The following is a 57,671-nucleotide window of genomic DNA, read 5'->3' on the forward strand; positions in this document are numbered from 1 at the left end:
TTGCCCATAAAACGTTCTTCTAAATCCTCCGGTACCATATTGGCGATGTGAAAGGCAAAGTGTCCGCTTTCTGTGTGGAGGATGCGTCCGAAAAACAAACTCCCTTCCTTTAAGACCTTTGTCCCATCGGTTTTATGAATCACCACCGCCGGTTCTTCGATGGCGATGTTTTGAATGTAAATCCCCTTTTCCGCCACGTGATTTACACGGTAAATGGAAAGGTAGGAATCGAAGAAGGGCTCCAGATAATATTCCACGCTCCGTACTTTGTGGAGGTGGCGCCAAAATTGGTGCATTAAGTCTCGCGTAGTCTCCCTGTTTTCAAGGGTGTCGAACATAAGCCAGCTGGCCATATCGAAATCGGACACGGTTTCGCGAATGGGCTCGTAAAGCATATCGTCGTCGAACAGATCGTCCATGGATATGCTATAGCGGGCAGAATCGACGATGGTTTCAAAATCGGCCAAGGTCTTGATCCAGCTGTTTTCATTAGACATGAGTTACTCCTTCATCGTATAGTTTTTGAATTTCCTCTAAATGAGTCAGTACGGCATTTACATGGTAATTCACCATTAAATCCGGCACGACCTGATCGTTGCCCTGAAACATTTCCGTGTAATGGAAAAGATCCTGAATGATCAGCTTATTTTCCATGGTAAATCTGGCTTCCGTAATATTTAACTTCAGCAATACTTGCAGGTACACGAATACTTCCGTAAAAAGTTCCAGCAGTCGCTCCACCCCGTCGAGATCCACATCTCGGGCAAAGGGTTCGTCGATTTCTTTTCGAATCAGCTCAAAAGAATCCTGCGCCTGGTTCAGTTCCTTTTGAAGGCCGTCCAACTTCGGCTTTTCGTCGGCGAGCAAAATGGATTCCGACAGATAAAAAATATCCTCGTAGGTTTTTTCCAAAAGAGCCTCAAAGCTCACCTTGGGGGTAGGCTTGGCGATAAGGTAGTTAATGATCATGGAAACGGTAATGCCGAGGAGCGTCCCTAGCAATCGGTTCACGCCGTAAACCCACTGGGATTGCTTGGATGAGAAGCTCGCCACAAAAATAATATTGGTTAAATTAATAAAGCGATTTAAATTAAAGTGTAAGAGAGTAAGGATGATGATAATAATCCCGATTCCCGCAATAAAAGGGCGAATATAGGGATTTTTCGTTATCAGAGAGAGAAAATATCCGAGCACGACGCCCATGACACAAGTAAACATTCTAAGGCGCACGGCCCGATGGGTTTCGTGAACGGAAGGCTGCATCGTCGTCATAGAAGCAATGGCGACAAAAAGCGGCGTATTTAATCCTATAAGATTGGATATAAACAGACTCACCACGACGGAAAGAGCGGTTTTAAAGGTGCGCATTCCGATACGGGGAATCTTTCTTTTATTTGGCATGTTGAATTTGTATCCCTCCAGAGTCGATTATAGGAAAAGTATAGCAAAACCATTGAATACTTCAAGTTAAACCGACGTTTCAACTTTTAAAAATCGGGTACATAATAAAAAAGAAGTGAGAGGAGTTGTTTATATGCGTATTGAATTTTACGGCAAAAACATCGATTTAACATCGGCTCTGAAAAACCAAGCCGAAAAGAAATTATCGAAATTGGACAAATATTTTACCGAAGAGGTGGAGGCAAAAGTTACCTTCGCTGCGGTTAAAGGTGATCACACCACTGAAATCACCGTCTTCTTACCGAACACTATCGTCCGCGCCGAGGAGACCACAGAAGATATGTACGCTTCCATCGACCTGGCCGTAGACGCATTGGAACGCCAAGTTCGTAAATATAAAACACGTTTGAAAAAACGCCAACAGGATACGAAGTCCATTCGTTTCGAAAACTTCGATCAATCCCTTCCCGAAAGCGAAGAGGATCATCAAGGCAAGATTATTACAAAACGCAAGGAGTTCCACTTAAATCCCATGCTGGAAGAAGAAGCCCTTCTTCAGATGGAACTCTTGAACCATAATTTCTTCGTGTTCCTGGATGCCGACGCCGGCGAGCCCGCTCTTCTTTACAGACGACGGGACGGTAATTTCGGCCGAATCGATTTCGATTACACACGATAAAATCACAGAAAGTTCCCTGAACCGATGCGGTCAGGGAACTTTTTTATTTACGGATTAATTTCTTTAGGAAGCTCTACAAACACTTGAAAATCATCGTCATCGACGACGACGCGAAATTCGCCGCCCAATATTTCCACGAGGTTTTTAGCGATATAAAGACCCAGGCCGCTGCCCTCGGTGGTGCGGCTTTTATCGCCGCGGATAAATTGGTTTTGAAGCTCCTCTTTAGATATATTTATTTTATTTTTCGATTTATTTTTCAAACTGAAGAAGATTTTATCCCCTACGACGGAGGCGTGGCCCAGTACATCCGTATCGGGTTTCGCATATTTGTACACATTGCTGAAGAGGTTTTGAATCACCCGACTCAATACATTCCCGTCGGTATAGATGGGAATGTCTTCCGAATCGGTCTTGTAGATAAAATTCAAATTTCTCGATTCATAATCCGCCGCGCTGTCGCCGTAAATTTGGTTGACAAGTTCGTTGAAATCGATAATCACCGGCTCCAGGGTAATGTTGCCGCTTCCCGTTTTCGAGGCGTCGATTAAATTGACGATCATGCTCTTTAGACGCTCGGAATTTCGCCCGAGTATACGAATATAGTTCCTAGCCTCTTCGTCCATGGTTTCCTTTTTACTTAAAATATCCGCATAGTTGATGATGCTCGTAAGGGGCGTCTTTAAATCGTGACTTAAATTGGTGATAAGCTCCGTCTTCATCTTCTGAGACTTCACTTGATCTTGAGCCGCCTGGTACATGGAGTCCTTAATTCGGGTAAGATCCATTAAGCATTCGTAAGTGGCCTCTTTCATCATGGGAGAAAAGGCTGTAATATCCACATAGCTTTGAGTCTCGGCAATGGCGGCGCGAAGAATTCTATTTTGAATGACTTCGTCTTCCCCCATAATCATCAGGCGCAATACAGGCATGAGAACAACGCCATATACGATGGGAAAGCCCGTCAAAATCATAAGGCCGTAAAGGGCGAGCACCGTGTTTACCAGGGCGAAGTATTTGTAAATCCCCTCTTTTTTATGTTCCCGTATAAGATAGCCGAAAAGCCATGTGCGTGATGTGGTAGTCATAAAGAGTTTGATCATCCAAAATACGACGACCACCATGATGGCGAGGAGTAAATACCAGGGCGAACGAGAGGGATCGTATGCCGCCTGATCACCGAGGACTATCTTAAAAAGATTGAAAATAGCGATTAAAAACCAGGTGTCCAGCCAAATAATTTCCAGATAACTTTCCCGACTGTATTTAAAAAACCATCGCTTAAAGCGTTCTTTCAATTCCAGGGTGGTGTCGGACATTAATCGACATCCTCAAATTTATAGCCCATGCCGTAGACGGATTTAATGTAATCGGGTTTTCTCGGATTGATTTCCACCTTGTCCCGCAAGTGGGAAATATGAACGGAAATAACTTTTTTTACATCGTGGGCGCTTTCTTCCCATACGATTTCGTAGATTTCATCGCTGGAAAAGACCCGGCCTTTGTTGCGAATTAAAAGTCGTAAAATCTTATATTCGTGGGGCGTAAGATTTGCGATCTTTCCGTCGACCCGCACTTCTTTGGCGTGGTCGTCCAGTGTAATGCGGCCGCCGGTATAATTGCCGTCGTCGATTTCCGCAGCGCCTAAGGATGTGTAGCGGCGAATGCCCGAGTTGACTCTCGCAATAAGTTCTACGGCGTTAAAGGGCTTGATAATGTAATCGTCGGCCCCCATATTCAAGCCGATGATCTTATCTGTAATTTCGCTTTTTGCGCTCAAGATGATGATGGGTATATTACTGGTCTCGCGAATTTTGACGATGGCGCTCATGCCGTCCATTTTAGGCATCATAAGGTCCATGAGGATCAAATGGATATCCTCTTCTTCCATAATTTCCAACGCTTCCAAACCGTTATAGGCTTCGAAGACTTTATAACCTTCTGCCTCTAAGTAAATTTTGATTGCGGAGACAATATCCACTTCGTCGTCGCAAACTAAAACATTGTATTGCATAGCTCCTCCTTCATTATATTGCGTCTATTTTATCATAATTATGGTATAATCGCTCCATGGAGGAAACAGTAAACATGAACAAGTGGAAAAGAAAACTTAAAGCTTTGGTAAGAAAAAAGCCCTTCGCTTTTTTCGATATTTTTTTATACCATACTTTACACAATGATTTATTTCAGCATGCCGCCGGACTCTCTTACTTTTTAATATTGGCCATCTTTCCTTTTTTTATCGCCTTATTAAATATCGTGAGTCACGTAAATGTCGACTATCTGAATAAAGTCTTCGAAGGGGTCAATCAACTCCCGCCCTCGGTAAAAGATATAATTTTAAACTTTCTCCGAGACCTTCAATTAAATTCTTCCTCCACATTGCTCTCGATCTCCCTGATCGGTTCGATTTTCATTGCGAGCAAGGGAATTAAACAGGTCATTCGAACTATAAACGATGTGCTTAATCTTACGGAAGACAGAAACATCGTTTCACTGATGGTCCTGGCTTTTTTCATGACCATCGCCCTCTTCGCACTTATTATTTTAATTTTCGCTACACAGGTTGTGGGAAGTAATATTTTAGAATTTATCTTTAATCTTTTGAAATTCCCGCCCCGAACCTATCGGCTCATCAATTTTTTAATGAATCTGATTCCCCTGGTCTTTATGTTTATCAGCTTCTTTTTTCTGTATTACCTGGCGCCGAAATGGCCCGAAGGTTACAAATCCTCGAAGCGGATTGCGGCCATCAGTGCCGCTTTTACGACGCTGGTTATTATTTTAGCCACTCAGGGTTTCGGATATTATGTATCCAATTTCTCGAGCTATTCCAATACCTACGGCTCCCTGGCCGGTATGATTATTTTCCTGGTTTGGCTCTATCTCTTCGGCCTTATGCTTTTATTCGGAGGTGCCCTTCAGGCGACTCTCTACACCATACAAAACAGCGGCACGTCCTGGCCGCGAAAAGAAACGCTATTTGACGGCGTCGTGTCCCGACACGAACGCATTTGTTAGGAGGATCTCATAATGAAACAGTTTATAGTCGACGCTTTTACCGATGAAGTTTTTAAAGGTAATCCCGCCGCCGTCTGTCTTCCCGACCGGCCTGTTACCGACGAAACTATGCAAAAAATCGCCAAGGAAAATAATCTTTCCGAAACCGCCTTTATCGCCAAGGAGCGGGACGAATATTTGCTCCGTTGGTTTACGCCGAAAGATGAGATCGACCTTTGCGGACACGCCACCTTGGCCAGCGCCTTTATCGTCTTAAACATTGTGGAGCGAGACCGAGACAATGTTGTCTTCAACACGAAATCCGGACAGCTCAAAGTTACGCAAAAAGGCGATCTCTATGAAATGGACTTTCCCGCTTACGAACTTAAAAAGGTTGACGTTACACAAGAAATGGAAGAAGCCGTCGGCGGAAAACCCTTAGAAGCTTATAAGGGCCGAGATCTCCTTCTCGTAATGGACGAAGATTTCGATATTGAAGGCGCCGAGCCCGATATGGAAAAAATCGAACAGCTCGACGGCCTTATCGTTCACATTACTCAAAAAGGAAAAGATAAATACGACTGCATCTCCCGCTCCTTTGCACCGAAACTACTCGTAGATGAAGATCCCGTCTGTGGATCGGGCCACTGCCATATTTCCGTGTATTGGTCCGAAGTGCTGGGCAAAAAAGATATCCTGGCCTACCAAGCCAGCGAACGGAGCGGCGTCTTACACACAAAAGTGGAGGGCGATCGCGTTTCCCTCGCCGGAAACGCCGTGCTCTACTCCAGAGGACAAATCCATTATTAACACAAAAAAAGACGAGTCATCCTCGTCTTTTTTATTGCGCAAAATTTTCAAATTCTTGTTTCTGTTTTTCTCTCTCTACGAGCCACCGATTGTCTTTTACTCCGTCATTTACCATGCCCTTTTCTTTCATCAGGTCGGTAAGGTAGGTATTAAACTTCTCGACCCCCACCGTATTTAGATGGTAGCCGTCGTAGTAATCTTCCGGCTTTATATTCATAGCATCTTTCGACGGATTGAAATCAATATAGGCAAATCCCTGGTGTTTTATAAAGACCTCCAATTCCTTCAGTCGGTCGCTATAACTTTCCTCTTCCCAGGTGGGCGTTTTAACGAGTACCAACTGAATACCTCGCCTGGTGCAATATTCCCCCATGGAAAGCAAGTAGTTTTTGACCTCATCGGAAATAGCCGGCGCTATATTTTTCTTCGATTCGCCTGTCAGATCTTCCTGAAATTTTTCGCTATGGCCTGCCAATGCCACATAGCCTCTATAAGGATCCTCATAATCTTCGTAGCGAGTGTGGTAATCTTTGGGCTTAAGCTCGCCCCAGCGATCGTGATATTTGATCAACGGGAAGAGGGCCTCGGCCTTCATTCCCCGAGGGACGACGCGATAAATCATGGCCAGTTTATTAAAGCTCAGAGGCATGTCATCTGTATAGGAGTGAACCACGCCTTCGTCCGCTTCCCCTTTTAAAAGGCAACTGAAAACGTCGACAACCACATATTTCGGCTCCCGTCTTTTTATGGCGTCTTTCATATAGTAATAGGTGGCGCCCAAAGGTTGTTTTTGCGTGGCGAGGACATAGGATTTCATCCCCGTATTTTCATATAGAGCCAAGGGATTAAAGGAGCAGTAACTGTGGCTCGTGCCGAGGAAGTAAATATCGTAATCGTCGACGGAATTATAAAAGCCGCCGATTTTATTGCTCATATCCCAGGGCCTTTCCAGAGACTTTCGGATGAAAATCCTATTGAGTTGTAGGAGCATGAAAAAAACGAGAAGGCAAAAAAGGATAGCTCTCCCCATTTTATAAAGCTTTCGACCCATGGACATCTCCTAAAATTGAAAATAAATAAATTGCGATTCCGAATAACCCGGCCCGTAAACGCCGAAGACAAAAATACAAAAGAGTAGCACGAGGAGCAGGATCATGCGCAGAGGCCAGGGAGCCTCTGCAAATTTTTTCCGCAGATCCACTCCATTGTATTTTACGGCGTCGACGATAAACAGAAGGGCAAGGCCTCCCAAGGCGGCGTAGAGCCCTTTCAACCCCATTTGACTTTTTGAGATTTCGTCTAAAAACTTTCCGCCTCCCCAAGGGCCCGTCAACATTCTACCTATAAGGCCCAAGCCCTGGGAAGCGGTGTCGGCTCTGAAGAATACAAAGGCGAAGACCACGACGGCGAATGTATAGAGCCGCTTGATTCCGCTTGCGAAAAGATTCGTACTTTCCCGCTTCCCTCTCGCTTTTTTAATCGCCACCTCCAGGACGTTAAAAAATCCGTGAATCATACCCCATAGGACAAAGGTCGCGGCCGCCCCGTGCCAAAGACCGGAGACGGCGAAGACCAGGAGAATATTAGCGAGATGACGAACCGTCCCCTTGCGATTTCCCCCGAGGGGAATGTAGAGATAATCCCGAAACCATCCGGAAAGGGAGATGTGCCAGCGGCGCCAAAATTCCACGATTGATTTCGAAAATAGGGGCTCTTTAAAGTTATCCATTAGATCGATTCCCAATACTTTCGCCGATCCCTTGGCCATAAGAGAATAGGAATAGAAATCGCAATAGATCTGCACGGTAAAAAAACAGGCGGCGAGGAGCAAACTGCCGGAGGAAAAACGCCCGTAATGGGGAAATACTTCGTTGACGAAAATGGCCACTCTGTCGGCGATAACGAGTTTTAAGAAAAAGCCCCATGTCAAATCGATAAAACCTAGTACCAGGTTTTCATAAGTAAATCTGTGGTCTTTTTTTAACTGAGGCAGTAAATGCGTGGAACGCTCAATAGGCCCCGCCACCAGCTGGGGAAAAAAGGAGACGAAGAGAGCGTAATGAAGCAGGTTTTTCTCCGCCTTTAAGTCTCCGCGGTATACGTCGATGGTGTAGCCCAAAGCCTGAAAGGTGTAGAAAGAAATCCCCACGGGAAGGAGGACATCGACTCCTAAATTAATAGGGGAAGCGCCCCATATGCTTCCCACATGGTTGACGGTCTCCACTGCAAAGTTAAAGTACTTAAAGATAAATAATATCCCGAGATTGGCGGCGAAGCAGAAAAATACGTAGAGTTTTCGCTTCTTTTCACTTTCCGTCCCGTCCACCATGCGGCCGGTTAAATAGGTCAGCAAGATGGAGAGAATCATAAGGAGCGTGTACTTCACATTCCAACAGGAATAGAAGAAGAAGCTCGCCCCCAGTAGGAAGGGTTTTTTTATTTTTCGCGGAAGCAGAAAATATAAAAGCACCACGAGAGGAAAAAAGATTAAATACTGTATGGAATTAAAGAGCATAAAACCTCCCACGGTCTTCGCCTTCAGGCGACTATTCTCGAGCTACTTCCGCAGCCTTCATACATACAAAGCCTATAATTTCGTCAGCACCGGCGGCGAGAAGAGCCTCACAGCACGATGCCAAGGTGGCGCCGGTGGTGTAGGTGTCGTCAATTAACAGCACTCTCCCCCTTACGGGATCTGCGGCGAATCCGTCGCGGACATTCTCTCTCCGCTCCTTTGCTGTAAGGCCGATTTGGTCCTTCATCTTTTTTTGGAGATGCAAACCTTCGTAATACGTTAAATTCAACTCCGAGGCGATTTTTTGCGCCACGAGCTCCGGCGGATTATAGCCTCTAAGTCGCCGTTTCTTAGGCGATGTAGGCACGGCGCAAATAAAATCCACTCTATGGAGCTTTTCGTGAATTAAAAACTCCGCCCCCAGCTTTCCGAAAACATCCCCCCAATAGCGCTCTTCACGATATTTTAATCCCTGAATCATTTTCGCCGTCAGGGAATTTTCTCTAAAAAGAGCGTATACGGGAAGCCGCTTTTCTGTCAAGAGCCTTTCTTCCAAAAAAGGAAGGGCATCTGAACACTTGTCGCATAATCCGAAGAGGCCGGCCTCCCGCTCCATACAGAGCACGCAGCCGCCGCCGTAAAATAAACCCTTTACCACATCGATTTCTCCTTGAGCAAATAATCTAAATCGGAATAGCGCCACTCGATGCGATTATTCTGAATCATATTGGCCATAACATGGCGGCTTCCCACGAGAACCACGGCCTTTTTCGCCCGCGTCACCCCGGTGTAGAGGAGATTGCGAGTATAAAGCATAGGCGGCCCGGGCAGCACGGGGATAATCACCACGGGAAACTCGGAACCTTGTGATTTATGAATGGTGGTGGCATAGGCGGGCTGAAGTTCGGAAAGATTTTCCCCGCTATAGAGACAGACCTTGTCGTCGTAGATTACCTTTAAAAACTCGTCTTCAATCATCGTGACCCTGCCCAGGTCCCCGTTAAAGACCCCGGTACCTTCGTTGTCGAATACCGAGGAGTGGGATTTCCACTCCATTTGGTAATTGTTTTTGATCTGCATCACCTTGTCGCCGACGCGATAAGAAAATCCTCTGTAATCCAAGCCTTTCTTTCCGTCGTTTAGTATTTTTTGCAAGGCGAGATTTAAATTTTCGATGCCGCAAACCCCTTTTTTCATGGGCGCCAAGACCTGAATATCGTCGAAGGGATCGATGCCGTAAAATCCGGGCAATCGATCTTTTACAAGTGAGCAGATTAACTCCACGGCTTTGGCGGGGTCCGGTTGTTCAATAAAGAAGAAATCCCCGCCATGTTCATTGACTACCGGCGCCTGTCCGTGATTGATTCGGTGGGCGTTTTTAACGATCAAGCTGGACTCCGCCTGGCGAAAGATTTCGTCCAATCGTACGGTTTCGATTGTTCCCGAAGAAAGAATGTCCCTAAGCACATTTCCCGCCCCCACCGGCGGCAGCTGATCGCCGTCGCCTACGAGAATCAGCCGGGTGCCGTCCCTCAAAGAATCTAGAAGATCCCGCATAAGCAAGAGATCGATCATGCTGGCCTCGTCGACGATGACCACATCGGCCTCGATTTTATCGCCTGATACCTGAGAATCCGTGCCCTCCTCGTCGATAAAATCATATTTCAACAGCCTGTGAATGGTCGATGCCGATCTCCCCGTGGCTTCCTCCATACGCTTCGCTGCCCTGCCCGTAGGCGCCGCCAAGGCAATATGGAGATTGAGCCTGTCCATAGCCTCTACAATGGCGCGCAGAGTCGTCGTCTTTCCCGTTCCCGGCCCGCCGGTAATGACGAGAAGATTGGAATCCACCGCTCGCTCCAAAGCTTCTCTTTGCTTCTCGGCAAGTTCCATAGATAAATTTTCGGACACCGCCGACAACATATCCTCCGCCATATGCTCGGCGAGATCCACCTTCCCCCGCTTTTTCAGCGCTTCGGCGACGAAGGTTTCCGCGCGGTAATAATTTAGAAAATATACCTTGACCCCTTGTCGATCGGCGATGTAAATATCCGGATCGATGGCGAGGCGAGTAAAATAATCTTCCAAAAATTCTTCGGATAGGTTCAGCAATTTAGCGGAGTTTACAATCAATTCCTCTTTAGGCAAATAGGTGTGGCCGTCCGCTACGGCGCGAGATAATATATGCTTCATTCCCGCCACTACGCGCATGCCGTCGTCGCGAGCGACGCCTACTTTTTCGGCAATGGCATCGGCCTTTAAAAAGCCCATGCCCCGCACTTGCCCTACCAATCGGTAGGGATCCTTCTCCACAATATCCATGGCGTCGTCGCCGAAAACCTTGTAAATGGCCAGAGCCTCTTTACTGGTAAGATCGAAATTGGCCGCATCGAGCAAAAAGTTTCGCATATCCTTTTGCTTTTCGAGAGACTCCAGCATAATGACGAGCCTTTTCTTGCCGATGCCCTCTACTTCTTTAAGACGCTCCGGTTGCTCTTCGATAATGTCGAGGGTCTCGTCGCCGAACGTTTCCACAATACGCTTCGCCGTCACTTTTCCCACATGTGGAATAAGGCCACTGGAAAGGTAGCCGATAATCGCCGCCTTTCCCCGTGGCCTTATTTTTGTCACCGTCTGAAACTGGAACTGTTCCCCATATTTCGGGTGGTAGATCAGTTCCCCTTCCAAACGTAAATGTTCTTGTTCATGCAAGGCAATATGGGATCCCACTACGACGATATCGCTGTCGTCGGTTATAAACTGAGCGACCGTGTAGCCATTGTCTTCATTTCTGAAAATAATGTGATCCAATACGCCTTCAATTACCAAAGAATGCCTACTTTCTGTTTTCCAATGCCTTTTTAATCGCGTCTACCTTATCCGTGCGTTCCCAGGGAACATTTAAGGATTCGCGACCGAAGTGGCCGTATGCCGCCACGTCTTTGTAAATGGGACGAAGCAAATCCAAATCCTTAATAATAGCCGCCGGACGAAGGTCGAATACTTCGTGTACCAGGTCTTCGATTTCGTTGTCCGTTAAATCCGAGGTGCCGTAGCTTTCCACGTAAACGGAAAGGGGACGGGCGATGCCGATGGCGTAGCTCAAGCCGATTTCACATTGATCGCAAACACCTGCCGCCACTAAGTTTTTAGCTACATAACGGGCGGCATAAGCTGCGGAGCGGTCTACCTTTGTCGGATCCTTGCCGCTGAAGCAGCCGCCGCCGTGGCGAGCGTATCCGCCGTAAGTGTCGACGATAATCTTTCTGCCCGTAAGGCCCGCATCGGCGACGGGGCCGCCGGTTACGAAACGCCCGGTGGGGTTCACGTAAATCTTCGTATCTTCATCGATCCATTTTTCGTCGACAACCGCTTCGATGACGTATTTTTTCATGTCGCGGCGAATGGTTTCGAGATCCACATCTTCGTCGTGTTGGGTGCTGACAACCACATTTTCGAGGCGGGCGGGTTTACCGTCTTGGTATTCCACGGTCACCTGTGTCTTGCCGTCGGGACGAAGGTATTTCAGCGTGCCTTCTTTACGCACATCGGAAAGTTTCTTCGCCATTTGGTGGGCGAGACTGATGGGAAGGGGCATAAGCTCTTCCGTTTCACGACAGGCGTAGCCGAACATAATCCCTTGGTCGCCGGCGCCGAAAGCATCCATCTCTTCCGTGTTCGCTTCCTTAAAGCGGTCCACGCCCATGGCGATGTCGCCGCTTTGTTCTTTAATAGCGCTGATAACGGCGACGGAGTCCGCTTCAAATCCCGTTTGTACCCCTTGGGTGTAGCCGATGTCTCTCAAGGTTGTGCGTACGACATTTGTGAAATCCACATAGGCATCGGTGCTGATTTCGCCGGTAATGACGACCATACCCGTGGAAACTAAAGATTCGCATGCCACGCGGGCATTGGGATCTTTTTCTAAAATTGCATCTAAAATACCGTCGGAAATTTGGTCGCATACCTTATCGGGATGCCCTTCGGTTACCGATTCCGATGAGAATAACCATCTGTCCATTTTTTCCTCCTCTTTACTCATAAAAAAAACCTGCACGCGGCAGGTTTTCTTCTTATCTTTCAGACCTGACGCGCCTGTAGGATTTAGCACCTTTAAAAGGTTGCCGGGTTTCATTGTGCCTAGTCACTCCACCACTCTTGATAAGAAATAATTAGTATCTAATATTATAACCTTATAGAAAATGAATAGCAACCACCATTCTAAATCCACACGCCCTTGGCCTTCGCCTCCAAAATTAAATCCTCCCTACATTCCGGATGAGCGATGGCGATTAATGCTTTCGCCCGCTCGTAAGTGGACTTGCCCTTTAAATTGGCGACGCCATATTCCGTGACGACGTAATGAGTCATGGGCGCGGGCATGGTCGTAATAGTACCCCTGGAAAAATCCGGCACAATATTGGAGCTGCGCTTCCCGTCTTTATCCACCCGGGAGGAATGGAGGCAGATAAAGCCCTTCCCCTCCGGCGCGAGATAAGATCCCAAGGCGAAGTCCAATTGCCCGCCTGCCCCTGAAATATGGCGAAGCCCTACGGTCTCAGAACTTACCTCTCCCCGCAGATTCACATGGAGGGCCGTGTTAATGCTCACCATGCGGTATTGATCGCCGATGACGCCAGCGTCGTTCACATAATCTACGGGCGCCGACATAAGCTCCGGGTTTTCGTCGGCAAAGTCATAGAGCTTTTCACTCCCCGCTAAAAAAGCGAAGACCTGCCTGCCCTTGTCCCGCGTCTTCATGGCTCCCGTAATCTTTCCCGCCAGGGTCATATCCATAAAACTGTCAACATACATTTCCGTGTGCACGCCTAAATTCTTCAAGCTGCTGGAGGCAATGGCAGCGCCCACGGCGCCGGGAAGAGCACCGATTCCCAGCTGGAGGGTGGATCCGTCTTCTATCCGCTCCACGACAAAATCGGCGATCTTCTCGTCTACCGTTGTATAATTTCTCGCAGCGAGGGAAGCCATGGGATATCCCTCCGTTTCAATAATAAAATCTACATCCCGCAAATGGATCTCGCTTTCGCTCCTGCCTACGATCCTCGGCTGATGAGGATTCACTTCCACCACTACGGTTTTCGCTACGCGGGCCTGATCTAAAAAATGGCTGGAATCCAAACCGAAATTAAAATAACCGTGACTGTCCATTTCGCTTACGGGAAGGACGAGGATATCCGTCCTTACATTTTCCCGAATATAACGGGGCATTTCACTGTAGCGAATGGGAATATGATTCGCCGTTCCCCTTTCGATGGCCCGGCGCACATCGGGGGTGGCGTGCCAGCTTTGCCACTCAAAAGGCTCTCCCGCCTCTAAAAGCTTCGACGGATGGGACAAAATGCCGTTTCGAATCACCACATGGCGAAAATCATTTTTTCTCGCCGCCAGGGCTTCGTCAAATTCCACGGGGAAAATAGCGGCGAAGCCCAGCTCCAAAATATCCCCGTCCTTTACGAGAGCCGCCCCTTCCTCCGCCGTTATACACTTTTTTCTATATTCTTTTTCTAAATTCATCAAACATTCCTCACTCTAATAAAAAAAGCCGACGATTGTCGGCTCCTTTTTATCGTTTATTGCTCTTACGCCAAATATTCATTTCTTCAGCCTCACGAATCAATTCGTCTCGGAAATCCGGGTGAGCTAAGTTAATAATACCTTCCGTTCTTTCCCAGGTAGATTTGCCCTTGCAGTTGAAGATGCCGTATTCCGTACAAATATAATGAGTATTGGGCCGGGCCACCGTAATGGCGGAACCGGTTTTGAAGTTCGGTAAAATTCTGGATTCCACTTCACCTTGTTTGTTCTTGAAGGTGGAGCTCAAGCAGATAATGCTCTTGCCGCCCTTGGCGAGGTATGCCCCGAGAGCGAAGTCCAGTTGGCCGCCTGCACCGGAGATGTGTTTTAAGCCCGTAGATTCGGAGGAAACTTGTCCCCAAAGGTCCACGTTCAATGCATTATTAATGGAAATAAAATTATCGATTTCCTTTACGACTTCGGCGCCATTGGTGTAATTTACAGGCGCTGCCATACATTCCGGGTTTTCGTCGACAAATTCGTAAAGCTCTTTACTTCCCGCCGCAAAGGCGTAGACTTGGCGATACTTGTCGATGGTCTTTTTAGAACCGTTGACCTTGCCCTTTTTGGACATTTCCACGAAGGCATCCACATACATTTCCGAGTGAATACCTAAATCCTTTAAATCACTGTCAGCAATTAAGGCACCTACGGCATTGGGCATGCCGCCGATACCTAATTGGAGGGTAGCGCCGTTGGGGATCTCATCGACGATAAATTCGGCGACGGCGCGGTCCACATCGCCGAAACCTGCGACGGGAATTTCGAATAAGGGCATGGAGCCCGCTTCTACGATGTAATCCACATTATCGATGTGAATTTCCGATTCACTTCTGCCGTAGCAATAGGGGAAAGCTTCGTTTACTTCTACGATGACCGTCTTCGCCTTTTCCAGAATCGCCATTTGATGGGATGTATTTAAGCCGAAGTTGAAATAGCCATGCTTATCCATGGGGGTCGTCATCACGACGGCCACGTCGATGTCCACTTCGTCGCGATAATATTTGGGGAGTTCCGAATAGCGAAGGGGAATATAAAAAGCCCCCGGGCCCGCGTTAATCGCTCTACGTTCCGGTCCCCCTGCGTGCCATGTATTCCAGGTAAAGTGCTTTCCTTCCGGATCCGCCTTCATAACCTCGGGCGTCTCGAATGTAAGACCGCCGTAGAATAAAACATCGTCCAATTCATCGACACGCTTGGCAAGCTCTTTATCCACTGCCTTGCTGATGCCGGCGGCCCAGCCCATTTCCACGCGATCGCCGGATTTAACGACGGCGGCAGCTTCCTTGGCCGACACTAATTTCTCTTTATATCGTTTTGAATAATCCATAATTTCCTCCATGAATGCCATGTAGCGAGATAGTCCTATAAAAATAATATACACGATACTGTATAAGTTTTCAATTTAATCTGTTACATTACAATAAAAAAACGCCCCGACATTTTTGTCGAGACGTTTTTAAAATTGTTAGCGATTTTGATCGGCCAGACGCACCAATTGATCTAATGTGTTGGCCAGTTCCGCTCTGGAGAATTCTTTCTTTCCGTCAATTTTTCCATTGTCGTTTGCAGAGATCAGACCCAGTTCCGCCATGCGGATCACAGAATCACGACTCCAACCGCCGACATTGGATAAGTCTTCCGGATTGACAGATTTCACTTTCTCAAATTGAATTCCGTATTCCGTTAAAAGACGATCGAGAAGAGATGCAAATTCTTCATAAGTGAGTTTTTGATTGGGCTTAAAGCTTCCGTCGGGGTAACCTGCTACCAAGCCGTTGTTGCTCGCCCATTGAACGGGATCGGCAAACCAGTTCTTGGAGCTTACGTCCATAAAGTTTACGGGAGAACCGAGGGTCTTGTCCTTAGAAACAGTTCTGAAGACTTGGGTTACCATGGCTCTCGTAATGGTGGTGTTGGGTTCGAACTTGCCGTTGCCCATGCCCTTTAACACACCGCGGCTTACCATATTGCGCATTGCGTCGCCTTCGACACCTGCGGGGATATCCGTAAGGTTCACGGGGAAATCCGCCTTGGGTACGTAAATGCTGTTGCGTACCTTTGCCTCGGGTTTTGTTTCCGAAGCTTTCGCTTTAGGAGCTTCAGCTTTATTCATAGGCGTTAAGGTGATATAACCTTTCGACTCGGGAGCGGAAGGCTTCACTTCCGGTTTCGTTTCGGGTTTTGTTTCGGGTTTAGTTTCGGGCTTCGTTTCCGGTTTGGTTTCTTCTTTTAAAACTAACTTGGAAATGGCTTTTTTAATATTGTCGATGTGACCTTCCACATAATAAGGAATGGTTTCAGCTTTTTTCAGCTCGTCCTTTCCGCCGGCAATGGCCGTTTTTAAATCTGTCGTGGATTCAGGTTTATATTTTCCGCTATTAATAAGCTCTTCAGCTTCAGCCATGAGCTTTCTTAAATCATCTCTCAAGTGACGCTTGTCATTATAGCTGACTTCAAAAATATTTTTCCGTTCGGTATTGTCTTTGGTGCTTAAAATCTCGTATCGATCCTCGAAGACTCTGACATGAATGAGCTCTGGTTCAAATTCCCATTCAAATTGCCCGTTCTTCGAAACGGTCATAGCGTAGATTCTGCCATCCTCAACGCCCTCTAATTCGAAATGAACATCGCCATTAACATCGGATGTAACGTTGCGATAAGAGCTTAAATTGGGGTTAATCTGATTGGCGGTAATTTCTACGCCCTTTGCCGGTTTCCCGGTCTTTTTGTCGATGGTCTTGAAATTGACGGATATAGCCTTTTCCCCTTGCGAACGCTTATCTTCCGCCGTCACAATCATACCGTCCACATAATCGGAAGCTTTATGAGAACCTACAGACCTAATCTTTCCATCTTCATCGGTCAGAATATCAAACTGATCCGGGTTGAAGCGATATTCTTTCGATCCGAAGATAACCTCATATTTCGCATTCTTATCTAAATTCTTCAACGTAATCATACCGTTGCTGTCAGTTTTCGGTTGATCAACAATAGAAGGAATGCCATAGCTATCCCATTTATTCAATCTAATTTTAATGCCTTCTTTCGGCTGGCCCTTGTAGAGCACTTTAATTTTAAGTTCCGAAAGAGCTTTAGATGTTTCCGGTTCCGACGGCGTCGTATGGGTGCGGTCTTTTAATTTTAAAGCCATACCATTATCAGCTGAAACGGCTTCGTCTTTAGTTTTTAAAAAGTGAACACCTACGTTCCCTTTGTCTTCTACAATTTTTGCAAAAGGTGTTACGAGTTCCAAGTTCTCATTGTTTTTAATGCGAAGGGTATAGGTCTTTCCTACTTCATATTTTCTAAGAAGACCCATAGAGTTTTCAAGCGTAATAGTATCAAGTACTTTATCGCCATCTAAGACTTCGATATCAACCGGAGAATTTAAAATATCATTCTCTTTTGAAACCATAAATAGCAAAGGATTTTGAGGTGCTTCCGGCTCAGTCACTTTATCTTTTACTTTGATAAAAATATTATCGCCCGTTAATTCTTCATCCTCTTTTTGTAAGAAATGAACGCCTGGGTTTCCTCCGACTTCCACAACTTTTGCGATCGGAGTAACGAGTTCGTATTCGTCACTTCCCTTGATGCGTAGCTTATAGGTCTTCCCGACTTCATAATCGTTGAGTGAACCTACGCCGCTTTCAAATGAAACTGTATCAACAACTCGGTCTCCATCTAATAACTCTATTTCGAATGTCGGTAGAATAGGCTCCTCACCTTTGACGACCATAATTTGTAACGGTTCTTTTGCTTCTTCTTTTGGGACAACTTTGATATTAATCACTACGAATTTTTTAGAACTGTCGGAAAAAGTAATCTTTACCTGCTGTTGCGTGGTCCCTTCCTTGGACATATCGGCATTTTTCAATCCATTTTGAATTTCAACCGTTGCGTCACTTGGCAAATTTTTAATCGCAGGCTTTAATAAATCTGCTGTTAGCTCCGTTCCAACCTCAAGCTCAATCGTTTGAAGTTGCGGAACAAATTTATCAGATTCAGTTTTGATAACTTGATCATTTTTTCCATTAACATTATTTACGTGGTCAACAGGTGAAAAATCTTCAATTGCGTTATTGTTCAGAAAAACCGTTCCTAAATCCTTCATGTTTTTTAGAATCGAAATATCCGAAATATCATGTCCTGTCGCGTGAAATTCTTTTAACTTCGTCAGGTTCTTCAGCGGTTCAATCGAGGTGATCTTCTCGGGAACAAACCCATTCATATAATTAGCCGCTTTATTATTGATATTGAGCACTTCCAGATTCACTAACTTGCTAAAATATTTAGCGCTATCGGGCTTAAAATTATTTTTATCTAAGTTTAAATACTTAAGATCGGTCAGATCGCTCAAAGGTGAAAAATCTGAAATCTCGCAGGAATCGGCATCTAAAAAGTAAAGCTTCTTATAATTTTTAAGTGCGTCGATATTCTTTACTTTCACCATGCGAATATGGAGTTCTTCCACATTGACCAGTTTATCTAAAAAACTGAAATCTTGTACTTTTTCGTTGCCGGTAATATTGATGTAGCGAATCTTTGTTAAATTTGCTAATGGTGAAAGATCTTCTATCGGCTGATAGGGCAATGAAACATATTGGAGATTTTCCGCATACTCCATTCCCTTGATTGATTTACATTTATGAAAATCTTCTCCGGGATTGTGCGGCAAACATTTTTCCGGACTTAAAGTGACGACGTGTTTCAGCATCTCCTTCGTCACCGGTAGATTGGCTTCACGCTTATAGGACGCGTTGATCGCTTCTTGAAGCACGGGATCTTCAATTACATTATCTCCGGAAAAAAGCGTGTCGCTATTGTTCTTAATATACTCTTCGTCAATGTCCAGTATATTGGGGATCTCCATTTGCCAAGCGTTGTTATCGCCTTGGGCAAATGCGTAGGGTACATTGGCAAATAGCATAGTAAATGCCAATAACATTGCTAATAATTTCTTCATCTCTCCTCCTAAAATATCTTTTTTGTTTTACCTTTGATATTTTAATTGATGAAATATAAATAACACCAATAGGAATTTGCAAATTTCTATTGGAATTTTCTATACCACAGTCTTTTCTGTCGTTTATTATGGTTTTATATATAAGCTTTTCTTTGTTTAATATTTTTCTTTCATCCCTTCGTCGTGCTGATGTATTTTTACTGAAGTTGAAAATAATAAAAGGACGCTCTATGCGTCCTTTTAAAATCCGTATTCACGATATAAATCTTTTCTTCTATCTTTTAAAAAGTGTTGCCACTTCCGGGCCTCATTCAATGTTTCTTTTTCCACTTTTCCCGTAAACACCCCGGGCTCGCTCTCCGCCTTCAGTATAAAATCGCCGTAAGGTCCCACGATGGAGGTGCCGCCGCTTCTGTAATTCCCCTCGTCGTCGGACTTACAGAGGCCGGCGCTCGCGACGAAGCATTGATTTTCCAGGGCCCTTGCCTTTTGTACCATCTCCAAGTGGTGCATCCACTTGCTGGGCCAGGCGAAGGGAGCGAACATAATATCCACCCCTTGTATGGCGTAGCAGCGAATCCATTCGGGAAAGTCCATATCGTAGCAAATAGCCACGCCGCAGGAAATGCCGTCCAGTATAAAGAGACCGATAGAGTCGCCGGCGGCGTAATAATTTTTCTCCTGATCCTGATAGAGGTGAACCTTGTCGTAAACGTGGATCTCTTCTCCACGGCGGTTAAAGACTCGAGAGGTGTTGTAGAGTTTTCCCTCTCGCTCTTCGATAACGCTTCCGCCGACGATGTTCACTTGATGTTTTTTCGCCAGGCGGCTCAATAATCGTTTCGCCTCTTCCCCGTTTTTATCTGCTTGGGCTCGATGGGTGTCCGGATGACCGAAGGCGTTCCACTTTTCCGGCAAGAGGATGGTGTCGGGATTTTCTTTTGCGGCTTCCTCGATCATTTTTTCTACATAGCCATAGGGATCTCCCTGGGCGGCCAAGCGAGCGTCTAATTGTATGCAACTTATTTTCATCATGCTCTCCCTTTTTTATTTAGGTAATAAAAAAGACCCGCTCGGGTCTTTTTCTTATTCTTCGTCGTCTTCCCAGCTTTCTTCTTCTCCCTCGCCGAGGGGTTTCATGGTGGGGAAGAACAGGACGTCGCGAATGCTCGATTGATCGGTTAAGAGCATAATCATTCGATCCACGCCGATGCCGAGACCGCCTGTGGGCGGCAAGCCTACTTCGATGGCGTTAATAAAGTCGTGATCCATGGGGTGGGCTTCGTCGTCGCCTTTTTCCTGATCTTTAACCTGCTCTTCAAAGCGTTCTCGTTGATCGATGGGGTCGTTCAACTCGCTGAAGGCGTTGGCAAATTCCCAAGTATTGATAAAGGCTTCGAAGCGGCGGGTAATGCGAGGATCTTCGGGATCTCTCTTCGCCAAGGGGCTCACTTCTACCGGGTGGCCTGTGACGAAGGTCGGTTGCACGAGTTTTTCTTCGCAGAATTCTTCAAACATTTCGCTGATTACGTGTCCGCGAGTCCAGAAGGGTTGTACATCCAAACCCTTTTCTTTCGCAAGCTCTAAGGCTTCTTCGTCGGTTTCGATACCGGAAAAATCGATGCCCGCATATTCTTTTACGGCATCTTCCATGCTGATCCGCTTCCAAGGCGGCGTCAAGTCGATTTCCGTACCTTGGTATTCGATAACGGGGGATCCCAATACTTTTTCGGCGGCATAAGCAAACATGTTTTCCGTGATGACCATCATCTCGTCCATGTCCACATAGGCTTGGTAAAGCTCGATATTGGTGAACTCGGGATTATGGCGGGAATCCATCCCCTCGTTTCTGAACATTTTACCCATTTCGTAAACTTTGTCGAAGCCACCGACGATCAGGCGCTTCAGGTAAAGTTCGTTGGCGATGCGCATTTGAAGATCGATATCCAGGGCATTGTGATGGGTTAAGAACGGTCTCGCGTTGGCGCCCCCTGCCACATTGCCGAGGATCGGGGTTTCCACTTCCAGGAAGCCCTTATTATCTAAAAATTCGCGAATGGATCTAATAATGGCACTGCGTTTAAAGAAGGTATCCTTTACGTCGGGATCGACGATAAGGTCCACGTAGCGTTGACGATATCTCAGGTCCATATCCTTCAAGCCGTGGAATTTTTCCGGAAGTACTTGAATGCTCTTGGATAAAAGTTCCACTTCTTGAGCTTCTACGGAAATAGCGCCGGCTTCCGTGCGAATAACCTTGCCTCTAACGCCCAGGAAGTCGCCTACGTCGGTACCTTTTACAACCTCGTAGTTTTCTTCCATAATGTTTTTCTTGGCGAAGATTTGCACTTGTCCGTAAGTGTCTTGTAAATCTAAGAAGGCGATCTTTCCGTGGCGACGCTTGCTCATAATGCGGCCGGCGACGGAAACTTCCTTACCTTCCATTTCGTCGAAATTGTCTACGATTTCATTGGTGTAGGTATCGACATCGTATTTTTCCGCGCGGTAAGGGCTGTTGCCTTCGTCGATCAAGCCTTGAACTTTTTCGAGTTTTCTCTGTCTTACTTCACTGCTCTTTTGGCCTTTTGCCATTGTCATCCTCCTGACTTTTATTGGATCGAAATCTTCTTAACTTTCAGTCGAACTTTTCCTTGAGGTACGTCGATTTCGGCGATTTCATCCACTCCCTTGCCCATAAGACCTGCGCCGATGGGGCTTTCGTTGGAAATTTTGCCTTCCAAGGGATCGGCTTCGGCACTCCCCACGATGCTATAGGTATCTTCGTCGCCGCTATCTAAATCTTCTACATCTACTGTAGAGCCGACATTGACTATTTGATCGTTTAATTCGTTGCCCTTAATGACTTTCGCATTGCGCGCCATGTACTCGAGTTTTGCGATGCGCTCTTCCACTTGGGCCTGTTCGTTTTTCGCTTCGTCGTATTCGGAGTTTTCCGATAAGTCGCCGTAGCCTAAGGCCACTTTGATTTGCTCCGCCACTTCTTTTCGACGGACGGTTTTTAACTGCTCGATCTCGTCCTCGATTTTTTGTAAACCCTCTTCTGTAATTAATACTTCATTATTATTTTCCGGCATAATGTCACTCCCTAAATTTGGTTTTTTCTTATTTATTAAGAAAGGACCCGCATCGGGTCCGCATAATCATTCGCCCTATTATATAAAAAATCCCATTCTATGTCAATTCTAAGGCTGCGGGCTCAGGAGCTCGTCGAGATAAGCTTCGATCTCTGCGGGGTCGGTCAGTTGTAAAAGGGCGCTTCGATGGCGCTTGGCGTGTTCAAATCCCTTTAAATAGCCGATGAAGTGTTTCCGCATTTCCACAACGCCTAAGTGTTCCCCTTTTTCTTCGATGCTCATTCTCAAATGCTCTTTCGCCAGGTCGACGATTTCTTCTTCTCTTAAGGGAGTGATCGCTTCGCCTCTCAGGGCCTCTCCCATTTCCCGGAAGATAAAGGGATGGCCGATGGCGCCTCTTCCCACGGCAACGCCTAATATTCCCTCTTCCCTAAAGTGCATGGCATCTTCCCCCGTGGTAATGTCGCCGTTGGCAATGACGGGAATGGAAAGACTTTTCGCCATGCGACGGATAAAATCCCAGTCCGCCTCGCCGGAATAGTAAGCCTCTCTGCTTCTGCCGTGAACGGTAACAAAGGACGCCCCTTCTTCTTCGGCGATTCTTGCTATGGCCATGCCCTCTTCGTCTCCTTCTAAAAAGCCTTTTCGAACTTTTACGCTTACGGGAACGGGTGAGGACTTTACGGAAGCGCGAATAATTTTCCGCGCCTTCTCCGGTTCTTTTAAGAGGGCGCTTCCGCTGCCGGTTTTGACGATTTTCGGCGCCGGACACCCCATATTGATGTCGATGCTTCTATAAATTTTTAGGGAGTCTCCCAAAGATTCGATTACGGAGGCGAACTGATCGCCGTCGTCTCCGAAAAGCTGTAGCGATACGGGAGCTTCTTCGGGGGAAACGATCATCAGGCGCTTAGTTTTTTTATCCCCGTAATAGAGTGCCTTTACGCTTACCATTTCCGTAGTGGAGTAATCCATGCCGAAACGGCTGCAGATCACGCGGAAACTTCTGTCGGTGTAGCCCGCCATCGGGGCCAATGCAACTGTAAAATCCATTAGTTGTTCATATCGTAGACGATGCGGAGGCCGTCCATGGTAAGGTCCCGATCGATGATGATATTGTACTCGCTGTCGGAAACGAGGAGATTGGAGAATCCTCCCGTAGCGATAATATGCACATCGGAGGGATCTTTTTCAATCTCTTCGCAAATATGTTTTACGATGCCGTCGATCATAGTAGAGAAACCGTAGTAGAGGCCGTTTTGCATACTGCTTACTGTAGTCTTGCCGATGACTTTTTCGGGCTTGATAATTTCGATCTTCGGAAGTTTCGACGTTCTCGACACGAGGGCTTCGGCGGAAATGCTGATGCCCGGCAAAATCAGTCCGCCTAAGTAATTTTTCTTTTCGTCCACGACGCAAAAGGTAATAGCCGTTCCGAGATCGATAATTATACAGGGTCCGCCGTAACGCTCCACGGCGGCGATGGCATTGACGATGCGATCGGCGCCTACTTCTTTCGGATTGTCGTAGCGAATATTAATGCCTGTCTTGACGCCGGCGCCGACGATCATCGGGTATTGATGAAAGTATTTGACGATCATGTTCTGCATGGTATGCATAATGTTCGGCACGACCGAAGACATGATCACCGCTTCAATGTCCACGGGCTTCAATTGTACATTGGCGAGCATCTCCGTCACCAGCATGCCGAATTCATCGCTGGTCTTTTTTTGATCTGAGGAGATGCGCCAGTCGTGGATCAGTTCCTTACCTTTAAAGGCGCCGAACACAATATTTGTATTTCCTACATCGATTGCTAATAACATATTTCACCTGATTCTTTCGATTTATTTTTTAGCATACCACGCGCTCACAACACCTGTGGAGACGATGGTTGCGATAATGCCTTCCGGCACGCCCGACGTAGCGATGGTGCCGAAGATCACCGTATTGACGAGCTCCTGAGAAGCGCCCATGGCTTCCACAAAACGCTCGGCAAAGAAAATATAAATGCCCGTCATCACCATGGCGGAGTGGATCACCGTGGCGAGAAAGGACGCCAGCACCACCGCCGAGCTCTTCGCTTCCGAGCGGGCAAGCAAATATAAGAGGCCGAGAGAGAGGAGAAGAAAGGCGATGTTTAATGCAAAGCCCGCGCCCATTTTCTCCGCACCTACGTTTTTTATAATGCCCACTATTAAAAATCCGATAACCGCGATCCAGGCGATCATGCCGAGGATTTTCAACCGCTTGCCGTCGATGCGCTTAAAGGCGGCGAAGAGAACATAGGCGATGAGTCCCAGCAAAATACGGGGCGCGATGGATATCAGGGGATTATAAAACACGAATGAAATAGGTGTAGGCCGCGTAATGGCATTAAAAAGAGAGCTTAAGCCGAATATAAGCCCGACGAAAGCGCCGACCACGGGCCCTTCGATAAAGGCGGCGATGAGAACAGGAATGTGCATAGTCGTGGCATTTAAGGGCCCGATGGGCACAAAGCCCAAGGGCGTCATACCGAGTACCACGGTAATGGCGCCGAGGATACCGATGACGACGATCTGACGGGTCGACAGTTTATTAGATTTTTTCTTCAATTGATACCTCCGATCCGGCTCGTTCCGATGCCGGTCAATTACTTAATAGGGCGTTTGCCACCGCTCGCGCGACCACTTTCGGCATATATACTTCCGCCAACTGCGGATCGCATTCTTTTTCATTAGTCGCTACTGTAAAAATCGTGTCCCCGTCCAGGGATGTGTGTACGGGCACGATGGATCTTGCCAATCCGTTATGGCTTATGGACGCCAGTTTACAAAGTTCGGTTTTCGAAAATCTTCCGTCCGTAGCCACGACAGCGAGGGTGGTGTTTTGGTGTTTGCCTTTTTCAAAATCTACCCGCCCTTCGGCGAGAGCTTCTTCCACGGAGAAAGCTTTACCGTCTACTACGGGCTCGGCGAGCCACTTCTCCCCTTCTACATCGTAAATGTTTCCGAAGGCGTTCAGAGCCACCATGGCCGCAAAGGTAACGCCTCCTACTTTAATCGAGGCGCTTCCCACGCCGGATTTCACGGCGTATTCGACACCCATGCTCTTGGCCACCGTAGCGCCCGTTCCCGCGCCGACGATGCCCTGCCTCTTTTCGTGCACGCTTGCCCTTTTATATGCGTCGAGCCCCATGGCCCTATCGGGCCAAGCGTCGGCGGATTTATAGGTGAGGTCGAATAACACGGCCGAGGGCACAATGGGCACGACGCCCACGCCTACATCGAAGCCGATTTTATCTTCTCTCAGACCTCGCATGACGCCGCTCGCCGCTTCCAGTCCGTAAGCGGAACCGCCGCTTAAGACGAAAGCGTGAACCTCGTCCACGGCGTAGGTCGGATTTAAGAGCACACACTCCCGCGTGCCCGGCGCGCCGCCTCGAACGTCGACACCTGCCGTATTGCCTTTCGGCGGTAAGATCACCGTGACCCCCGTTCCCTTTTCGAGATCTTCGGCGTGTCCCACGGCGATGCCTTTAACGTCGGTAATATACCCACTGTACATGGAATCCCTCCAAACGTTTAGATTATATCATATTTCTCCTAAACTCCCGGAAACTCTTTACGTCACATTTTATTATCTCAGAGATAGGGGATAATTCCCATAATCACCGTGCCATTTTTAAAATGAAAAGTATCTTTTTATCTAAGCTTCAGATTTTGTTGGAAACCCCCTACTCTTCAAGGCACCTTTTGGTATAATAAGACATTATAAAGGAGGTTTCTATGCCTAGAAAAAGTGGACAGACGAGGCGCGAAGATAATACTCTGCGCTGGAGCTCTGCCTTTAAAATCATCTTGTTATTATTTATTATTGCGGGCATTACTTTGGTAGGCATTGCCTTTTCCTATGCCATTACCGCCATCAGCGAATCACCGGAAATCGATCCGAAAAATGTTCGTGCCGCCATTGCCGAAACATCGGTGGTGCGGGATAAAGACGGCGAAAATGTGGAACGGCTCGTTCAAAACGAATACAGTCAATGGGTCTCCATCGATCGTATGCCCGAGCATTTACAAGAGGCTGCCGTCGCCATTGAAGACCAACGCTTCTATGAACACGGTGGCGTAGATTTCAGACGCCTTATTTCCGCCACCATCAGAAACCTGCAGGATATGGACTTCAGCCAAGGGGGCTCCACCATTACTATGCAGGTGGCGAAGAACTTATACACCTCGCCTGTAAAAAGTTACGCGAGAAAGTTCCAAGATATTTACTATGCTTTCCAATTGGAGAGCAATTTGTCGAAAAAGCAAATTCTCGAAGCCTATCTTAACTCCGCCGCCTTTTCTAAAGGCACCATCGGCGTAGAGGCAGCGGCCAAATCGTTCTTCAATAAGGATGTAGAGGATCTTACCCTGGCCGAATCCGCCATGATCGTCGGCATTACCAATCGCCCTTCGGAATACACCCCCTATAATGTGGCGCCCATTGAGGAAGGCGAGGATCTGGAATCTATCGATCTCGCCCTGATTCCCGCTACGGAAAAAACGGGAGAGGAAGAGGAAGTAGGCGAAGGTACCCGCGAACTCGCCGACAGACTGGCCGAAGCGGATCTTATCGATCCCTTTGAAAAGAACCAAATTAAATCCGGCGACATTATTGTGGGCAAGGCCATCCCCAATCCCACCAGTAAAAAACGCCAAGAGCTGATTCTGCACAAAATGAATTCTCTCGGCATGATCGACGAATCCACGATGAAAGACGCCATTAACGAACCCATCGATTTAAACCTTGGCGTCCGCACGACAAAGGGCATTTCATCTTATTATGTGGATGCCGTAAAAGACGAAGTCCTCGCCATTTTACGGGCCCAAGGCCATAAAGAAGAGGATGCTCAAAATATTCTCTATAACGGCGGCCTCGTCATCGAAACGCCTTTGGATTTAAATGTTCAAAAAATTCTGGAAGATAAAGTGGCACAAAACACGTTCTTCCCCGGTCGCCACACGGATAAAAACGGTATTATTCAGCCTCAAGTAGGTATTACGGTTATGAATCACCAGACGGGCCAAGTAGTGGCCATTGTCGGCGGACGGGGTATCGGCGGAAATAATATTTTAAACCGCGCGAAAAACCCGAGACAACCGGGATCGTCCATTAAGCCCATCGGACCCTACCTCGCCCTTTTAAATGAAGGAGGCACGGCGGGAGATGTTTACCGCGACCTTCCCCGTCCGGGCGGGTGGCCGAAAAACTCCACGGGTTACCAAGGCTACGCCACGGTACGCAATCTGATTCGTAACTCTTCGAACGTAGGAGCTGTTCTCGTAGGGAAAGGTTTGGCAAGCGACGAAAATGCGGCAAGCCGCATGATGATCGACAATCTGAAAAAGATGCAGATTTCAACCATCGTCACGCCGGAAGATGACGAGCGCTACGTTAATATCGACGCGCAAAAATACAACGACGTGAACCTGGCATCCCTTACCCTGGGCGGCATGACCGTGGGCATCAGTCCTCTGGAAATGGCTGGCGCCTTCAGCACCTTCCCCAATGGCGGTGAGTTTATTAAGCCTTCTTTCGTCGACAAGATTACGGACAAATCCGGCAAGGTTATCTTTGAAAATGAAAGAGAAACCACGGAAATCACCTCGCCGCAAAACGCCTATATCATGACCTCCATGCTCGAGAGCGTCGTTAAAAGAGGTACTGGTACCTACGCTAATTTCAGCGGACAGGCCATCGCCGGTAAAACCGGTACGACCAACAGCAAGCGGGACAGCTGGTTTGTAGGCTATACTCCCTACTACACCGCATCCGTTTGGATCGGCAACGACGACAATACGCCTCTTTGGGACCACTCCCGTATGGCGGCCAATTTATGGCGTTCCATTATGCGCGATGTCCACAAGGATTTGGAATACAAAGACTTTACGGCGCCGGAAGACGGCTTGTATAAAAAGTATATCCCCGTCGCCGGTTATACGGAAATCTTCGCCGAGGGTACTTCTCCCAAGGGACTTAAAAATCTCTACAGAAATATTCCCCCGAAACCGAAGAAGGTCGAAAAGAAAGAAGACGATCAAGACAAGGACAATAAGAATTCAAGCGGCAACAGCTCGAGTAAGACCGGGCAAGGATCCGGAAGTTCCTCAAGCGGCAGCGGCAATTCTTCTAAAAAATCTCAATAATCAAAAAAGGAGTTTCCTTCGGGGATTTCACTTAAGGATTTTCTGAAAAACGATTATTTTTGAGCGAAGGCTTCAAATGGAAACGAAAACAACCGACTACACAAGAGTAAAAATGCTCCTGCGTAGTCGGTTTTTCTTTGTCACTATTATGTGGTTTAATAACTTGCTATTCTGTAGCTTTAGAGTGATATATGTACATACCAAAATTAAGGAGGTACATAAACCATGATGATAAAATATAACATCAAAGACAGAAAGTCTTTTGTAAAGGCACTTGAAGAAATTACTGGGGCGAAGGCAAAATACCTTTATGTGCCTTCCTTGCTTTTGAGATGGGCATTTTCACCGTAACCCGTGAAGGTAACCTTGACTATGACGATGAAGCCAACACAGCTGATATGGAACGTGTGCTTGAAAAACTCGCTCAGAAGGGCTACCACGCAGAACAGCCGGAAGGCACAGAACTTACCATTACCTTACCTAGCGATTGTGTGAACACTGATATCTTTAACAACCTGTTTACGGCCAAGAGTAGCCTTATCAAAAATGCTCTAGATAACGCCAGCCTTCCGATTGAGGTAACCAAGGATAAGGTTTTATTTCCTTGGTTTGCCACAATACCTGAGCCTGATAAGGTGACAGCATACACACAGTTGATTTCTGCCCTTTGTAAAATAAGCAGGGAACAGAAACGCATATTGGCAAAGGAAAAGCCTGTGAATAATGAGAAGTACGCTTTCCGGTGCTTTCTATTGAGGCTTGGTTTTATCGGTGACGAGTTCAAAACCACAAGGAAAATCCTCCTACAGAACCTTTCCGACAACGGAGCATGGAAATCCCAATAAACTTGCTTCTCAAAAATGGGTAGCAAGCTATATCTTAAAAACGAGAAACAGTCCCAAACCAGTTGATTCGCTTGGGGCTGTTTGTTGTTATTCCATAGGTTGAACTTGTGTATCAATAAAAGCTATTTCTTCTGCGGAAAGTTTATATCTTGAGAAGGATTGTTTATCGATACTTGCAATAGAGTCAGTCCAATCGATGTCGGATTTAGAAGTAAAATCTTGAATTGGAATATATGACCAATTACCGACAGGGTTATGCTGTGTTTTCTTGCAAAGACCCAGTAGGGCTCTAGTAAATTTAGTTTTTTACATATTTCAAAAGGTTCTGAGCTGCTAGCTCCGTATCTAGGCATCCAATACTAATAAATGTTGGTGTTGCAGATTCTCCCAGAATAGCAACTCCTGAGGTGCTAAGTGTTTCACCAAAAGCACCAGAGCCGTTTGATTTAGGAACAAAAACTTTGAATTTATCGATATTATTATTTTCTAGATATCTAGGAGTCTTATACTTTCTTTCAATACATCGATATACTCGTTTTCCTTCTAATAAACTTAAAAGCTTGTAATGGCTTACGCAAGCTTTGGACTTATCGGAAAAGGCAAAATCAATCACATCAAATGAAGAAGATTTAAGTTCAAATTCTTCATTAGTAGATAAAGAAGTTACATCAGGATATTTTTTCTGAATTGCCCTAATTCTTGCATCAGCCGAATCAGGATGAGCCTTTAAGAAACAATCATTAAATTTGAGGTCTGAACGACCTCCATACATAATAGACGATAGGTTGTATTTAACATTTTATGGAAATGCTGTGAAAACGATCTTAGCAATTCATTAGGAATGAACTTTTTAATAGATCCATAATCAGTATAGTCATCGCTTAAAAGAATAGCTACACCGCCTTTGATACCAACAGATGGGAATACATCCTTTGAATCACCAAAATAACCTATCACTGTTAAATGCGAGTCATCTAGCATTTTCTTGTTCCAAATTTTAGCTATTTGACCAGCATAAAACAAGAAACGAGCCGGCATAATTAAAGACACCACTTTAGATATAGCAGTAGCGCCATCCCAGAAATAAGGATAGATAGGAGCTTTCTTATTATTGTTTGCTCCTTCTTCCTAATATGACAGATTTCCAACTACGGCATCAAATTCATTTCACCTACTCCTTTCCCCAGAAGTTTCCACGGAGCACACGTTTGCGGAACTGATCGGGTTTATTTCTTATAGTATTTGATAGGTCATCAAAGCAATGGGCATTTACCTTTTACTTGCTATACCCTGTAAGTGTTCTGTTGGTGATTGCCTTCGATATTGGTGTTTTACAGATGACAAATACATTCTCTTCAACAGCCTTGTTCCAGAGTGCCTGCTTTTTTTCAAGAGACAGCTTTTTATCCCCCAATGCATCAAGCTTTGTTCTGTAGCAGCTATATGTGACATAAAGAGGATAAAGACCTGTTTTACTGTTGATTTCAAGAATCTGTGCATCCTTCTTGCCAAAGGTTCTCTTTGTCACTTCACCTCGGTTTACGAAACGAGTTGTGTCCGAGGTTTCATTATACTGTTCATCCCAGAAGTCCCATCCACCGAGTGTGTCGCTCATGTGCATATTCACGAGAACAAAACAATAAATTTTATACATTTTAACGGCACAGCCGCTTAGGGTACGAAACTCATACTCAGAGTTACGAAAATGAACAAGAGGTACGAAAACTAATGCGCTAACCCTAAAACAAAAGGGACTGACTGCAAACATGAGCATGCAGGAGTCCCCCTTTTAATAATAATTGAAGTTGCTAAATTAAAATAAATTTGTTCAACTGAGTTGCCAGTTACTTGTCTTATTGAGTATTTTCTGGAAATCTTTATATATTCCTTCTTCTTCTATTAACTGTTCATGCGTTCCCTGCTGTACCAGCTTTCCTTGGTCTATAACTAAAATATTGTCAGCGAACTGTATTGTGTTTAGCCTGTGGGCAATAACGATCAATGTTTTTCCTTTGACCAAAGCGGATATGGCTTGTTGAATTAAATGCTCGTTTTCAGGATCAACACTGGCAGTTGCTTCATCTAATATAACAATAGGTGCATCTTTTAGTATTGCACGAGCAATGGATAAGCGTTGTTTTTCTCCTCCTGAAAGTGTCGATCCGCCTTCGCCAAGCATCGTGTTATAGCCGTTTGGTAAATTCTCAATAAATTCATGACAAGCGGCCTTTTTGGCAGCTTCCTTAATCTCCTCGATGCTGGCTTCCGGTCTGCCGAAACGAATGTTGTTCAATATCGTGTCATGAAACAGATAGACATGCTGAAAAACGATCGAAATATATTGCAGCAGAGTATCACAAGTCATTTCTCTGATATCATGTCCATCGATAGAAATAGACCCATGATTGACATCATAGAATCTGGCAAGCAAATTACAGAGTGTTGTTTTACCGGAACCGGAGGGTCCCACGATGGCTAAAGTTGAATTTTCGGGAAGAGAAAAGCTCACATTCTCGATAACATTTTTGTGATCGTAAGCGAAAGATACGTTCTGATAAGAAATATCAAAATTGTTTAAAACGATGTCTTTTGAATCTTCGTCGATATAGTTTGCCGTCTTAATTGTTTGAAGTTTGTCCAGCGCTGCTCGCATCATTTCCAAGGTGTGAGAAGCATCGGTTACCGTTTCCAAACGAGCAAACATAACAAATGAAAAGATCACTATCATGAGCATGATAGGCAGAGAAATTTCACCGTGAATGGTTTGAAGGCATACCATAAAAGCGATTGCTACGGAGGTCAATTTTAGGCTTAACTGATAAAGACCGTTCGTCCACATGTAAGCATTTTCTATTTTGATGTTGATGTCACGTTGATCGGAAAAAGATTTTTGTAGTTCCGCAACGGCGCTTCCTGATCTCCCATATGATTTAATAACCGTTATTCCACGGATAAATTGGAGTGTTGCGTTAATCATGCTATCATTGGCTTTCTGGCGCACCGCTGTGTTTGCCCGGCTATCTTTCACCAGTCGGCGCTGGAAAAATGCAGAGCATAATACACCCACTAAAGCAACAGCTGCCACTTTCCATGAGAAAAAAAGGATGCATAGAATCATGGCAAGAGTCTGCAAACAAGCTCCGATAACCGTATCCGTCATCTTCATGGCATACAATTCTAAAACAGATAAGTCGGTTGTAACTGCTCCCGCAATTTCACCGGTCTTGTGACGATCAAAAAAGCCAAGGGAAACTCGCTTTAATATATCGCCTATCTCGATGCGCTCCTCGGCTGTTTTTTCATAAGCAATGCTTTCTTGAAAAACAGCCCGCAGAAAGGAGAAGAAGAAACGACCTAAAACACAGAAAACCATAAACAAAAGCGCCCATAAAGCTTCCTTTGTGTGCAAACTCCTGAGCCCTGCCGTATCCTGCAGCATAAGGTTCAGAACATAAGCCGCTCCCATCAAGGGAAACGCAATAAAGAAATTCTCTAATAACGACCAGACGATGCCCCAGTAAAATCTTTTTTTATAAGAACCTGTCCAATCAACGATACGTTTGATCATGGTAAACATTTATTTATCCGCTCCTTTCTCTTGATTGGATGCCGCCCATGCTTTGGCCCCAACATGTGCTTCCCACATGGAGCGGTAAAGCGAGCAAGCCTTCAGAAGTTCATTCTGCGTTCCTTCCGCCACTTTTGTGCCTTCCTGCAAAACAACGATTTTGTCGGCATTTTTTATGGTAGAAAGCCTATGGGCAATCACTAACAGCGTCTTGCCACGCGTTAGTTCATTAATCGATTTTTGGAGTTGAAGTTCATTTTCCGGATCAGTAAATGCGGTTGCTTCATCCAAAACAACGATAGGGGCATCTTTTAGTATTGCTCTGGCAATCGCTAAACGCTGTTTTTCACCGCCCGACAGTTTATCCCCCGCTTCTCCAGCCGGCGTGTCCCAACCTTGTTCTAAACGTGAAATAAACTCTTCACATTGTGCCATATGAGCAGCCTGAAACACCTCTTCTTTTTTTGCGGCCGGATTGCCTAAGCGGATATTTTCAAAAAGGGACATATTGAAAAGAAAATTATCCTGAGAAACATAGCTGATGAGTCCTGAGAGCTGTTCAAGTGGCAAAGAGCGTATATCCTTTCCTCCGATACAAATACATCCCTGATTCACATCCCAAAAACGCAAAAGCAATCGAGATAAGGTAGATTTTCCTCCGCCGGAAGGACCTACCAAAGCTACGAAAGATTCCTCGGGTATTTCTAAAGAAAAATCTTTAACGATAGGTGCTTGAGCCTCTTCATAAGAAAATGTGACATCCTTATATGAAATGTCATAACCGGACAGTTCTTTCGATTCTTTTTCTTCCGGAAGCTCTTGCAAGTCTAAGATTTTCTGAACATCCAGCAGAGCGTATTCAATGGATTTATAGCTGTTGACAGCTGTCGTAAAGTATGAAACGGGGCCTACCAGACTTAAGGAAAGGATGATGGTAAGCGTTAGTTCAGCAGGTGTTAGATTTCCTGTAGCATAAAGCAAGATACCTGCCGGAAGAATGCCTAACAGTGTGCTCGGCAGTATCGCCGCTGCAAAATTCATCAGCGGCCAAGTGGAGCGAAACCAATCTAAAGTAAAATCTTTAAAGGACGTAATCGCATTCGTATATTTTTTATAGGATTTACTGGATTGATTAAAAGCCTTGACAACCTCAATGCCTTCCACATATTCCACAATCACACTGTCCACTTTTTTAGAAGCTTTCATATAGCTGTCATATTTGCTGTTAAATGTCTTCATGACGATCGCATAGGCGAGCACGCCAAAAGGAATGCAGGCAACAGATGCCAATGCGACTTTCCAATTCCATACCAGCATGAAAATAAATACGATAACAGGAAAAATCAGATTCGATAAGCCTTCCGGAATCAAGTGTGCCAAAGGTAATTCAATCGTTTCTACACGGTCAACAATAATGCTCTTGAGTTCACCGGCGGTTTTTCCTGTTACAGTTCCAAGCGGCAATCGCATTAATTTATCGGTCAGTCGGCTTCGTATATTTTTAAGAATATGGTAGGCGGCATGATGAGACCGATTCGTTGAGATTGTGTGAAACAAGACTTTAAGGCCATATCCTACGACGCACAAAAGGAACCAAGGGACAAGTGAATGCACAGAAATTTGACTGCTATCTTGTACTTTTGAAAAAAACACAAGAAGGACTTGATAGATCCCAAAATAAGGCAAAAAACCACAGAAAACGCTTAGCACGGCAAATAGAATAGATAGTATAAACTGTGGTTTCGCACTGTCTGCAAAAGACAGAATAATCGGCAATATTCTTTTTTTGCTTTTCAAAATAAAAACACCTCATTTCAAAACTGTTTTGGTCGAAGAGAATTCAACGTATTCTCTACAACAGTTTATGAAATAAGGTGTGGTCCGTTCCACCCTCTAATGGGAAAACAACCCCGTTCAGACAAGAGTTTTTCTATAGTCTCGTGGCGTTAATCCACGAAGGGACTTGAAGGCAGCTGAAAACTTGGATGGGTTTTGGTAGCCTAAATCATTCGCAATTTCAAGTATGCTCTTCGATGAATCTTGTAAGAGCAAAGCCGCTACATTAACGCGATACTCTTTCATATAGGCATAAATCGATTTTCCATAAATAATTTTGAACGCTTTTTTCATAGATGTGAGTGGCATATCAATGAAACTCGAGCATTCGGTTAACGTATAAAATCGGTCAAGATGTGAAGTCAACCTTTTTTCCAAAGATTTGATCTTAGTTACTTGAGCGAAATTTAAAAAGTCGTTTTGTTGTTTTGCCAAAGAAATATCCATACCATCCAAATTAAGAAGAAGTTCTAATACCTTAATTTTCAGATAAGGCACTCTATCTTTTTCAGGAATTTGATAAATTTCGGCTAAGATATGGTTCGTTTGTGGATTGGACCGCATAATAAAGGTTTCATAGCCTTTTGATGTTCTACAGAATTTGTTTTTCAAATTTTCCACATCTACCGGAAATCCGTTTAATAATGTCCTTATCGTCTCAGAACCCTGTGGAAATAGAATGCTGATTGTGATTCCGTGATAGTGTTTAAGTGGAAAGTAAAACTCTCCGTAATGCTGGGTGCGTACTTCCATCTGCAAATCACCAGCACTGATATAAGTGTACTTTTCCGGATGAATGCTATTTTCTATTCTTCCTTCTTTACAGTAATCAATGGTGAACATCGATTGATGTGGCTTGAAAGCTGAGTAACAAGTTTTGAGATGAAAGTCATTAAAAAGTACAAAGACGCCTTCGAAAAGGGAGTAGCAAGTCATCGTCCCCGAGCCGGTTTCATCATGCAAAAAAAAGATCGAACTGCCATCTTCTCGTTTCTGCATTTTGATATTATCTCCCATATTGCCTAGGGCGTTCATTGTCATGACTCCTCCTCTCTAAAAAAAATCTGCAATTTCTGCACTGTCGTCTGGTTCAAATCATATTGCTCCTTAATTCGCCCATCCTTCATTTCAACAATATGCTGACAGGCAAGAGCGATAAACTCCGGATCATGAGTAATAATTAAGCATGTTTTTCCTAAAAGAATTATCCTCTTTATAATTTGTGCAAAACGCTGCATGTTTTCCAAATCAAGACCACTGGTCGGCTCATCAAAGATTAAAACATCTCGATTACTCATCAGAGCGGAGGCTACTGCAACACGCTGCTTTTGCCCTCCTGAAAGAGACATGGGATGTTCATCTTTAAAGCCATCCAGATGGAGTTCTTGGAGTATTGCCTCGGCTGCAGAATGATTTTCTTCTTCCTGAGAAATCAAAAGCTCTTCCATAACCGTTTCTGTAAACAACTGATGATTCACTTCCTGTTGCACAAGATAGGTCAGATCACGTCTTCTTTTAGGTGGAAAAGTCTTGTTTTTATAGATCAGTTTGCTTTTATCTTTTTTCACCAGTCCGCAAAGAAGTTTGGCAAAAGTGGACTTGCCGGCACCGTTTGAACCTATGAGAGCTGTTGCCCTTCCCAGAGGAAGTTGAAACTTCGGAATATTCAATACGCTTTGCGTATTGTGGTAGGAAAAATTCACATCGTAAAGCTCTAAAAAATCTTTCGTCGGCGATAATGGATCAGAAGCTCCAAATGAAAGCTGTTTTATGTCCGGAATACGTATCCCATGCGTTTCATAAAACGAACTCGGTAACTCGAAAAACTTAACGCCTTGATAGTCTCCGATCATCTCGCCGGCATCAAGCAATACCACACGATCCACTAAATTTTTTAAATAATGGATGCGATGCTCGGCAATAACGATTGTTTTTCCCTCATCTTTCCAAAATTGTATCATCCCTTGCAAATTTGCGATAGCGGAAAAATCAAGATTAGCACTTGGCTCATCCATAAGAACAAGATTGGGAGAAAGCACAGCCACAGAGGCACAAGCAATTTTTTGTTTTTCTCCGGAAGAAAGATGAAACAAACTCTTTCCCATCAATCTCTCAACATGCAAAGAGGATACGATTTTGTTAAAGCGCAATCGAATATCTTCTTTTGACATACCTAAATTTTCACAGGCAAAAACCAGTTCACTATCCGTATCTACATTAAAAAACTGGCTGCGGGGATTTTGAAATACGCAGCCAACAATCGGCGCGAGTTCATACAGAGCAAGCGTTTGTGGACTTTTACCAAAAACAGATACACTTCCCAAACTTTTCCCTTCATAGTAATGAGGAATAAGTCCATTTAAAGCTCGTATTATGGTCGTCTTACCACATCCGGACATTCCCGTTAAAAGAACGCATTGACCGTCAGGGATTCTCAGATTGATATTTTTAACTGTACTTTGGTCAGAGGATGTATAGGAAAAAGAAAAATTTCTTATTTCTATCATGACGAACCTCCAATCTTATAAAAGATAAGTACACACAAGCTAACCAGGCAAAGCATCAGAAATAGTATATCCTGCAAATGGAATCCAATTTTACAGACATTGGTGCGCCTAATCGGCGCGCCTAAGCCACGTGTTAAAGCAGATGCGGAAAGTTCGTCACCGATTTTTACGCAGGACACCATCAGCGGAACCAGACGATATTCCACAGTTTTCCACGGTTTTGAACCATCTAAAGAGATGCCTCTCATTTTCATTGCATCGGCTATGGCGTGATACTCTTCCAAGATGGTAGGAAAAAAGCGAAAAACAACGGAAAGTGGAATCGTAATCTGGGCAGGTACACGCATGCGTTCCATTGCTGCCATAAACTCGCTGATTTTCGTTGAGCTGAGCAAATAGGTACCCATGGCAAGCCCCGGCATCATGCGAACAAAAATACCGCAAAAAGCCACCAACAGAAAACCTAAAAATCCGGTAACGAGCGGCAAAAGATATATCTGCCCTACATAGGCCGCTATGAATAAAATGGCATATATGGAGGCATATTTCCACCTGCTTTCAATAAGAAACAGTATAAAGGGAACGGATATAAGGAGTATTCGAATCGGAGCCAGCCAATATCCATGTCCTCCTCCCACAACGACAGCAGCGATGGTAAAAACAAGAAGTATTTTTGTTCGAGGATCAAGAAATTCTTTTTTTGATCGCGTTTGAATAGGCTGCATGATAGATTAAACAATCCCGGCGCGTTCGAACTGTTTTTTTAGAAGGGAACGTCCAATCAAAGCACCAAGGATGCCCGCGATAAACATGCCTACAAGTAATGGGATCAAACTCCAGTCCGGGATAAGCTTCATAAGTGCATCCGCATATGCCTTTCCGTAACCGCCTTGTGCTAAATTTTGATAATAAGCATCACGGCTAATAACAATAGGAATATAGTTGCCGATCAGCCATATTGAAAAAATACCTTTGCTGAGAATTACTTTTTTTGCACTGGAATAATCCGAGGATTTTAATAACAAATCCGCTAAAAGGCCTGCGATAAGTCCGGTGAAAGGTGCATATACGCCCATTCCCATGACCCCGATTAGTAGTCCAAGCAAAAATCCCATAATGGTTATAAGCCCAAACTTTTTCGTTTTGCTCACAAACAACACATACGGAATACCGTCAATAAGCGGCACGATGATGCCTAAAAGCGGAATAAATATTGGTATGTAACCCAGCATTGCTACTGACATGCAAAGAGCAAACATAATGGCAGTAAAAATACCTGTAGTGATCAAATCTTTTGCTTTAATGCCAGATGATTTTTTCATACGATTAACCTCCTTTGAGTTAGAATAAGCTGACTTAGCACATTTGATTAAACCTCTTTAAGGGCATTTCATTCAACCCTGATTAAAATAAAAAGCTCCATTCGGACATTTTATAGAGCCTTGATTTCTGAGCCGTTTCTAAATATCACGCGGATATCGTCTTTTCCATACACCGTGATATGATCTACAAGAGCACAGAAGCTCTGTTCATCGAATGTTTGCAGAAGCCTGTCTTGTTTTTGTAGCTGCTTCAGGCAGAACTTGATATCGGCTTTTGTCGCCTGCATCTTTTTGAGCTTTCCTTCGTCCTTCGCTAAGGCCGCCTTTTTTTCATTGTAGAAGCATTCCATATCCTCGTACTTTGCTCGGTACTCGCTCTTGTCTTGCGGGATGGAGGCATTTTGGCGGATGAAGTCTTCAATCATCTTGGCACAGACATCCATCTCACTTTCCAGCTTGGCTTTTTCGCCTTCCAAGGTACGAGTATCATAAACGCCTCCGACAATCTCATGAAAGCTATTAAGAATCTCATCTTTATTCTCTATGAGCTTGTTGGCCACAGAAAGGACGGCGGCTTTTAGCTCCTCATCGGTAAGATGCACGCCGTTTTTTACAGGGGGAGTTTTTCTTGCAGTGCCTGTTGCATTGCCAAATGACCTGCTTGTATTTGTCGTTGGAATGCCAGACTTTTGAACCGAGCCTTGTACAGCATTCTCGGCAGTAGACCTTACCGGAGAAAAGTCTCATGCCACTGTGTCTTCCTTTTTCGTTTTTGCGTCTTTCCATCTCGCGTTGTACGAGTTCCCACACCTCCGGTTCAATGATGGCTTCGTGGTTTCCGGAAACATAGTACTGCGGAATTTCGCCTTCGTTTGTCTTGTGCTCTTTGGTAAGAAAGTTCATGGTAAAGGACTTTTGCAGGAGCGCATCGCCTTTGTATTTTTCGTTGGTAAGGATGGATTTGATGTTACTTGGGTTCCAGCGAGGTTCTCCTGCAGGTGACGGAATACCGACTTCGGTCAGAGCCTTTCCATTGAGGTGGTAGGTTTTTCCCTGCAAGTACATCGCATAGATGCGTTTGACGATTTTTGCCTGTTTGGGATTGACGACGAGGTTTTCGTCTTTTCCGCGGTCATAGCCTAAGAAACGTTTGAAGGGCACGGTCACTTTGCCGCCAGCAAAGCGCTTCCTTTGACCCCAGGTGCAGTTCTCGGATATTGAGCGAGACTCTTCCTGAGCAAGGCTGCTTATGATGATAATCAAAGCTCGCCTTTGGAGTCAAAGGTCCATATATTCTCTTTTCAAAGAAGCACTCGGTGCCGTGCTCTTTAAGCTTTCGGATAATGGTTAAGCTGTCCACGGTATTTCTGGCAAAACGCGAGGCCGATTTGGTGACGATAAGATCTATTTTTCCGTCAAGGGCATCTTTGACCATGCGTTTGCAGCCCTCTCGCTTTTTGGTATTGGTACCGGTGATCCCTTCGTCGGTGTAGACACCCGCAAATTGCCAGTCATTTCTGGCTTTAATGTAATTTGTGTAGCAGTCTACCTATGGCTCGTAGCTGGTAAACTGCTCATCGGAGTCCGTTGAGACGCGGGTATAGGCTGCCATGCGGCGTTTGCGTGAAGTGGTGAGCGGTGTTTTGGAGAAAGGTTTGATGCTGTCGGGTATCGTGGTTACATGTTTGGCCATAGCTTCTCCTTTCGTATCGGTTTGTGCCGCTCTGACGCGTGGCATTCTTTGATGGATGCTTCGTATGCTGTTCCTCTTCCCACTTGTGTCCTTCGTGCGTGGGTTGGATCAGCTTGCGAGCAATTTCCTTTCCATCATAAAAATGAAAGATATGGTCTTCTCGGCTAAGGACGCTGATATAGTTGATCTTCGAAAGAAAAATAGCGTCATCGAATGCATCAAGACCTAATACCTCTGCGGTAAGTGAGCGCAAAAAGTCGTCTCTGAATCCTTTGGTGTCACAGCCGTTATGTTCGGCACATCGCCAGTATGTGCGTTTTCGCTGGGAGATGTTGAACAGTTTTGTGTTTGTGCGCAAAAATTGCATCCGCAATGTTCGCGTCGGATTTTAGTTGAAAAGCAGGTGACGTCCTAGCGTTTCATGGCATGAGTGCGCCTATATTCTGAGGCGCGTTTGCGCGCCACATCATCCCACGATCCTTTTTTAGCGTTATTTTCCCAAGTTTCGGTGACGCTGTGACCGTCTTTGAAATGAAAAATGAGAACCCTTTGTTTGGGTACCGTGATTTTATCGATTTGCTCATTAAAAACAGCATCATCAAAATCCTCAAGACCGAGCACTTTGGCACAGCAAGTTTTAAGGATTCGATCCGGGATGGCTTTTGCCGAGCACGTACTGTACTTTTTCTTGCTGATGCCGCATACCCAGCTGATGACTTTATCCCCAAGATTGGAGTGCTTGGCACGGTTGTTTCGGACGTTTCGCATATAGCTTTTCCCGCACAGCTCACATTTGATTTTTCCGGTTAAGCAGTAGATATTCAGGCTCTTGTTTGCCCGAGGTCCCAGAGCACGTCTTCTTGCTATCTCTTCTTGCACATAGTCGAAAGTTTCCTTGTCGATAATCGCTTCATGGATGTTTGCGATGAAATACTGAGGAAGCTCACCGTGGTTTTCTTGCGCTTCTTGGTAATGGGATCTTCGACAAACTCTTTTTGACAAAGCAAATTTCCCGTATAAGTGACATTGATCAGAACAACCTTAATATTGGAGTCCGTCCAGCGGTTGCTCTTTCTGGTTGTAATGCCTTCCTCTGCAAATTCACACTCGGTATCAAGGCGGGATTTTCCATCACGGAAGTTTTGAAAGATGCGCCGTACGATCTTTGCTTCTTCAGGAATAACAACCAGGGTGTCATCCTTCCAGCCGTAGCCATAGATGCTATTTCGCGCGTTCGGGTTTCCTTCGGACATGCGTTTTCGGTTGGTCCATTTAACGTTGCGCTCTAGAAATAAACGTGCGTACAGTGTAGAGTTTAAGTTAGAAGCCATTACACGCTACGAAACGAGCGAATGCAGTTTCCAACAATTGGCCCTTGAGCTCGGTTTAACGAATCCATCCATGATCGTTAACTGGCGTAGGCAGTACCGAGAGGAGGGTCTTGAGGGTCTGCGACCACATAAGCGAGGGAGACCTGTGACGAAGAATAAAGATCGCAAACAGACCAGAAAACCCTTAAACGAGAGCGAACCTCTTGATGCATCCACACGGGAAGCATTGGAAAACCGCATCAAGGAATTAGAAGCAGAAAATCGGAAACTTACCATCCAAAAGATGTTCTGGGAACAGCTAAGGAGTTTGGAACGGGAAGAAGCAATGAACAAAAGGCGAGGATCGTCGCCAAACTCTGAGAACAATTCCAACTAACCGAGATCCTCGTCGCCATCAACTTTCCCAAATCCACCTTTATGTACTGGCAGAAAAAGTGGTGCGCAGAAGATAAAAACCAAGCTTTAAAAGATGAAATCTCGTCTATCCGGCGCGAACACAAAGACTACGGCTACCGAAGGATCCACCTGGAGTTGAAGAACCGGGGTTGGGCGGTCAACAAAAAGAAAGTCCAGCGACTGGTTCAGGTGATGGACCTTCAAGTCCACTCCTATGGAAGAAAATACAAGAAGTACAACTCGTACAAAGGCGTCATCGGCAACATCAAAAAGAATCGAATCAATCGACGCTTTAATACCTCCATCCCCTACCAAAAAATTACCACCGACACCACAGAATTTAAATACTACGAAGAAGATCAAACCGGGAAACTTCAAACAAAGAAACTCTACCTCGATCCGTACATGGACCTGTACAATCTGGAAATCATCAGCTACGTCCTCTCCGATCAGCCCAACGGCGACACCATGCTACGAGGCTTAGAAGAAGCCATTGAACGGACGAGCAGCTGCCCCTACCGACGCACCTTCCACTCCGATCGCGGGTGGGGCTACCAAATGACCGCCTATCAAGCCATGTTGGAAGAACACCACATCTTCCAAAGCATGTCCAGAAAAGGCAACTGCTACGACAACGCACCCATGAAAAACTTCTTTAGCGTCTTGAAAAGAGAAATCTATGACGGCTATGTCTACCGAAGCCGGAGAGAACTCGTCCGGTCCATCGAGTGCTTTATTCGCTACTACAACAACGATCGAATCAAAGAAAAGTTAGGAGGTTTGAGTCCGAAACAATACCGTGAAGGCATGCAATCCGCATAGAAAATAAGTTATGTAAAACAAAATCGAGCAAGCGAAATGCTTACTCGATTAAGTCCAACTTTATGGGGTCACTCTATCCTTTTCGGTCTCTTTACAGAATATCTACTTCTTCTCCGGCGAGGGCCTTGTTCATGCTGCGAACGGCGCAGAATTTACCGCACATGGAGCAGGTTTCTTCTACTTCCGGGGAGCGGTCGTCCCGTACGGCCTTGGCATGTTCGGGATCCATAGCTTCTTTAAACATGGCATCCCAATCCAATTCTCGACGGGCCTTGCCCATGCGGTCGTCGGCATCACGGGCGCCGGGAATACCCTTGGCGATATCGGCGGCATGAGCGGCGATCTTCGACGCCATAATGCCTTGTTTAACATCGTCCGCATTGGGAAGAGCCAAGTGTTCCGCCGGGGTTACGTAGCAGAGGAATGCGGCGCCGCTCATAGCTGCCACAGCCCCGCCGATGGCGGCGGTAATGTGGTCGTAGCCCGGAGCGATATCGGTAACGATGGGCCCGAGTACGTAGAAGGGAGCGCCGTGGCATAGGCTTTGTTGAATTTCCATATTGGCCTTTACTTGATCGAGGGGCACGTGTCCCGGACCTTCCACCATGACCTGTACATCTTTTTCCCATGCGCGGAGGGTCAATTCGCCTAAACGCACGAGCTCTTCGATTTGAAGAATATCCCCCGCATCGGCGAGACATCCGGGGCGCGCCCCGTCGCCCAGGGAGATGGTCATGTCGTATTCTCTACAAATATCTAAAATTTCGTCGTAATACTCGAAGAAGGGGTTTTCGTTCCCGGTCATGCTCATCCATGCAAAGACTAAGGAACCGCCGCGGGAGACGATATTAGTCGTACGGCCGAAACGCTTTAATTGTTCCACCGTGCGCTTTGTAAGACCGCAGTGAAGGGTTACAAAGTCCACGCCGTCTTCCCCGTGCGCGCGAATAACATCGAGGAAATCTTGTGCCGTCAGTTGGCCCAGGTCTTTTTGGTGGTAGATGACGGAGTCGTAAATAGGCACGGTGCCGATCATGGCAGGGCATTCCGAGGTCAATTTGCGGCGGAAGATTTTCGTATCGCCGTGAGTGGAAAGGTCCATAATGGCGTCGCCACCGAGATCGACGGCGTATTGCACTTTCTTCAGTTCTTCGTCGAGATCGGAGACGTCTTTGGATACGCCGAGATTAACATTGATCTTCGTCTTTAACATGCTGCCGATGCCCGTAGGCTTAATGCATTTGTGGTTCTTGTTGGCGGGAATGGCTACCTTACCTTCCGCCACCCAGCGACGAATATCTTCTACATCGCGGTTTTCGTATTCAGCAACGGCTTTCATTTCCTCGGTAATAATACCTTTTCTTGCGGCGTCCATTTGTGTCGCGTAGTTCATTTTTATCTCCTTACCATGTGATTAATGGGTCCGTGCCCATGTCCTAAATTTAAGCCATCGGCGATGGCGTCGAAAACGTACTCTTTGCTCAGCTTCACGGCTTCCTCAGGCGAATAGCCTAAGGCTAAATGGGATGTGATGGCCGAAGACAGGGTGCATCCCGTACCGTGCGTATTGGGATTGTCCAGCATAGGCTTTTTGAAGCGGTGTACTTCCCCGTCGTAGAGAATGTCCACGGCATCTCCCAGCCCGTGGCCCCCTTTTACGAGAGCCGCCACGTCGTAATCTTCGGCGATTTTTTTCGCCGCCTCGATCTGTTCGTCGATGGTGGTGATTTTTTTTGAAATAAGCCGCTCCGCCTCGGGAATATTGGGCGTTACCAAGGTGGCGATGGGCATTAAAACTTCCTTCAGCGTGGCTTCCGCCTCTTCTTTTAAAAGAGGAGATCCGCTGGTTGCCACCATGACCGGGTCCAGTACTACGGGGCCTTCATAATCTTTTAAATTGTCGGCAATGGTTTTTATAATCTTTTCCGAAGACACCATGCCGATTTTTACGGCATCCGGGGGAATGTCTTCCATAATCGCCGTCATTTGCGAGGCCACCGCTTCAGGAGACAGGTCGTAAACAGCTTTTACCCCCGTGGTATTTTGTGCAGTTATGGATGTAATGGCCGATGTGGCGAAGACGCCCAGGACCGTCGCCGTCTTTATATCGGCCTGAATTCCCGCGCCGCCTGAGGAATCGCTTCCTGCAATGGTCATCATGGTCTTCATTTGGCAACCTCCCAGCGTCTTACTAATTCTTCCGCCGCGGCTTTCGGGTCTTCCGCCGATGCAATGGCGGAGACGACGAAAAATCCGTCGACGCCGGTTTCCACTAAGGATTTCATATCTTCCGCCTTGACGCCGCCCCCGATGGTAATGGGCAGGGGCGAAATGGAAACGAGTTTTTTAATTTCATCGAGGGTGCGGTAAATGATATTGCCCTCATCGTCCAAGCCGCAATCTCTCTTGGTCGCCGTTTCGTGGAGAGGGCCGGCGCCGAAGTAATCCACGTCTTTAAAATTCCCCTCCCGAACATAGCGGGTCAGATCGCCGGTAGGAGCGGAAAGGCCGATCACCGCGTCTTCTCCCAGATATTTTCTGCAGACCGACACGGGAATATCCGTCTGACCCACGTGGATGCCGTCCACTTTCGCCCCGGCTTCCCGAGCGGCGAGAGCCACGTCCAAGCGGTCGTTGATCAGGAGAGTTACCTCGTCGGATTTTCCCATGGTCTTCAGAAGATCCGATACTTTCACGGCGAGGGCGATCATTTCTTTTGCGCTGGCTACCTTACTTCTGATTTGCACGCAGGTAAAGCCCGCTTCCACGGCGTCCCGCACAATGTCCGATACCGGGCGGCCCAATGTATTTTCCGGGCCGACGACGAGATATTTTTCGATGCTGAAGGCCATTACAATACCTCCATTTCGCAGTTTGCAATGTCCTCTCCCGCTAAATTGGAAAGGGCGTCGAGGAAGGCTACTTTAAAGCTTGCCGTTCCCTTCGCCTCCCTTTCTGCTATTTTCCCCGCCACATTATAGGCGTTGGTTGCGGCGAGGGCGGCGGTAAAGGGATCGGTTACCGATGCATAAACGGCACACACGCCCCCTAGGGAACAGCCGCTTCCCGTAATGCGGGCGAAATATTCGCTTCCGCCGAAGGAGCGCACCGTACGTTCGCCGTCGGTTACGATATCTTCTTTCCCCGAAACGCAAACGGCGCCGCCTGTGAATTTAGCCAAGGCTTCCGCCGAGGCTTTGGCACTTTCCACCGTATCCGTGGAGTCCACGCCGCGAACAGAGCCTTTATCGGAATCGATAAGACCCCACATTTTCGCGAGACTGATAATTTCCGAGGCATTGCCCCGCACGATTTTCGGCGGATACTCCTTCATATCCGACAATAGCTTCGTGCGCAGCTCGCCGACGCCGATGGCGACGGGATCCAGTACATAGGCGGATTTTTCGTAGGCTCGCTTGGCCGCGGCGGCCATGGTGTCGCCGTGAGAAGGCATGAGCGTACCTACATTGATGTAAATACAGTTTGCGATTTCGGCCATTACTTCCCCTTCATCGGGCATGTAGACCATGGCGGCGGAACCGCCTACGGCGATCTGCGCATTGGCGACGAAATCGATGGTGACAAAATTCGTAATCGAAGGGGCCATGGGCCCGGTGGCTCGTACATCGTCTCCCGCTTTGACGAGAGCTTGTTTGATTTCTTTCATTTTGAACCTTCCTAGCACAAAAAAAGAAGTACCTTCTCCGTTGAGAAGATACTTCTTGCCATGTTCATATCATATTCCACGCATTCCTACGCGAGTATTAACTCACAGGTTCATAGGGTCAGGTTCTACCTTCTCAACGTCAAAGTCCCCCTTGCATATATTCGATTAAGGAAACCTTACCACCGAGAAAGTACTTTGTCAATAAAGGGCCACTGATTTTGAACACGCCAAATAGGCAACGGATATTCAAAAATACCTCTTCGTCGCCTTAATTTTATTTTTCTTTCACCTTTTCAAATGTGTAGCGGAAACGGCCTTCGCTTTTCTTTCCGTATTCGATAGCTTCCACCGGGCAGTAATTGATGCAGGCCATACAGTGGGTGCAGCAATCGAGCCAAGTCGGCCGCCCTTCTTCCATAACTACATTGGCGAGGGCGCATCGCCTTTCACATTCGCCGCAGCCGATGCAATTGTCTTTTGCGTAAAATTTATCCGCCTTTACGAAAAGACTGTAATAGATTCCGTTAATAGAGGACAATACTTTGCCCGTCCACGATGAAGAATTTTTTTGATTCTCCCCTTTTTCTATTGTGTGGGCCACGTCCCGGATTTTGTTCTCCGCCTTTTGAATAATTTCTCGCGATTCTTCCGCCCCGGGCGCATCGAACATGGCGATGTAATTTTCAGGCATCGCCACGGAAAAGGTCCCTCCGTAGGGCACGCCGAGTTTTTCGGAAAGTTTCTCGGCATAATGGGCGGCGTTTCCGGGTGTCGTGCCGTAGGTCAATACAAAGTACGCTTTCTTCGCCGAAATAGAAACTCCGCACAGATAGTCTTCCACGATCCGCGGCATGCGATAACAATAGGTCGGCGTCACCACGATCATGGCGTCGTCTTGAATACCGTCCATATCTCCGGTTTTTATTTTTTTGCCGAGATCCACCACGCTCATTCCCAGTTTTTCGCCGAGCACTTCCGCCACGTGGCGACTGTTTCCCGTGCCGCTGAAATAATAAATCATTCCACTCCCCCTTTACAAGGAGTATAGCATATTACACGGTTTCCAGGAGCTTTCGAAGTTCTTTTACTGCCCGCTCCGGATCTTCCGCATATTGAATGGCCGACACGACGCAGATTCCGTCCATGGGAAGGCCCTTTAATTTCGGGAGCGTCTCTTCGTTAATGCCGCCGATGGCGAAGACCGGCACCTCCACGGCACTCTTAATGGCCCTGAAAGTTTCGAGACTCGTAGGCCTGGTGATGACCTTCGTCTTCGTGGGGAAGAGCGCCCCTGTACCGAAATAATCCGCCCCTTCCTCGGCCGCTTCGCGGGCCCGCTCCACACTTTTAACGGAGGCGCCGATAATGGCGTCGTTCTCTAGAATTTCTCGGGCTACGGAAATGGGTAAATCATCCGCCCCGAGGTGAACGCCGCACCCGGCGGCGAAGGCCACATCGATGCGATCGTCGACGATAAGGGGCGTGTCATATTCGTCCGCCATGGCTTTTAATTCCCTTGCCAAGCGGAGCACCTCTTTATCGCTTCTGTTTTTTTCCCGGAGTTGAATGTAGTCCACGCCTCCTTTAAGAGCCGATTCCACGGATCGGAAGAAGTCTTTCTCCTCTTCGAAGGCTTCTGAGTTTGTTACAAAATAGAGCTTCTTCATAGGCGAATATAATCGTTCCGGAGGACGTAGAGCCCTTCCTCCGCCAAATCTTTTTCGATTTCATCCAGGGTACGATTGTCGGCGATGACAAATTGCTCTTCCCCTTCGTCTTCTTCGTGCTCTTCCGTGCGGCGGCCGATACCCGTGTCCACAGAAGCGGAAATTTTCGTGGCGCCGTAATACATGGCCTTGTCCCTAAATTCCTTCCGCTCCCTCGTAGAGATAGTCATAGAGGCGAAGGGCATAAAGATTCGAATGGCCAAAATGAATTGCATGAGCTTTTTCTCGTCGATGCGATTAGTATTGTCCACATCTTCCGCACCGTGGGTGGGGCGAATTCTCGGGAGGCTGATGGCGATTTCCAGATGGGGATACTTTCTCTGAAGTAAGAAAGCGTGAAGCCCCATAGAGTAGGCGTCTCTCAAAGGATCGCTCAGCCCGAAGAGAGCGCCGAATCCTACGCCGCGCATGCCGCCCATGGCCGCCCGCTCCTGAGTGTTCATGCGGTAGATCATGCTCCGCTTGTGGCCGTGGGGATGGTAGTAGGAGTAGCTCTCCGGATCGTAGGTTTCCTGAAAGACGGTGACGAAATCTGCCCCCGCCTTTTGAAGACGCTCATAGTCTTTAACATTGGCGGGATAGATTTCAAGACTTACGACGCGGAAATATTTTCTCGCCAGCCGAACGGCCATTTCGATGTATTCGATGGGAGAAAATTTATCCGATTCACCGGTTAAGATCAGAACATCTTCGATGCCTTCGGCGGCCAGGGCCTTCATTTCGTTTTCGATCTCTTCTTCCGTAAGCATGGCCCGTTTAATGCCGCTTTTCGAATTAAAGCCGCAGTAACGGCAGCCGTTTTCGCAGTAATTGGCGATGTAAAGGGGGGAGAAAGAGTTCACATTGTCGCCGAAATATTGGCGGCGCAGCATGCGCGCCTTGACGGCCATTTCGTCTAAAAATTCTTCCGCCACATCGCTCAGTAAGACATAGTAGTCGTCGGGGGTGAGGCGATCTTTTTGGAGCACGGCCCGCACATCGGCCGGCGTAACGGTCCGCTCCCGTTGTTCTCTATAAGATGCTTCGATTTTGTCAGGGATCTCTTCGGAAATTTGATCCATGTCGGGAAGATAATCCCGCACGTCTTTTCCATTAGTAGGCATAGTCCACCTCTTATTCGAAGAAATCTCTCAAGGGAGAAGAGGGATCGGCGCCGCGATCCAAAACGCGACCGGGTTTGGAAAGATATCCCAAACGGCCCGCTTCAATTCCCTTTTTAAATGCTTCCGCCATTAAAGTAATATTCGATGCCGTGGCGATGCCGGTATTGGCCATAATGGCGGCGACGCCCATTTCCATGGCTTCCGCCGCTTGAGAAGGTCTGCCGATGCCGGCGTCCACAATGACGGGAAGGTCGATTTCATCGACGATGATTTGAATGAAATCTTTCGTGGAAAGTCCTTTATTACTCCCGATGGGGGCGGCCAGGGGCATAATGGATGCGGCGCCGGCGTCGCGCATATCTCGGGCGTAGTTCAGGTCGGGATACATATAGGGCAGGACGACGAAGCCTTCTTTTGCGAGAACTTCCGTGGCCTTTAAGGTTTCCGCATTGTCGGGAAGGAGGTATTTGGAATCCCGCATAATTTCGATCTTTACGAAATTTCCGCAGCCCATTTCCTTGGCGAGACGGGCGATGCGAATGGCTTCATCGGCATTTCTCGCGCCGCTGGTATTGGGGATGATCGTTACCTCTTCAGGTATGTAGTCTAAAATATTTTTAACATCGGCGGTGTTGGCCCGTCTTAAGGCCACGGTAATCATTTCGGCGCCGGCACATTCTACGGCGGCGTCGATTAATTCCGGCGCATATTTTCCCGATCCTAAAATAAAGCGAGAGGTAAATTCCTTATTGCCTAATGTCCACTTATCCATTTTAATACTCCTTTTTAAGAATTAATTCCAGTACTACGCTGCATTCCATGGCGGCGATGGCCATAACCTTCGGAATGTAGCAATCATTTCTGTCTTCTCCCTGAAAATCGCCCACAACATGTATATGCCCGAGATCTCGTCTCGAGAGTTCGCCGGAGGGGCCGGCCACGCCGGTGGTGCAGATGTAGGGTTTCTCTCTTCCCGCGAAAAAATCGTAGGCCATTACTTTCGACGACACCGTGTCGAAAGCTTCGATAAAAATATCCCCTTCTTCATAAACCGACGAAAGGACATTTTCGTCTACCAATTCATTGCGGGGCTCGATATCAACATAAGGTAGAAGCTCTTTAATACGCTCCGCCGTGGTTTCGGCCTTCATCTTTCCGATGTCACTTACGCCGTAATGTTGGCGATTGAGATTCGACGGCTCCACGATGTCGAAGTCGTAGATTATAAGACTACCCACGCCCAGGCGGGCGAGCATATGGGCCGCATTGCTCCCGAGGCCTCCGGCGCCTAAGATCACCACTTTTACATTTTCAAGTTTGTCGTTAATCTCTTCAGATTGGCGCTGAAGCACCGCCTCCCGTTTAACCTCCACCGGTAAAAGAAAACACCTCCAAAACATCCTCGTCTTCCACCGTCGTGGCGTCGAAATCCACGCGGCGAATTAATTCCTTATTTTTTTCCAGGGCTACCGCTTCGGGATCGAATCCCGCTTCTAAAAGCACCCGGCGCAAAGGCTGTGGGCCATTTAATTTAAAGGTCTTGCCGTTGATCTTCATGGTCACCTCCTTATAAAAAAAAGCACGAAGAAACTACACCCGCGGTGGTGTACCCCTTCGTGCTTTGCACTCTGTATAAGAGTCTACCATATATTTTGCTGTCGTCAAGAGTGATTTATTTTCGTCCCCAACCTCGTATCCTTCCAACTGTCGGTTGATGCGAGATTTGCTCCACGGATTCCTCGTCTTCTTCGGATCCTCAAAATTATTATAAATTGAAAAACTCTCTGTCAATTTGGACTGAGAGTTTTTTATTTTACACCGTGCCCTTCTGTACAATAAAGTCGTAAAATGAAATTCTTTTTCCCATGATTGTTTAATAAAAAATAATCTTTTCCTTTTTCTTTTTCCCTCCGAAATTATTTTTAAAATAACGAAGATTTTTTGCAAAAATCTCTTCCTTTTTTCTTTCATAGAGGTATAATGTATGCAATAGAAATAATATTATATTTTGATATTGGAGGTGGCTTATGTCATTGATGGATTTATTAGTGAAGGTGGATACTTTCCTGTGGGGCGTTCCCCTTATGGTCTTGTTGCTCGGCGCAGGTATTATTTTAACTATTCGCACCCGCTGTGTTCAGTTGAGACAGTTCCCTTACATTATGAAAAATACCCTCGGGAGAATGTTTCACCGAGGAGAAATTGAAGAGGGAGCCATCTCCCCGTTCCAAGCTCTTTCTACCGCTCTCGCCGCTACGGTCGGCACAGGTAATATCGTCGGCGTATCCGTCGCTATTTTAGGCGGTGGCCCCGGCGCCGTATTCTGGATGTGGTTCGCCGCGTTCTTCGGAATGTGTACGAAGTTTTCCGAAGTTAACCTTTCCATTGCCTATCGCGTGAAAACCGATGTAGGCTATGCCGGCGGCCCCATGTACTACATAGACCGCGGTCTTCATAAACCTTGGCTCGGCAAGATCTTCGCATTTTTAGCTGCCGTAGCTACTTTCGGACTCGGCTGCTCGGTACAATCTAACGCCATCGCCGGTACGCTGAAATCTTCTTTCAACATTCCCCCATTCTTAACCGCCGTCGTCATTACCATTTTAACTGCTGTCGTCGTTATCGGCGGTATCAAGTCCATATCGAGAGTAACTGAAAAACTCGTTCCCTTTATGGCGGCATTTTACATTCTCGGCGGACTTTTCATTATCTTTTCAAACATTGGCAATCTGCCCGGCGCTATCCGCGATATCTTCGTCGGAGCTTTTAATCCTCGTGCAGTGGGTGGCGGCGCCATCGGTTTTACCATTATGACAGCTATGCGAAGCGGTATCAGCCGCGGCGTCTTCACAAATGAAGCCGGCCTAGGTTCTTCGCCTATCGCCCACGCTACGGCATCCACCGACCACCCGACCCGTCAAGGTCTTTGGGGCGTCACGGAAGTTTTCCTCGATACCTTTGTCGTATGTACCATTACCGCTCTCGTTATCTTAACTTCCGGCGTTATGGAACTTGGAGAAGTAGATGCTTCCGCCCTCGTCGCAGAAGCCTTCTCCTTGCACTTCGGATTCGGACGCTACATCATCTCCATAGGTCTTTTGCTCTTCGCTTTCTCCACCATTTTAGGTTGGGAGTTCTACGGCGAAACTTCGGCCCGCTATTTAGTCGGCAAACGCATCGGCGCTCCCTACAAAGTCCTGTTCCTCATCTTGGTCTTCTTAGGTTGCACCATTAAATTAGACATGGCATGGGAAGTTGCCAATATCTTAAACGCCTTAATGGCTATTCCTAACTTAATCGGCTTAATCGGCCTTTCCGGCGTCGTCGTCGCACTTCAAAAAGACTTCTTCAGAGACGATCGTATCCGCAAATCTCACGACGAATACAAACACTTAATAAAATAAGCCCTTATTAAGGCTTAAACCCCTCCTTCCCAAATGGGCGGAGGGGTTTTTTATTGCAGTTCGTAATAGAGATCCAGCCCACCCGTTCCCTTTAAGGCCACGAGGGAAAATTCGTGGCGATCGCTTATACCGCGCACGTGAAAGGTGGCGAGGTTTGGCTCTTCTTTCAAAATGCTTTCGTAGCCGAAGGTAATGCCTACGCCGCGTTCCACGAGCTTTGTAATAAGGGGCAAACTGGAGCAAGTAATAATGCGCTTAAAATCGGCGACATCGTAGCCTTTATAGCGGAGCTTTTGCTCCAAGATTTCTCTGGAGCCGGAGCCCGGTTCCCGAAGGAGCAAACAACTTTTACCTAATTCTTCGATATCCATAACGGTTCCCGCCAAAGGATCGTCGGGAGCGCAAAGGCCCGTAAAAAGGTCTTCTGTCAATACCTCGTAATCGAATTCGCTTTTCGAAAAGCGCCCCTCGACAATGAGAAAGTCCAAGTGGGCGTTCCTGAGCTGATCCAATAACATTTCCGTATTGTCGATAATGATGGCGAAATCATTGCCTCTCCCCTTCATCATGCGGCTCAACTCTTCTACATAGGCATAATTTCCGATGGTTTTCGTAAGGCCGATGCGGATCTTTTTTAGGGGCGAGGCGCGAAACCCGTCTACTAAATCCCGATAGTTTTTTTGAAGTGCCCGTGCGTAGCTTTCCAGCCTCTCCGCCTCTTTCGTCATAGAAAATTTTTTACCGTCGTAGCGAAAGAGTTTGACCTCGAATTCTTCTTCCAGGGAATGGATATGCTTCGTAACGGCGGGCTGGGTAATGTGAAGATTTTTAGACGCTTTGGTGTAATTGCGCGTATCGATAACCTCTAAAAAGGTGGTAAGTCGCGTGTCCATAGTTCCTCCATAACGTTTTGTTATTACAATATAATAATTGATAATTTTATTTTATTTTAACCCTATGGGATAATAATGACAACAACGAAAGGAGTATTACTTAATGAAAACTATCCGCTCTATTTTCCCCGGGGTCTTACTTACCCTTCTGATCGCCATTATCGCGCGATTCCTCGAAAGCCTTTTGCCCATGCCTTTGATCAGCGCGTCGGTTATCGCCCTCTTTATCGGCATGATCTGCAATCATTTTATCGGCGACGACCACGTCGTGCATAAAGGCGCTACCTTCACTTCGAAAAAATTGCTCAAGCTGGGCATTATTTTGCTGGGCGCCTCCCTCAATATCGCTACAGTCTTCCACGTCGGCCGCCTATCCTTGTCGGTTATGGTCTTTACTCTTCTCACCTGCTTCGGCCTGGGCCATTTTTCCGGTAAATTCTTCGGCCTGAACTGGAAGATGTCCAATCTTATCTCCGCCGGTACGGGGATTTGCGGCGGAAGCGCCATCGCCTCCATCGCACCGGTTATCGACGCCGACGATTTAGATGTCGCCTACGCCATGAGCGCCACCTTTATTTTCGACATGGCCATGATCATCGCCTTCCCCTTAATGGGTAGAGCCCTCGGCCTTTCCGACATGGCATACGGTCTCTGGGCAGGTACCGCCGTCAACGACACCTCTTCCGTCGTGGCTGCAGGGTTCGCTTTCTCAGACGCCGCCGGCGATTTCGCAACCATGGTCAAACTCACCCGTACCCTCGTCATTATTCCTACAGTTTTAATCTTCGCCGTTATCGGTGCCCGGGAAAAGGCGAAACAAAATATTCAAGACGGTGGAAAAAAAGTTTCCATCACCAGCGTCTTCCCCTGGTTTATCCTAGGCTTCTTAGCCTTTACCGCCATTAATTCCCTGGGCTTTATCCCCGAAAATGTAAGCCAAGGTATGAAATTCGTAAGTAAATTCTTAATGGTCATGGCTCTTGCGGGTATCGGCCTGAAGACATCTTTAAAAGACATGAAAAATTCGGGTACCGGCCCCATGCTTCACGGCTTCGTCATCTCCGCCCTGGTGGTTATCGTCGCCATTACCGTGGAATACTTCATGGGACTCGTTTAAATTTTATGTAAAAATCGAGAGAGGTTAACACCCTCTCTCTTTTTATGCGATAATAGAAGCAGTAACTGTAATAAGAGAGGAGATTCATTTTGAAACAACATTTTGACTACATCGTCATCGGCGGCGGCAGCGGCGGAAGCGCCACGGCCAATCGCGCCGCCCAATACGGCGCCAAAGTCGCCATCGTGGAAGAAAAAGATTTCGGCGGCACCTGCGTCAACAGAGGCTGCGTGCCGAAAAAAATCTTCTGGTATGCATCGGATATTCGCAGAACCCTGGAAAAAGAATCGGGTAATTACGGCTACAATCTAGGCGACTGGAGCTTCGATTTTAAGACCTTGAGGGATTCCCAACAAGGCTATGTAGGCCGCGCACGAAACAGTTTCGAATCGGGACTTGAAAATAACGGCGTCACCAAACTTCTCGGCAAGGCGCAGTTTAAAGACGGCCACACGATTATCGTCGAGGGCGAAGAATACACCGCCGATCACATTACCATCGCAAGCGGCGCCCACCCGAACCCCTGTAAACTTCCCGGGGCGGAACTCGTAGAGTATTCCGACGATTTCTTTACATGGGAAGAACTTCCGAAGACCCTGGCCATTATCGGCGGCGGCTATATCGGCACGGAACTTTCCGGCTTTTTGGCGGGTATGGGCGTGGAAACCCATCTCCTCGTGCGGAAAAATCGTATCCTCAGAAAATTCGATCCCTTTATTACCGACGCCGTTACGGAAGAACTTGAAAAAGGCGGCGTCAACATTCACTTCAACACCTCGTCTAAAAGCTTTAAGCGTGTAGAGGGCGGCATCGAGATCACCTACCAAGACGACACCACCGCCGTCTTCGAGAAGGTCCTTTGGGTCGCCGGCGTCAAGCCGAATATTGAAGGGCTCGGCCTGGAAAACACGAAAGTGGAAGTAGACGAAAAGGGCCGTATCGTAAGCGACGCCTTTGAATGTACGAAGGAAGAAGGGGTTTACGCCATCGGCGATGTAACGGGCAAATTAGATTTAACCCCCGTGGCCATCGCCGCCGGCCGTCGCCTTTCCGATCGCCTCTTCGGCGGGAAAAAAGACGCCCACTTGGACTATGACAATGTGCCTACGGTCGTCTTCAGCCACCCGCCCATGGGCACCGTGGGCCTCACCTTAAAAGATGCACAGGAAAAATACGGAGAAGACGCCATTAAAAGCTACACCTCCTCCTTTACGGATATGCGCTCCTCCGTGTCGGGGAATCCTCAACAATGTAAAATGCTCCTCGTCTGTGCGGGAGAAGAGGAAAAAATCGTCGGCGTTCACGCCATGGGCTTCGGCGTAGACGAAATGATGCAGGGCTTCGGTGTCGCCGTTAAAATGGGCGCCACAAAAGCCGACTTCGACTCCACCGTGGCCATCCATCCCACCAGCGCGGAAGAAATGGTTACTATGCGCTAATTTACAAAAACAAAACGCTTCTATCGAATGAGGTAGAGGCGTTTTTTCTTTGGAAATAAAAAATCCCATCGGCACTTTCGCCGACGAGATTCTCCCTTTATTATTTTCCTACACGGACCGTCATCAGAATGTCGTCGATGCGGTCGTGGGCCTTTTCAAATTTTGCCTTCAATACCTCGTCTTGAATCATCGCCGGGTCGCCCCTGAAATCCGCACCGTAGTAGAGGCCGTCTTTATAGGTGAGGATGACGGGCCAATTATTCCACTCCGTCCGCGGATTTTCCACCCGGGAGAGGGAGAAGAGGAAGCCGTCGCCGCCCGCATCGTCATTGAATTTTTCGTAGAAGCAAAGGGTTTTCTAATGCAAAAAAGCATCTCTTCATCGAGATGCTTTCGCCCTTTGTCGTGTACTTGATTTTAATTTTACATCTTCACCGAGGTCAAGACAGACATAATGCCGTCGATGGCATAGGAGCGGCGGCTCGGTACCTCGCCCTGTTTTCGCGGTTCTTTTTCTTTCAATGTGGCCACCAAATAGTTTCCGTCTTTCGCGCCTAAGAGGAGCTGATCTTTTTTCGGAAACTCTTTGGGGTTTTCTTCCATGGTGCCTAAGATTTCGCCGGTGGCTTTAAACTTAAAAGCGATGCTGCCTTTGCCCTTTACCACTTCCACCCCTTCAATGCCGTCTTCCGGCCAATCCCAGGTAATGGCGGGATCGCTTAGGGTTTCTTTTTGGGTGATATCGCTGTATGCCAAGTCCTTCCGGTCGAAGGTGCCTAAGATGAGAAGATGTTTCTCTTCATCGTAGCAGACGGTTTTTTTCTGCGACTCAAAGACCTCTTCCATGTTTACATAGCGCTTTTCGCCTTGGCGAAGCAGGGTATCCTTTCGAATGGGAATTTGAATGATTTTTCCCGATATGGTTTTAAAGGACACATTGTCTTTGTCTTTCACGGGAAGGTAGCATGCCTTTTCCATGACCACCTCTTCGTCGATAAATGACTTGCCGTTTTTTTCGATGTAGTCCGACGCGTCCAAGAGTTGCCCGCAAAAAATCACCCGGTCCACGGTTCGCGATGTCGGCGCGTCTTTTTGGGGATAGCTTCCCACGGTGACGATGCGCGCCTTCGGCATCCATTGAACAGGAAGGCCCGTGGCCTCGCCCAGGTAGCGGATCGGAATAAAGGTACTATTCTTCTCAAGATAGGGAGCTACGTCCATGGCCGCCTCCTTGCCGCCCATGCGGTAAGCTTTCTTTCCGATGGTCATGACCACGGCTGAATCACCCTTCGTTAAGGTGACTTCTTTTTTGTCCCCGTTCCATGCCACGGTGTAGCCCAACTCTTCAGTGACCGCGCGCAGAGGCAGGAAGGTGCGATTGTAGCGAATGGTGGGCGCCGCCTCTTCAGTAAAAAGCTCCCGGCCGTTGACGTAAATCGCGATGGGATCCGGCCCCTTCGCCAGAGCCACCGAGGGAAGGAGCAGGATGCAGAGTAACAATGTGGCTAACTTTTTCATAAATGCCTCCTTAAATAATTCTACGCGAGAGCGCACGTCATTCTACACTTCACGTAATCTCTTTGTTCTGACGGATGTTTTCGACAATTCATTCGAATCACCGGTCCAAAACAGAAAAATTTAGGGTTATCTGTATTTTATTATACCCCCCCAATAATTTTTCAATGCTTTTACGTGTAGGACATTGTTCGCCGCGGTCTTATGGAATTTTTTCCTTCCAAACAAAAAAGCGCCGGTTTC

53 protein-coding genes, 3 pseudogenes and 2 riboswitches (1 of these 58 only partly in view) are annotated in these 57,671 nt (G+C 46.6%); of the genes and pseudogenes, 11 read left to right on the top strand and 45 right to left on the bottom strand.

Going from position 1 to position 57,671, the window contains the following annotated elements:
- Both PEPTYR26121_RS05485 and PEPTYR26121_RS05490 read right to left on the bottom strand, forming a co-directional pair.
- A protein-coding gene (locus PEPTYR26121_RS05485; RefSeq protein WP_180500058.1) for a hypothetical protein crosses the window boundary here: on the bottom strand, positions 1-497 show its 5' end (the start). Its footprint begins 1,165 nt before the window's first position; only the first 497 of its 1,662 coding nucleotides appear in the window; the start codon lies at positions 495-497; its stop codon lies beyond the left edge, outside the window.
- On the bottom strand, positions 490-1,401 hold the full coding sequence (locus PEPTYR26121_RS05490; RefSeq protein ID WP_180500060.1) for an FUSC family protein: 912 nt from the start codon (positions 1,399-1,401) through the stop codon (positions 490-492). Before PEPTYR26121_RS05490 ends, PEPTYR26121_RS05485 begins: the two co-directional genes overlap by 8 nt.
- 133 nt (positions 1,402-1,534) lie before the next feature.
- On the opposite strand from PEPTYR26121_RS05490, the gene hpf reads away from it, so the two are divergent.
- The gene (gene hpf / locus PEPTYR26121_RS05495) at positions 1,535-2,080 is read left to right on the top strand and encodes a ribosome hibernation-promoting factor, HPF/YfiA family (RefSeq protein ID WP_180500062.1); all 546 of its coding nucleotides are present in this window, start codon (positions 1,535-1,537) and stop codon (positions 2,078-2,080) included.
- Positions 2,081-2,127: 47 nt separating this feature from the next.
- Here hpf and PEPTYR26121_RS05500 read toward each other — a convergent pair whose 3' ends face one another.
- Complete coding sequence (locus tag PEPTYR26121_RS05500) at positions 2,128-3,399, bottom strand: sensor histidine kinase (RefSeq protein WP_180500064.1); 1,272 nt, start codon at positions 3,397-3,399, stop codon at positions 2,128-2,130.
- Positions 3,399-4,094 (bottom strand): response regulator transcription factor, encoded by a 696-nt coding sequence (locus PEPTYR26121_RS05505; protein WP_180500066.1) that lies wholly within the window; start codon positions 4,092-4,094, stop codon positions 3,399-3,401. Before PEPTYR26121_RS05505 ends, PEPTYR26121_RS05500 begins: the two co-directional genes overlap by 1 nt.
- A gap of 74 nt (positions 4,095-4,168) precedes the next feature.
- Between PEPTYR26121_RS05505 and PEPTYR26121_RS05510 the strand changes: the two genes are divergently transcribed.
- Together PEPTYR26121_RS05510 and PEPTYR26121_RS05515 are read left to right on the top strand one after the other, a co-directional pair.
- Entirely contained in the window at positions 4,169-5,101 is a 933-nt protein-coding gene (locus tag PEPTYR26121_RS05510) for a YihY/virulence factor BrkB family protein (protein ID WP_180500067.1), read from the top strand.
- Positions 5,102-5,113: 12 nt separating this feature from the next.
- Positions 5,114-5,890: a PhzF family phenazine biosynthesis protein gene (locus PEPTYR26121_RS05515; protein WP_180500069.1), complete on the top strand. Its 777-nt coding sequence runs from the start codon at positions 5,114-5,116 to the stop codon at positions 5,888-5,890.
- Positions 5,891-5,921: 31 nt separating this feature from the next.
- Here the strand turns inward: PEPTYR26121_RS05515 and PEPTYR26121_RS05520 are convergent, their stop codons facing one another.
- From PEPTYR26121_RS05520 to PEPTYR26121_RS05590, 15 genes are all read right to left on the bottom strand, one after another.
- A complete protein-coding gene (locus tag PEPTYR26121_RS05520; RefSeq protein WP_180500071.1) occupies positions 5,922-6,941 on the bottom strand; it encodes a hypothetical protein in 1,020 nt (339 codons plus the stop codon).
- Positions 6,942-6,950: 9 nt separating this feature from the next.
- Positions 6,951-8,405 (bottom strand): MBOAT family O-acyltransferase, encoded by a 1,455-nt coding sequence (locus tag PEPTYR26121_RS05525; RefSeq protein ID WP_180500073.1) that lies wholly within the window; start codon positions 8,403-8,405, stop codon positions 6,951-6,953.
- Positions 8,406-8,436: 31 nt separating this feature from the next.
- Positions 8,437-9,063 (bottom strand): ComF family protein, encoded by a 627-nt coding sequence (locus PEPTYR26121_RS05530; protein ID WP_180500074.1) that lies wholly within the window; start codon positions 9,061-9,063, stop codon positions 8,437-8,439.
- Positions 9,057-11,234: an SF1B family DNA helicase RecD2 gene (gene recD2 / locus PEPTYR26121_RS05535; protein WP_180500076.1), complete on the bottom strand. Its 2,178-nt coding sequence runs from the start codon at positions 11,232-11,234 to the stop codon at positions 9,057-9,059. The genes PEPTYR26121_RS05530 and recD2 overlap by 7 nt, the downstream gene beginning before the upstream one ends.
- A 7-nt stretch (positions 11,235-11,241) precedes the next feature.
- Complete coding sequence (gene metK / locus PEPTYR26121_RS05540) at positions 11,242-12,426, bottom strand: methionine adenosyltransferase (protein WP_218956326.1); 1,185 nt, start codon at positions 12,424-12,426, stop codon at positions 11,242-11,244.
- Between the two features lie 49 nt (positions 12,427-12,475).
- Positions 12,476-12,573: riboswitch (SAM riboswitch) on the bottom strand.
- Between the two features lie 53 nt (positions 12,574-12,626).
- Positions 12,627-13,940, bottom strand: coding sequence for an acetyl-CoA hydrolase/transferase family protein (locus PEPTYR26121_RS05545; protein WP_180500080.1), 1,314 nt, complete (start codon positions 13,938-13,940; stop codon positions 12,627-12,629).
- Positions 13,941-13,989: 49 nt separating this feature from the next.
- Positions 13,990-15,330, bottom strand: a complete 1,341-nt coding sequence (locus PEPTYR26121_RS05550; protein ID WP_180500083.1) for a butyryl-CoA:acetate CoA-transferase — start codon at positions 15,328-15,330, stop codon at positions 13,990-13,992.
- Between the two features lie 138 nt (positions 15,331-15,468).
- On the bottom strand, positions 15,469-18,969 hold the full coding sequence (locus tag PEPTYR26121_RS05555) for an S-layer homology domain-containing protein (protein ID WP_180500084.1): 3,501 nt from the start codon (positions 18,967-18,969) through the stop codon (positions 15,469-15,471).
- Positions 18,970-19,209: 240 nt separating this feature from the next.
- The gene (locus PEPTYR26121_RS05560; protein WP_180500086.1) at positions 19,210-20,001 is read right to left on the bottom strand and encodes a nitrilase-related carbon-nitrogen hydrolase; all 792 of its coding nucleotides are present in this window, start codon (positions 19,999-20,001) and stop codon (positions 19,210-19,212) included.
- 54 nt (positions 20,002-20,055) lie between these two features.
- Positions 20,056-21,567 carry a lysine--tRNA ligase gene (lysS, locus tag PEPTYR26121_RS05565; protein ID WP_180500088.1) on the bottom strand — a complete coding sequence of 504 codons (1,512 nt, stop codon included), beginning with the start codon at positions 21,565-21,567 and terminating at the stop codon, positions 20,056-20,058.
- Between the two features lie 11 nt (positions 21,568-21,578).
- Positions 21,579-22,064, bottom strand: coding sequence for a transcription elongation factor GreA (gene greA / locus PEPTYR26121_RS05570; RefSeq protein WP_180500090.1), 486 nt, complete (start codon positions 22,062-22,064; stop codon positions 21,579-21,581).
- Between the two features lie 108 nt (positions 22,065-22,172).
- Entirely contained in the window at positions 22,173-23,117 is a 945-nt protein-coding gene (locus PEPTYR26121_RS05575; RefSeq protein WP_180500092.1) for a tRNA dihydrouridine synthase, read from the bottom strand.
- Entirely contained in the window at positions 23,117-23,890 is a 774-nt protein-coding gene (locus tag PEPTYR26121_RS05580) for a type III pantothenate kinase (RefSeq protein WP_180500094.1), read from the bottom strand. The genes PEPTYR26121_RS05575 and PEPTYR26121_RS05580 overlap by 1 nt, the downstream gene beginning before the upstream one ends.
- Before the next feature lie 21 nt (positions 23,891-23,911).
- Entirely contained in the window at positions 23,912-24,661 is a 750-nt protein-coding gene (locus PEPTYR26121_RS05585; RefSeq protein WP_180500096.1) for an ECF transporter S component, read from the bottom strand.
- Positions 24,662-24,695: 34 nt separating this feature from the next.
- Positions 24,696-25,613, bottom strand: a complete 918-nt coding sequence (locus PEPTYR26121_RS05590; protein ID WP_180500098.1) for a P1 family peptidase — start codon at positions 25,611-25,613, stop codon at positions 24,696-24,698.
- 221 nt (positions 25,614-25,834) lie between these two features.
- On the opposite strand from PEPTYR26121_RS05590, the gene PEPTYR26121_RS05595 reads away from it, so the two are divergent.
- Both PEPTYR26121_RS05595 and PEPTYR26121_RS05600 read left to right on the top strand, forming a co-directional pair.
- The gene (locus PEPTYR26121_RS05595) at positions 25,835-28,243 is read left to right on the top strand and encodes a transglycosylase domain-containing protein (protein WP_180500100.1); all 2,409 of its coding nucleotides are present in this window, start codon (positions 25,835-25,837) and stop codon (positions 28,241-28,243) included.
- 398 nt (positions 28,244-28,641) lie between these two features.
- Positions 28,642-29,088 (top strand): hypothetical protein, encoded by a 447-nt coding sequence (locus PEPTYR26121_RS05600; protein ID WP_218956327.1) that lies wholly within the window; start codon positions 28,642-28,644, stop codon positions 29,086-29,088.
- Positions 29,089-29,386: 298 nt separating this feature from the next.
- Here the strand turns inward: PEPTYR26121_RS05600 and PEPTYR26121_RS05605 are convergent, their stop codons facing one another.
- The 14 genes and pseudogenes from PEPTYR26121_RS05605 to PEPTYR26121_RS09280 all read right to left on the bottom strand — a co-directional run bounded on the left by PEPTYR26121_RS05605 (position 29,387) and on the right by PEPTYR26121_RS09280 (position 41,345).
- Entirely contained in the window at positions 29,387-29,860 is a 474-nt protein-coding gene (locus tag PEPTYR26121_RS05605; protein WP_180500102.1) for a hypothetical protein, read from the bottom strand.
- A pseudogene (locus PEPTYR26121_RS09275) lies at positions 29,815-30,192 on the bottom strand (Eco57I restriction-modification methylase domain-containing protein); the annotation flags it as partial. The pseudogene PEPTYR26121_RS09275 and the gene PEPTYR26121_RS05605, both read right to left, overlap by 46 nt.
- A 172-nt stretch (positions 30,193-30,364) precedes the next feature.
- A complete protein-coding gene (locus PEPTYR26121_RS05615) occupies positions 30,365-30,862 on the bottom strand; it encodes a hypothetical protein (protein WP_180500104.1) in 498 nt (165 codons plus the stop codon).
- Between the two features lie 54 nt (positions 30,863-30,916).
- On the bottom strand, positions 30,917-32,665 hold the full coding sequence (locus PEPTYR26121_RS05620; RefSeq protein ID WP_180500105.1) for an ABC transporter ATP-binding protein: 1,749 nt from the start codon (positions 32,663-32,665) through the stop codon (positions 30,917-30,919).
- Positions 32,666-34,453: an ABC transporter ATP-binding protein gene (locus PEPTYR26121_RS05625; RefSeq protein WP_180500107.1), complete on the bottom strand. Its 1,788-nt coding sequence runs from the start codon at positions 34,451-34,453 to the stop codon at positions 32,666-32,668.
- Between the two features lie 117 nt (positions 34,454-34,570).
- Complete coding sequence (locus tag PEPTYR26121_RS05630) at positions 34,571-35,533, bottom strand: helix-turn-helix domain-containing protein (protein WP_180500109.1); 963 nt, start codon at positions 35,531-35,533, stop codon at positions 34,571-34,573.
- Complete coding sequence (locus PEPTYR26121_RS05635; protein WP_180500110.1) at positions 35,530-36,999, bottom strand: ABC transporter ATP-binding protein; 1,470 nt, start codon at positions 36,997-36,999, stop codon at positions 35,530-35,532. The genes PEPTYR26121_RS05630 and PEPTYR26121_RS05635 overlap by 4 nt, the downstream gene beginning before the upstream one ends.
- Positions 36,996-37,724 (bottom strand): energy-coupling factor transporter transmembrane component T, encoded by a 729-nt coding sequence (locus tag PEPTYR26121_RS05640; protein WP_180500112.1) that lies wholly within the window; start codon positions 37,722-37,724, stop codon positions 36,996-36,998. Before PEPTYR26121_RS05640 ends, PEPTYR26121_RS05635 begins: the two co-directional genes overlap by 4 nt.
- Positions 37,725-37,730: 6 nt before the next feature.
- Complete coding sequence (locus PEPTYR26121_RS05645) at positions 37,731-38,321, bottom strand: MptD family putative ECF transporter S component (RefSeq protein ID WP_180500114.1); 591 nt, start codon at positions 38,319-38,321, stop codon at positions 37,731-37,733.
- A gap of 110 nt (positions 38,322-38,431) precedes the next feature.
- A complete protein-coding gene (locus tag PEPTYR26121_RS09140) occupies positions 38,432-38,923 on the bottom strand; it encodes a hypothetical protein (protein WP_246285902.1) in 492 nt (163 codons plus the stop codon).
- Positions 38,907-39,584 (bottom strand): recombinase family protein, encoded by a 678-nt coding sequence (locus PEPTYR26121_RS09145; RefSeq protein ID WP_246285903.1) that lies wholly within the window; start codon positions 39,582-39,584, stop codon positions 38,907-38,909. The genes PEPTYR26121_RS09140 and PEPTYR26121_RS09145 overlap by 17 nt, the downstream gene beginning before the upstream one ends.
- A 43-nt stretch (positions 39,585-39,627) precedes the next feature.
- Positions 39,628-39,849 (bottom strand): annotated as a pseudogene (locus tag PEPTYR26121_RS09150) (recombinase family protein); the annotation flags it as partial.
- Between the two features lie 21 nt (positions 39,850-39,870).
- Positions 39,871-40,014, bottom strand: coding sequence for a hypothetical protein (locus tag PEPTYR26121_RS09155; protein ID WP_246285904.1), 144 nt, complete (start codon positions 40,012-40,014; stop codon positions 39,871-39,873).
- Between the two features lie 411 nt (positions 40,015-40,425).
- Positions 40,426-41,345, bottom strand: a pseudogene (locus PEPTYR26121_RS09280) (recombinase family protein).
- On the opposite strand from PEPTYR26121_RS09280, the gene PEPTYR26121_RS05665 reads away from it, so the two are divergent.
- Together PEPTYR26121_RS05665 and PEPTYR26121_RS05670 are read left to right on the top strand one after the other, a co-directional pair.
- Positions 41,293-41,721 (top strand): helix-turn-helix domain-containing protein, encoded by a 429-nt coding sequence (locus PEPTYR26121_RS05665; protein WP_180500117.1) that lies wholly within the window; start codon positions 41,293-41,295, stop codon positions 41,719-41,721. The pseudogene PEPTYR26121_RS09280 and the gene PEPTYR26121_RS05665 sit on opposite strands and share 53 nt — an antisense overlap.
- Positions 41,722-41,762: 41 nt before the next feature.
- Positions 41,763-42,563, top strand: a complete 801-nt coding sequence (locus PEPTYR26121_RS05670; RefSeq protein ID WP_246285905.1) for an IS3 family transposase — start codon at positions 41,763-41,765, stop codon at positions 42,561-42,563.
- 91 nt (positions 42,564-42,654) lie between these two features.
- Here the strand turns inward: PEPTYR26121_RS05670 and thiC are convergent, their stop codons facing one another.
- The 10 genes from thiC to thiS form a co-directional block, all read right to left on the bottom strand.
- The gene (gene thiC / locus PEPTYR26121_RS05675) at positions 42,655-43,956 is read right to left on the bottom strand and encodes a phosphomethylpyrimidine synthase ThiC (protein WP_180500119.1); all 1,302 of its coding nucleotides are present in this window, start codon (positions 43,954-43,956) and stop codon (positions 42,655-42,657) included.
- A 2-nt stretch (positions 43,957-43,958) separates the two neighbouring features.
- Positions 43,959-44,732, bottom strand: coding sequence for a bifunctional hydroxymethylpyrimidine kinase/phosphomethylpyrimidine kinase (gene thiD / locus PEPTYR26121_RS05680; protein ID WP_180500121.1), 774 nt, complete (start codon positions 44,730-44,732; stop codon positions 43,959-43,961).
- Complete coding sequence (locus PEPTYR26121_RS05685) at positions 44,729-45,415, bottom strand: thiamine phosphate synthase (RefSeq protein ID WP_180500123.1); 687 nt, start codon at positions 45,413-45,415, stop codon at positions 44,729-44,731. The genes thiD and PEPTYR26121_RS05685 overlap by 4 nt, the downstream gene beginning before the upstream one ends.
- Complete coding sequence (thiM, locus tag PEPTYR26121_RS05690) at positions 45,415-46,230, bottom strand: hydroxyethylthiazole kinase (protein ID WP_180500125.1); 816 nt, start codon at positions 46,228-46,230, stop codon at positions 45,415-45,417. The genes PEPTYR26121_RS05685 and thiM overlap by 1 nt, the downstream gene beginning before the upstream one ends.
- Before the next feature lie 66 nt (positions 46,231-46,296).
- Positions 46,297-46,392: riboswitch (TPP riboswitch) on the bottom strand.
- A 112-nt stretch (positions 46,393-46,504) separates the two neighbouring features.
- On the bottom strand, positions 46,505-47,251 hold the full coding sequence (locus tag PEPTYR26121_RS05695; protein ID WP_180500126.1) for an EFR1 family ferrodoxin: 747 nt from the start codon (positions 47,249-47,251) through the stop codon (positions 46,505-46,507).
- Between the two features lie 31 nt (positions 47,252-47,282).
- Positions 47,283-47,897 carry a thiamine phosphate synthase gene (thiE, locus tag PEPTYR26121_RS05700; RefSeq protein WP_180500128.1) on the bottom strand — a complete coding sequence of 205 codons (615 nt, stop codon included), beginning with the start codon at positions 47,895-47,897 and terminating at the stop codon, positions 47,283-47,285.
- Positions 47,894-49,060 (bottom strand): 2-iminoacetate synthase ThiH, encoded by a 1,167-nt coding sequence (thiH, locus tag PEPTYR26121_RS05705; protein ID WP_180500130.1) that lies wholly within the window; start codon positions 49,058-49,060, stop codon positions 47,894-47,896. The genes thiE and thiH overlap by 4 nt, the downstream gene beginning before the upstream one ends.
- 10 nt (positions 49,061-49,070) lie before the next feature.
- Positions 49,071-49,832, bottom strand: coding sequence for a thiazole synthase (locus tag PEPTYR26121_RS05710; RefSeq protein ID WP_180500132.1), 762 nt, complete (start codon positions 49,830-49,832; stop codon positions 49,071-49,073).
- A gap of 1 nt (position 49,833) precedes the next feature.
- Entirely contained in the window at positions 49,834-50,433 is a 600-nt protein-coding gene (thiF, locus tag PEPTYR26121_RS05715) for a sulfur carrier protein ThiS adenylyltransferase ThiF (RefSeq protein ID WP_180500134.1), read from the bottom strand.
- Complete coding sequence (gene thiS, locus PEPTYR26121_RS05720) at positions 50,423-50,617, bottom strand: sulfur carrier protein ThiS (protein WP_180500136.1); 195 nt, start codon at positions 50,615-50,617, stop codon at positions 50,423-50,425. Before thiS ends, thiF begins: the two co-directional genes overlap by 11 nt.
- A 476-nt stretch (positions 50,618-51,093) precedes the next feature.
- Between thiS and PEPTYR26121_RS05725 the strand changes: the two genes are divergently transcribed.
- Complete coding sequence (locus PEPTYR26121_RS05725) at positions 51,094-52,464, top strand: alanine/glycine:cation symporter family protein (RefSeq protein ID WP_180500303.1); 1,371 nt, start codon at positions 51,094-51,096, stop codon at positions 52,462-52,464.
- 50 nt (positions 52,465-52,514) lie between these two features.
- On the opposite strand, the gene PEPTYR26121_RS05730 is transcribed toward PEPTYR26121_RS05725, so the two are convergent.
- Complete coding sequence (locus PEPTYR26121_RS05730; RefSeq protein WP_180500138.1) at positions 52,515-53,357, bottom strand: LysR family transcriptional regulator; 843 nt, start codon at positions 53,355-53,357, stop codon at positions 52,515-52,517.
- Positions 53,358-53,460: 103 nt separating this feature from the next.
- Between PEPTYR26121_RS05730 and PEPTYR26121_RS05735 the strand changes: the two genes are divergently transcribed.
- The 3 genes from PEPTYR26121_RS05735 (at position 53,461) to PEPTYR26121_RS05745 (ending at position 56,328) form a co-directional block, all read left to right on the top strand.
- Complete coding sequence (locus PEPTYR26121_RS05735) at positions 53,461-54,474, top strand: YeiH family protein (protein ID WP_180500140.1); 1,014 nt, start codon at positions 53,461-53,463, stop codon at positions 54,472-54,474.
- Between the two features lie 89 nt (positions 54,475-54,563).
- Complete coding sequence (gene gorA, locus PEPTYR26121_RS05740; protein ID WP_180500141.1) at positions 54,564-55,913, top strand: glutathione-disulfide reductase; 1,350 nt, start codon at positions 54,564-54,566, stop codon at positions 55,911-55,913.
- Positions 55,914-55,962: 49 nt separating this feature from the next.
- A complete protein-coding gene (locus PEPTYR26121_RS05745) occupies positions 55,963-56,328 on the top strand; it encodes a hypothetical protein (RefSeq protein ID WP_180500143.1) in 366 nt (121 codons plus the stop codon).
- 8 nt (positions 56,329-56,336) lie between these two features.
- Here the strand turns inward: PEPTYR26121_RS05745 and PEPTYR26121_RS05750 are convergent, their stop codons facing one another.
- On the bottom strand, positions 56,337-57,431 hold the full coding sequence (locus PEPTYR26121_RS05750; protein ID WP_180500145.1) for a copper amine oxidase N-terminal domain-containing protein: 1,095 nt from the start codon (positions 57,429-57,431) through the stop codon (positions 56,337-56,339).
- Positions 57,432-57,671: the final 240 nt, after the last annotated feature.

Source organism: Aedoeadaptatus nemausensis, assembly GCF_903819165.1.
Taxonomy (GTDB): domain Bacteria; phylum Bacillota; class Clostridia; order Tissierellales; family Peptoniphilaceae; genus Aedoeadaptatus; species Aedoeadaptatus nemausensis.

Bases quoted from the DNA above. Each gene is read 5' to 3' on its own strand.
- PEPTYR26121_RS05670 (WP_246285905.1), top strand. From the start codon at position 41,763: ATGTACTGGCAGAAAAAGTGGTGCGCAGAAGATAAAAACCAAGCTTTA.
- PEPTYR26121_RS05615 (WP_180500104.1), bottom strand. From the start codon at position 30,862: ATGCTCATGTTTGCAGTCAGTCCCTTTTGTTTTAGGGTTAGCGCATTA.
- PEPTYR26121_RS05645 (WP_180500114.1), bottom strand. From the start codon at position 38,321: ATGAAAAAATCATCTGGCATTAAAGCAAAAGATTTGATCACTACAGGT.
- PEPTYR26121_RS05750 (WP_180500145.1), bottom strand. From the start codon at position 57,431: ATGAAAAAGTTAGCCACATTGTTACTCTGCATCCTGCTCCTTCCCTCG.
- PEPTYR26121_RS05640 (WP_180500112.1), bottom strand. From the start codon at position 37,724: ATGCAGCCTATTCAAACGCGATCAAAAAAAGAATTTCTTGATCCTCGA.
- PEPTYR26121_RS05605 (WP_180500102.1), bottom strand. From the start codon at position 29,860: ATGTATGGAGGTCGTTCAGACCTCAAATTTAATGATTGTTTCTTAAAG.
- PEPTYR26121_RS05490 (WP_180500060.1), bottom strand. From the start codon at position 1,401: ATGCCAAATAAAAGAAAGATTCCCCGTATCGGAATGCGCACCTTTAAA.
- PEPTYR26121_RS05620 (WP_180500105.1), bottom strand. From the start codon at position 32,665: ATGTTTACCATGATCAAACGTATCGTTGATTGGACAGGTTCTTATAAA.
- lysS (WP_180500088.1), bottom strand. From the start codon at position 21,567: ATGACAATGGCAAAAGGCCAAAAGAGCAGTGAAGTAAGACAGAGAAAA.
- PEPTYR26121_RS05560 (WP_180500086.1), bottom strand. From the start codon at position 20,001: ATGAAAATAAGTTGCATACAATTAGACGCTCGCTTGGCCGCCCAGGGA.
- thiM (WP_180500125.1), bottom strand. From the start codon at position 46,230: ATGAAAGAAATCAAACAAGCTCTCGTCAAAGCGGGAGACGATGTACGA.
- PEPTYR26121_RS05555 (WP_180500084.1), bottom strand. From the start codon at position 18,969: ATGAAGAAATTATTAGCAATGTTATTGGCATTTACTATGCTATTTGCC.
- metK (WP_218956326.1), bottom strand. From the start codon at position 12,426: ATGGACAGATGGTTATTCTCATCGGAATCGGTAACCGAAGGGCATCCC.
- PEPTYR26121_RS05710 (WP_180500132.1), bottom strand. From the start codon at position 49,832: ATGGATAAGTGGACATTAGGCAATAAGGAATTTACCTCTCGCTTTATT.
- PEPTYR26121_RS05505 (WP_180500066.1), bottom strand. From the start codon at position 4,094: ATGCAATACAATGTTTTAGTTTGCGACGACGAAGTGGATATTGTCTCC.
- PEPTYR26121_RS05590 (WP_180500098.1), bottom strand. From the start codon at position 25,613: ATGTACAGTGGGTATATTACCGACGTTAAAGGCATCGCCGTGGGACAC.
- PEPTYR26121_RS05575 (WP_180500092.1), bottom strand. From the start codon at position 23,117: ATGGATTTTACAGTTGCATTGGCCCCGATGGCGGGCTACACCGACAGA.
- PEPTYR26121_RS05515 (WP_180500069.1), top strand. From the start codon at position 5,114: ATGAAACAGTTTATAGTCGACGCTTTTACCGATGAAGTTTTTAAAGGT.
- PEPTYR26121_RS05630 (WP_180500109.1), bottom strand. From the start codon at position 35,533: ATGACAATGAACGCCCTAGGCAATATGGGAGATAATATCAAAATGCAG.
- PEPTYR26121_RS05510 (WP_180500067.1), top strand. From the start codon at position 4,169: ATGAACAAGTGGAAAAGAAAACTTAAAGCTTTGGTAAGAAAAAAGCCC.
- thiD (WP_180500121.1), bottom strand. From the start codon at position 44,732: ATGAAGACCATGATGACCATTGCAGGAAGCGATTCCTCAGGCGGCGCG.
- PEPTYR26121_RS05545 (WP_180500080.1), bottom strand. From the start codon at position 13,940: ATGAATTTAGAAAAAGAATATAGAAAAAAGTGTATAACGGCGGAGGAA.
- thiS (WP_180500136.1), bottom strand. From the start codon at position 50,617: ATGAAGATCAACGGCAAGACCTTTAAATTAAATGGCCCACAGCCTTTG.
- PEPTYR26121_RS09155 (WP_246285904.1), bottom strand. From the start codon at position 40,014: ATGGCCAAACATGTAACCACGATACCCGACAGCATCAAACCTTTCTCC.
- PEPTYR26121_RS05695 (WP_180500126.1), bottom strand. From the start codon at position 47,251: ATGATTTATTATTTCAGCGGCACGGGAAACAGTCGCCACGTGGCGGAA.
- PEPTYR26121_RS05595 (WP_180500100.1), top strand. From the start codon at position 25,835: ATGCCTAGAAAAAGTGGACAGACGAGGCGCGAAGATAATACTCTGCGC.
- PEPTYR26121_RS05520 (WP_180500071.1), bottom strand. From the start codon at position 6,941: ATGGGTCGAAAGCTTTATAAAATGGGGAGAGCTATCCTTTTTTGCCTT.
- PEPTYR26121_RS05500 (WP_180500064.1), bottom strand. From the start codon at position 3,399: ATGTCCGACACCACCCTGGAATTGAAAGAACGCTTTAAGCGATGGTTT.
- PEPTYR26121_RS05730 (WP_180500138.1), bottom strand. From the start codon at position 53,357: ATGGACACGCGACTTACCACCTTTTTAGAGGTTATCGATACGCGCAAT.
- PEPTYR26121_RS05525 (WP_180500073.1), bottom strand. From the start codon at position 8,405: ATGCTCTTTAATTCCATACAGTATTTAATCTTTTTTCCTCTCGTGGTG.
- hpf (WP_180500062.1), top strand. From the start codon at position 1,535: ATGCGTATTGAATTTTACGGCAAAAACATCGATTTAACATCGGCTCTG.
- greA (WP_180500090.1), bottom strand. From the start codon at position 22,064: ATGCCGGAAAATAATAATGAAGTATTAATTACAGAAGAGGGTTTACAA.
- PEPTYR26121_RS05635 (WP_180500110.1), bottom strand. From the start codon at position 36,999: ATGATAGAAATAAGAAATTTTTCTTTTTCCTATACATCCTCTGACCAA.
- PEPTYR26121_RS05600 (WP_218956327.1), top strand. From the start codon at position 28,642: ATGGAACGTGTGCTTGAAAAACTCGCTCAGAAGGGCTACCACGCAGAA.
- PEPTYR26121_RS05735 (WP_180500140.1), top strand. From the start codon at position 53,461: ATGAAAACTATCCGCTCTATTTTCCCCGGGGTCTTACTTACCCTTCTG.
- thiH (WP_180500130.1), bottom strand. From the start codon at position 49,060: ATGCCTACTAATGGAAAAGACGTGCGGGATTATCTTCCCGACATGGAT.
- thiE (WP_180500128.1), bottom strand. From the start codon at position 47,897: ATGAAGAAGCTCTATTTTGTAACAAACTCAGAAGCCTTCGAAGAGGAG.
- PEPTYR26121_RS05580 (WP_180500094.1), bottom strand. From the start codon at position 23,890: ATGTTATTAGCAATCGATGTAGGAAATACAAATATTGTGTTCGGCGCC.
- thiC (WP_180500119.1), bottom strand. From the start codon at position 43,956: ATGAACTACGCGACACAAATGGACGCCGCAAGAAAAGGTATTATTACC.
- PEPTYR26121_RS05550 (WP_180500083.1), bottom strand. From the start codon at position 15,330: ATGGATTATTCAAAACGATATAAAGAGAAATTAGTGTCGGCCAAGGAA.
- PEPTYR26121_RS05685 (WP_180500123.1), bottom strand. From the start codon at position 45,415: ATGGCCTTCAGCATCGAAAAATATCTCGTCGTCGGCCCGGAAAATACA.